Here is a 56,966-nt window from a genome sequence, read left to right as displayed (position 1 = left end):
AGCGAACGGATTCCGTTACGCTCTTTTTTTCGCTTGAAATTAATATTTGACTAGTCAAATGATTTACGGTTGAATGATAAGGTGCTGTCTCCTATACAAAAAGAAGTGAGACAATTCAGTTAAAATCGTGTGAATCTTTTATCTGCTACGAGACGCTTATCATTTGGGGAAAGCGGGAAAAAAGATTTTAGATCATGCACGAATTCAATGGTAGACGAAAGGAGCCTTCATTATGGCAGATTTTGATCGCGATCAGGTCTACAAGACTGTTCCGCAGAAAGGGTTCTTCGGAAACCCGAAAGGATTGTTCACGCTCTTCTTCACGGAGTTCTGGGAACGGTTCTCCTACTACGGGATGCGCGCCATCCTCATTTATTACATGTACGATTCCGTTGCGAACGGTGGACTCGGCATTGACAAAACGACGGCTGCTTCCATCATGGCCGTGTACGGTTCACTCGTCTACATGTCGGGGATTATCGGAGGCTGGGTCTCTGACCGTCTGTTAGGGACGTCACGGACTGTGTTCTATGGTGGGATTCTCATCATGCTTGGGCATATCGTGTTAGCACTACCTGCTGGCATTACAGCATTGTTCATCTCGATGGGATTGATTGTCATCGGGACTGGATTCTTGAAACCGAACGTCTCGAATATCGTCGGTGATCTTTACAGTAAAACGGATAATCGTCGTGATGCTGGATTCAGTATCTTCTACATGGGAATTAACGCCGGTGCATTCTTATCACCACTCATCGTGGGTAAGGTGTCGGATTCGGCAGGGTACCATGCTGGTTTCGCACTTGCCGCAATCGGGATGTTTGCTGGTCTGGTCGTATTCATCTTGACGAAGAAAAAGAACTTAGGTCAAGCGGGGACATACGTCCTGAATCCGTTAGAAGGAAACGAGCGGAAGCGCTTCTTTACGATGGCGGCAGTCATCATCGTCGCGCTTGCAGTCCTCGGGACCATCGCGGCAATGACTGGTTTACTGACGATCGATCGCTTTACATTGATGGTGACGTTCCTTGGAATCCTGATTCCGGTTGCGTACTTCACGTACATGTTACGCAGTCCGAAAATCACGGATGATGAACGTTCACGCTTACTCGCCTATATTCCGCTCTTTATCGCGGCCGCAGTATTCTGGGCGATTCAGGAACAGGGATCATATGTATTGTCTATTTTTGCAGCTGAACGGACAGATTTGTCATTCCTTGGTTTTGAGATTCAACCGGCTTTCTTCCAGTCATTGAATCCATTGTTCATCATCGCACTTGCACCAGTGTTTGCGAGTTTGTGGGTCCGGCTTGATGACCGTCAACCGACGACGATGCAAAAGTTTTCGTTTGGTCTGATGTTTGCCGGTCTATCGTTCATCGTCATGATGTTACCGGGATTACTATACGGTACGGATACGACAGTTAGCCCACTCTGGCTTGCACTCAGCTTCTTCCTCGTCGTGATGGGTGAGTTGTTATTATCACCGGTTGGATTATCAGCGACAACGAAACTAGCTCCAGCTGCCTTCTCGGCACAGACGATGAGTCTCTGGTTCTTGACGAATGCAACAGGACAAGCCGTCAATGCACAAATCGTTAAATATTATGGGAAAGACACAGAAGTCGCGTACTTCGGAATCACAGGTGTCGTTGCGATTGCACTTGGACTTCTCTTGTTCGCGTTTGCACCAAGACTCCAAAAATATATGCGTGGGATTCGCTAAGCTTGAATCCACAAAAAAAGACAGGAACTCGGATCCTTTTTCCGAGTTCCTGTCTTTTTGTTAATCATTCGTCCGAATATGACGTAAAGATTCTGCGAACAGGGCAACAAGCGTCCCGAGCACCAGTCCGTTCGACATCAGTGTCGTGACGAGTGGCGGAAGATCGGCGGTCGCACCTTTCGGTAAGAGTAGGGCACCGATGCCGACGAGGACGGGTAACCCGACCGTAATCATCGCCGTTTGCCGATTCAAGTCGCGTGCCGCTTCCGTGACACCGATGATGGCCATCCCGGCGACAATCGGTGCGACCATCGCATACCCGACGGCGACGGGAATTTTTGCGATCAACCCGACGAATGGCGTGACGATACTTAAGAATAAGCAAATGACGTTCGCGATCGCAAACGATTTACGATCCGTGTTATCCGTCGAGGCGATGAATCCGGCCGTTCCGGAAATCGCGACGGGACCGACCGTACCGAACATACCGGCAAAGATCTGTCCGACACCGGCCGTGACACCGGCCGTTCCGACTTGTCCTTTGACGTGTTCGCCGCGTTTTGCACTGATGATGCGTTCGATGACCTTGATATTCGCGAGCACGTTCGTCATCAACAATAAAGAGATGATTAAGGCTGTCGGCAGTAATGTCCAGTCCAGATGAATTCCGCCGAATGGGAATAAGTCAGGAAGTGTAAAGAATGGACCATCGAAGCTTGGCATCTCGGCGCGCCCGATTAAGGCAAACATACTCCAACCGACGAGAAGTGTGATGAGTAGGGCATACTGACGCAAGCGATCACTGCGTTCGAGATAAAGTGAAATGATGACGGTCAATACGGAAATGATGGCCGGTAATACTTGAATCTTCCCATTTTCCAGATTGAGCAGACCCTTCATGACAGAGCCAGAAAGTTGGGCAGACAACAAGAGCATGTAAACACCAATGACTTGTGGTGTAAACAACGGGACGAGCCGGCGTAAAATTCCTGACAACGTCAAGAGGATACAGATGATACCACTTAAGATGAGGAGAAAACCAAGCGATTGGAGTGTGTTCGAGTAACTCCCGTACAATGTAATACCGATCGAGGAATAAAGGGCGAAGACACCCCACCAAATCCCGGCCGGTCCTTCCATGATCGGTAGACGGTGACCGAGAAACACTTGGAATAAACTTAAAATCGCAAAAACGAACAGACAACGAGATAGGAAAGCCAATGTGTCCGCGCTCGAGAGTTCAAACGATGCGGCAATGGCGAGTGGCGGGGCGATGTTAGTACAGATGATAAACAAAAACCACTGAATCGTGGAAACTACAGTACGTGGCAAAACAAATGATTCCCCTTTCAAAAGAAACGATACTTTTTTCATCTTAAACCAATTATTGAAAAAGCGATAGATACGCTTACATTGACTGAAAATTTAGAAAATAATTTTCATATGTGATTTTTCACATGAGATGGGGTAGGAGTTAAGAGGGAGGAATGAATATGAAAAAGTGGCTCAAGCGAATCAGCATCAGTTTCATCATACTCATCGGACTCGTCATCGGAGCCTTTATGGTTTGGGCACAATTTGATTATGATCCGTCAAAAGAAGCAAAAACATATGTCGAACAACAGGTCGGACAGGATTATCAGTTTGGTGATCCGGGGAGTGAAGTCGGATTTGTGTTCTATCAAGGGGCGAAGGTTGATCCGGGTGCCTACAGTTATATCGGGAGTCAGTTAGCAAAGAACGGACATTTCGTTGTCATACCAAAATTACCGTTTAATATCGCATTACTTGACGCAAACGCGGCCTTACCGATTATCGATGCGAATCCGAAAATCAAACGATGGTATGTGATGGGACATTCGTTAGGTGGAAGTGCCGCTTCGACGGTACTTGAGGAGAATTCGAAGATTAAAGGAATCATCTTTCTTGCGTCCTATCCGATTGATGCCATCGATACACCGTCCTTGACGGTCTATGGAGGACGTGATGGCGTCTTACCTGTCACGGACATCGAAGCAAGTAAAAAAAATCTTCGATCGGACGCGATGTTCCATTTCATCGAAGAGGGCAATCACGCGAATTTCGGGAGGTACGGCGCGCAAAAGGGCGACAACACGAGTCCGTTAACACCAAAAGCACAACAAGATGAGACGATTGAAGCAATTGAGTCATTCCTTTCATCGCATTAAAAAATCCTGTCCGTCCAGCACCGTAAAAGGGCGAGACGGACAGGATTTTTACGTTTTAGTCGAGACGACGTGACACCTCATCGAGTGTCGGTAAAGCAGCCATCGCCCCTTTGACAGATGCGGCAAGCCCGCCGGAAATCGCGGCAAAGCGACCGATATCCTGCAGTTCATCTTCATCCCAATCAAACGCAAACGACCGGGTCGCACACTGGTGAAGCAGACCGGACATAAAGGCGTCCCCTGCCCCGGTCGTATCGACGGCATCCACCGAAATCGCATTGACTTCCGCCATCGCACGATTCGTATAGAGTAACGCGCCTTCACTTCCCCGTGTGACAGCGAGCAACTGAATCGGATATTCAGCGAGCAATTCAGCTGCCCCTTCATCCAAGTCCGTTTGGCCGGTCAAGAAGATCAGTTCCTCTTCTGCCAACTTAACGATTTGCGCATCCGGCAGGACGGATTGAATCGTCGTCCGGGCGACATCAAGGTTCGACCATAGAGATTCGCGGAGGTTCGGATCATAAGAAATCGGGACCCCGTTCTCTTTAGCGAGCGCGATCGCACGGCGTGTTGCTGCGACGGCATCACCGGAGATTAAGGAAATTGAACCGATATGAAGTAAATCCGCTTCTGCCAACGCCTCGGGGACATCTTGTTCATGAAAACTCATATCGGCACGATACGTGTTGATGAATTCAAACGACCGTTCGCCATTTTCAGCGTTCGTGACGAGGACAAGTCCCGTTTTATTCGTTGCGTCAAGAACGATGTGATCCGTTTTGACCCCATAATGGTGCAGTGTATCCTTCAAGAAATGTCCCATCGAGTCATCCCCGACAGCACCGAGGAAATAGCTGTCGGCGCCAAGACGGGCGAGACCGACGGCGACATTGGCGGGAGCACCGCCGGGATTTTTTTGGAACGTCGTATTGCTGTCATCAAGTGGAATCAAATCAATTAATGCTTCTCCAAGACTAAAAATTTTCATCATAATTCGCTCCTTTTTAAATCGGGTCGAATCCGTTCGACATGAAGGGCCATGTAGCCGACTTCCGAGTCGGGGACGGTCGTTTTTAATTCCTGTTCGAGCCAAGCGGCCATACTTTCGGCACAATGAAATGCGTCCGCGTACCGTGTTTTGACGGCGGATAAGATGACGTCATCCATATCGTGCAGTGTTTGTCCTTGTTCAATCCGGGCGAGGACAAGTTTCATATGCGTGAAGAACCGGTAATACGTCATTGAGGTCGTTTCAATCGTTTGACCGAAGAAGCTCTCGATTTGTTCGCGTAATTCGTTCAAAAGGGTAGCGGTTTGTAATGCCGTCGCCATGTTCGGGTGCTGTTGGCGGGCGTTAAAGAGGTGAAGTGCGATGTTTGCCGCTTCTTCCTTCGGTAAAGCAACCGCGAGGGTCCGTTCGATTTGCGTAACCGCCCATTCACCGATGTTGTACTCGGCTGTATACAGCAAGCGGATTTCTTCCGCGAGCCGATTGTGGACGACAAGATTTTCGCGTGCTAAACGAACGGCATGGGCGAGATGATCCGTCAGACTGACATGGATGTAATCATGAAAGGGTGTCTGAAGTGCGCCTTCCGCGTAAGAAATGATTTGTTCGGACAAATCGATGATTTCTAGTGGGGTCGTCGTTAAGATTTCTTTAAACAGTTCAGCATTTTCGAACGAGGGTATGAACATCTTTTCGATTTTGGAAGGATCGACGGGATCTTTTTTCTTTTTACCAAAAGCGATTCCCGGTCCCATGATGATCCGTTCTTGTCCTTGCTCTTTCGTGACGATGGCATTGTTGTTGAGTACTTTATGAATAATCAGCCTGACTTCCTCCCTTCTCCTTCCATTATACGGGCAATAACGCTCAGAACAAAACTGACAAATGCGACCCGACGAGAATGTTCGAAGGGTCGCATGTCTCTTCACTTAAGCGGCTAAATCCGTTTGCTTTTGTTTTCGTGCGTCAAGACGCATCAGGATGACGGTCGCGATGAATGCTGTCGCGACGGCAATCGCGAAACCGACAAGGTAGTTGATCAAGTTCGAAGCGCCAAGCGGAGCGACGATGGCAATCATCGGAATGCCGGTTAAGCCATAAGCGTTTGCAGCGACTTGCGTCAAGACGACGTAACCACCACCAATCGCGCCACCAATCGCACCGCCGATGAATGGTTTACCAAGACGTAAGTTGACTCCGTAGATGATCGGTTCCGTAATACCGAGAAATGCCGAGAAAGCAGACGGTAAAGCGAGTGTTTTTAATTTCACGTTTTTTGTCATGAAGTAAACAGCAAGACCGGCTCCGCCTTGAGCAACGTTTGCCATCGACCAGATCGGTAACAGGAAGTTCTTCCCGATGCTCTTATCAGCGAGCAGTCCCGCTTCAATCGCATGGAAACTATGGTGCATCCCTGTGATGACGATCGTCGAGTAGAGACCACCGAACAAGAGACCGGCGACGACCGAGAATTGTTCATAGAAGAAGACGAGTACGAATGAAATCCCTTTACCGAGCAATGTCCCGATTGGTCCGATGACGATTAAGGCCAGGAATCCTGTGACGAGAATCGTCACGAATGGTGTGACTAACAAATCGAGTGTTTCCGGTGTCCGTTTACGTACTTGCTGTTCAATTTTCGCCATGACCCAAACCGTTAACAGGACAGGGAAAACAGTTCCTTGGTAACCAATCAGTTCGATGTTCATCCCGAGGAAATGCATCACTTCCGGTTCACTGTTCCCGAGTGTCCAAGGGTTGAGCAGAGAAGGGTGGGTCATGATTCCGCCGATGACCGCACCGAGATATGGATTGGCACCGAACTCACGCGCGGCAGAGAAACCAATCAAAATCGGCAAGATGATGAAAGCAGAAGATGAGAACATGTCAAGGAGTTGGACGATTGGTGAAGCCCCGTCGACCCAACCGAAGGCTTTAATCATTCCGAGTAAGCCCATCAAAAGACCGGCGGCAACGATTGCCGGAATCAACGGTACGAAGACGTTTGAAAGCGACCGGGCAAGACGTGCGAACGGATTCAATTTTTGGGAAGCCGCTTTTTTTACATCAAGCGGTTCTTCACCGTTGACGTTGACCCCGGCAAGCGGAGCGAACGCGGCGAAGACTTTGTTGACCGTCCCCGTCCCGAAGATGATTTGATATTGACCGGAACTCGAAAAGGCACCACTGACACCGTCAAGATCTTCGAGCGCTGCCTGGTCGACCTTCGATTCGTCATGGAGGACGAGACGGAGCCGTGTCGCGCAATGTGCTGCCGTAATGATGTTTTCGCGTCCGCCGACAAGTGTGAGGACTTGCGCAGCAGTTTGTTTGTAATCCATTTGAATTCCTCCTTCTAGGAAAGGCGTGCGACTGGTCAGTCCACAAAAAAAGGCAAGACCGAACAACACCTAAACGTTCTAGGTGTTGCATCGGTCTTGCCAGCCGTACTGTCACAATCCGCACTATTTGCTTGTTGGCTTTATCATAAAGTAAAAAAGAAAGCGTTGTCAACAGTCAGGTTGGATCTTTTTGAATCGCGATATCGACTTCGACGCCGAAATGATCGGAAACGATCGGCGCCAGTACGCCGTCAAACGTGACACCGACCCGTGCGACATCAATTTTGCGATTCGAGAGCACTAAATCGATCCGTAAGCCGTGCTGGTTCTCTTCCCAACCGTCAATCTTTCCTTCGACGGTCTCGACACCAACCGTCTCTTCCGCCAGAAGGAACAGATCATGGAGACCCCGTTCAACCATGTAGTCGTAACCGGTCTCACGCTCGAAGGCATCGTTGTTGAAGTCGCCTAAGAAGAGGGTCCATTCAAGCGGATCCATCCGGGCAATCAAGTGATTGAACTGCTCGCTGAACGGTTCTTCGGCATCTTCCCACCACCCGAGGTGACAGGAATTGAACGTAATTTGTGTGCCGTCGACGTCGATTGTCGCACGGACGATTTTTCGTGACTTCCAGTCCATCGTATCTTGGCTTCGGCTGATATAGTAGGAATCGGATTTCAAAATCGGATGTTTCGTCAAGAGGGCGAGCCCCTCTTCGTACGCATCGTATCCGATGTGCGAGAAATCCCAGACGAATTCATAGTCATGTCCACGTTCTTTGAGTGTCTGTTGAATCAGATAGACAAAATTATCTTCACGGATTTCACCATGGACGATCGGTGTATCCATTAGTTGGCTCACTTCTTGTAAGGCGACGACATCATAATCCTGTTGGATGATTTGGGCCACGATCTGATTGAGCTTTTCGAGCTGTTGTTCTTCTTGCCAGGAATGGCAATTGAGTGTGAGTAGGCGCATTTGTCGTTCCTCCTGATTGCTGATTCTAAATAAAGAAAGGTGAAACTCATGAATGAGCCCCACCTTTCTTTGTTTACCCTAATTCATCTGGTTTATGCGCCAATCCGGTCTTGGATATCGGATTTCAGGACATCCGCTTTCGGACCATAGATGGCTTGCACGCCATTATTCTTTAGGATAAGACCGAGCGCACCGTTTGCTTTCCAGTCTTGTTCTTTTGCGACGAGGCTTGCATCTTTGACCGTGACGCGTAAACGTGTCATGCAGGCATCGACGTCTTCAATGTTTTGTTGCCCGCCGAGCAGTTCGATGATGCGTGATGCTTGCGAACCGTCAGCGGCGACAGTTGCAGCGACTTCACTTGTCCCGTCCTCTTTGACGACGATATCATCGAGGTAGTTTCCGTTACGACCTGGTGTCGCATAGTTAAACTTCTTGATGACGAAGCGGAACGTAAAGAAGTTGAGGAAGAAGAAGAAGACACAGACTCCGATGAAACGTAACAAGTCACCAATCAGACCAGCTTTCGCGATCAATGGAATCCGGGTCAAGAGTTCAATCGCCCCGAAGGCATGGATCCGGAGGTGCATGACGTCAGCAAGTGCGAACGCGACACCCGTCAAGACAGCATAGACGACGTACAGGACAGGTGCGATGAACATGAACATGAATTCGATTGGCTCCGTGACACCTGTCAAGAATACAGCGAGACCAGCCGACAAGAACACCGGTTTGTAGGCTTTCTTTTTATCTTCGTCGACCGACATATACATTGCGACTGCGACACCGATCAAAGAAGCAAGTGACGTGACGACTTGTCCTTCTTTAAAACGGGCAGGCACGACGCTGTTGAGTAAGTCGTTATAGCCTTGTGTGTTACCGGCCTGTTTTAAGTTGACGAGATCGGTCACCCAGGCGAGCCAAAGCGGATCTTGCCCGGCCACTGTCGAGCCTTGTGCAGCACCCGTCAGAATTTTATACGTTCCACCGAGTTCCGTGTAGTTCATCGGCACGGTCAACATATGGTGTAGACCGAATGGCAGTAAGAGACGTTCGAGTGTCCCGTAAACAAATGGGGCGATGATTGGGGCAGAGTCGCGTGACGTCGCGATCCAGCGGCCGAAATCATTCAAGAGTCCTTGCACGAACGGCCAGACGAGTGATAAAACAAACGCTGCGACGACCGAACCACCGATGACTACGAACGGGACGAACCGTTTCCCGTTGAAAAAGGCGAGTGCATCCGGTAATTTGCTGAAGTTATAGAATTTATTAAAGAGAACGGCACCAAGGAAACCAGAAATGATCCCAACGAAAACGCCCATATTAAGAGCGGGTGCACCGAGTACAGAAGTGAAATAATCTTTTACGATTAAGTCAGATCCGAGTAACGAACTAACCGTTGCTTTTGGATCAGCGAGCATCGTTGCATTGACACCGAAGATCGCACCGGTCACGCGGTTGACTAAAATGAACGCGAGCAATGCGGCGAAGGCACCACCAGCCCGTTCTTTAGCCCATGAACCGCCGATTGCAACGGCGAAGAGGACGTGCAGATTCGTAATGATCGCCCAGCCAAGGTCTTCGACGATTCTTGCAATCGTTTGCACGATGGTGATGTCGCCCCCGTACATTCCGATTAATTTTCCGATTGAAATCATGATTCCTGCAGCCGGCATGACTGCAATAACAACCATTAAAGCCTTCCCAAGCTTTTGCCAAAAATCGAAAGAAATTGTTTTTCGCATGATTCTCCACTCCTTAAGCAGTCTTTTTGTCTGTATATCGTGCAAATATGTAAGCGATTAATGCAACCGTTTGCATTTAAAATTGTAAGCGATATTTTTTTAAAAAGCTAGTTTTTTTTTAATAAATTAATGAAATTATGTTTCATTAATTGAAAAGCTTTTGTTTAAGATGTGTTTCGAAAATGAAAATCGGGAATAAACTAAAAGCAGCATCGATGAGAAGTAGTTCGGAGACGAAAAAGGAGACAAGAAAAATCATGAATCAAGCGATGATACCTCTTACGAATTATGGAGAACGTATCCAAACATTACGTGAGCGACAAAACATCGACCAAGAACAACTTGCGACGATGACGGAGACGACACGAGAGATGATTCAGCGAATCGAAGCAAGCATCGCCCATCCGTCCACTTCGATGATTGATCGGTTAGCAAAAGCGTTAGGCGTTCCTTACGAGCATCTCCTACGACATATTTGGTCAGCGGAAGCGATTCATGCGCAGATGGAACGACAAAAAATCGTTGACTTGCCGTCGAGCTGACGTCCATACACAAAAAAATATAAATAGAAAAGCCGAATTCCCGTGAAATGGTCACGTCAGGAATTCGGCTTTTTAATAGATTTCAGATTAACGGTTATCGACTGTCTCCGGATAAAGGTCATGGTTGAACAAACGGTGTTCCGCCATGCGTTCATATTTCGTGCCGGGTTTTCCGTAGTTATAGTACGGATCGATCGAGATCCCGCCGCGTGGCGTGAATTTCCCCCAGACTTCGAGGTAGCGCGGCTCCATCAACTTAACGAGGTCTTTTCCGATGACATTGATGCAGTTCTCATGGAAATCCCCGTGATTGCGATAACTGAAGAGATACAGCTTCAGTGATTTCGACTCGACGAGTTTTTCGTCAGGAATGTACGAAATGTAAATGGTCGCAAAGTCCGGTTGATTCGTGATCGGGCAAAGGCTCGTGAATTCCGGTGCATTGAACTTAACGAAGTAGTCATTCTCCGGGTGACGGTTCGGGAACGCTTCGAGCACTTCCGGTTGATATTCAAAAATATAAGGGACGGCCTTTTGACCGAGTAGAGATAAGTCGTTTAAATCTTCTGGACGCATGAATAGAACTCCTTTTTAAACGCCACGGTCGTTCGCGAAAACGAGGGCGTGCAGTTGTGGTAGAACACGGGCATGGTTAAAGCGTTCATCTTGCGCGACGCGTTCCCATAAAGTTTTTAAGTCGGACAACATCCGCGGAGCAATCGTGCCTTCTTCCGCCGGATCCGGATTACCGAGTGATAGATACAGTGTTTTTAACGCATATCGTTCAGAAATCGCTGCTGCGAAGTCGAGGTCCGCTTCGTCGAAGATGACGATTTTGACAGCACGTTGCAGTTCAGGGAGTCGTTTGAAGAAGACGTCGAGCCGATCGTAATCGACCGTCATGCCGCTTGACGGCGGCTTCGGACTGATGGTGACGTCTTCGATATCGAGTAACCAGTTTTGCCAATACGAACCTTGTGTTTCGACGGACATCGTGATGCCACGTGCCTTCAAGGCGTCGACGAGCGTACCGATCGATGTGTGGAGCAACGGATTCCCCCCGGAAATCGTCACGTGCCCATACGAACCGAGCGCATCGAGACGCGTCAGGATATCTTCTGCCGTCAAAAGATCTGGTTTTTCTGATCCGTCCCAGGTAAAGGCAGAATCACACCAGGCGCATGAATAGTCGCATCCGCCTGTCCGGACGAACATTGTTTTTTGTCCGATCGAACGACCTTCTCCTTGGAACGTTGGACCAAAAATTTCAAGAACGGGAATCTTTGGTGTTTTTTTCAGTTGGCTCATGCTTCATTCATCCATTCGCGACGGACTTCAGCGAATGCAGTCGGTGTCTCATATAATTTGACGAATTCGACACGAAGACCACGTTCGTCCGGTAGATGCTGTCCGAGCGTTTCAAAAATCCATGCCGACATGTTTTCAGCCGTCGTATTCATATATGGGAGCGATTCGTTTAAATAACGGTGATCGAGCAACGGTTCGAGATGTTCTTTGAAGATTTTTTTCAGATCACCGAAGTCGAGTGTCATCCCGCGGTGGTCCAGGAATCCACTGATTCCGAGATCGACGTGATACGTATGACCGTGTAAGGCACGACATTTTCCATCGTAGTCATACAGGTGATGGGCAGCATCAAACGTCAATTTTTTGACGATCATGACGCGTGATTTTGTATAGATGAGCGAGTCGCCGGTCGGGCGCTCGACAGTTTCAGGGGCTTCATAGTTGAATTTCATGGGTAGTTCCCTCCTCGATGTAGGCGTCTAAGCCTTTTTTCCGTAATTCACAAGCTGGGCAGTCGCCGCAACCATCTCCGATAATGCCGTTGTAACACGTAAGTGTCCGTTCACGGACGAAATCAAAAGCATCTAGCGAATCGGCTAGCGCCCATGTTTCTTTTTTATCGAGCCACATCAGTGGCGTGTGAATGACGAATGGATAATCCATCGCGAGGTTGAGTGTCACGTTAAGTGACTTGATGAAGGAGTCACGGCAATCCGGGTATCCGGAAAAATCGGTTTCGCATACACCCGTGATGATATGGCGGATGCCACGTCCCTTAGCAAGGACGGCTGCGAAAGATAAGAACAGGTGGTTTCGGCCATCTACGAATGTAGAAGGGAGTCCATCTTCGTTCGTCGTGATTTGTTGAGTGTGATCGGTCAACGAATTGCTTGTGAGTTGACTGAGGAGTGACAGATCGAGCTCATGGTGTTTGACACCAAGTTCCGCTGCGATCGTTCGCGCGACTTCGAGTTCCTCGGCATGACGCTGTCCGTAGTTGAAGGTAACGACTTCGACTTCGGAATAGTTCGCGAGTGCCTGAAACAGACAAGTCGTCGAGTCTTGGCCGCCGCTGAAGACGACAAGAGCACGTTCATTTTTCATAGTTTACACTTCCATTCCTAGTTTTTGTGACGGAGGAGGTTACGAACTCCGGAGACACAGTCTCAACTATTCACACTAGCAGACGGGCAAAGAAAAGTCGACTGTTTCTCACGTCGATCGTTGCGGGTTTCAAAAGATTCACCCTCCTGTGACGCCTGCAGGGAAAAGCGCGCAGAGTCAGCGTCTTGAGTCGTGCGAATCTTTTGTTCTACGAAAAAAAACCTCGAACGACGTCGGGGTCGTTTCGAGGTTCTTCATCATAATGGATAGTGGTAGTAGCGTTCTTTAACAAGGAGGTCCCGGATGTTCGAGTCTTCCGAAATGACCTTCATCAGTCCACCTGTTTGAGAAGCGTGGGCTTCAAGGGCAGCAACTTTTTGATCGGTATATGCACTGACGTCATGAATGAACGTCCCTTCGCCAAGCTCATCTTTTGTGTTGTTCGCAAAAGCGACGGCAAGAAATTCAGGACGATCGGCTTCGTCGATTGCGCGAAGGGCACGAACGACAGCACGTGCTGTTGCTTCATGGTCCGGGTGGACGGCATAGCCCGGATAAAATGAAATGACGCGTGTGGGACGTGTTTTTTCAATCAACTGTCCAATCCGTTCAGCGAGAGCTGCTTCATCTTCGAATTCGACTGTCTTATCCCGTAATCCCCACATTTGAAGATCGGTAATCTGCATTTTTTCAGCTGCTGCGATCAATTCACGTTTGCGGATTGTCGCAAGTTGTTCCCGGTTCGTAAAGACGGGGCGTCCCATGTTGCGTCCCATTTCACCGAGCGTCAAACAGGCGTACGTGACAGGTCCGCGGTTCGTTGCATGCTCGATGATTGTCCCGGCTGAGCTGAATGCTTCATCGTCCGGGTGAGGGAAGATGACGAGCAGGTGATCGTGTTCATTGTAAGCCATCATTCTACCTCCTCTGCGCCTTGGGCGAATGGTGTCGGGCTGAGTTCAAAAGCAATCGCGAGACGACCTTCGATATCATGTCCTGCGATCAAGAGTTGGTCTCCCGCAAACTCATAATCGGTTAATCCTTCACCGTACAACCACCCGTGGGCAAGTTTAAGACCAATCCGGTATGGACCGTTTCCTGTGATCAAACCGCGTTCGTATGTGATTTCCGCGTTGCGGAAGAACATCCCCGCACTATGGAACGTCGGATCTTGGTGCGTCGCATACGCACCGTTCGTTGTTTCGACGTGGACGTAAAGTGGTGTGTTCGCATGATCGTCAATGTACTGTTGGACGACCTTTAAATCAAGTGTTTGCAATGGTATCTCTCCCTTCGAATACAGAAAGAAGCCCGCGAATCACTGCGCGGACTTCCTGAACGTGTTAAGACTTAACTGTACGATGTGCAGCATGATCAGTCGGGCCGACGTATTCATTCAAACGGAATGAGTTACGAATCGCCGCTGTGATAAACGATTTAGCAGTTCGAACGGCTTCTTCGACTGAAGCGCCTTTAGCGAGTTCTGCTGTAATCGCTGCAGAATACGTACATCCTGCCCCGTGCGTATATGGTGTCTCAATGCGTTCATCCTCAATTAGGATAAACTCTTTTCCATCATAAAGCACGTCAACTGCTCGTGGGTGATCAATCTTGCTGCCACCTTTGACGAGGACATATTGTGCACCTTTTTCATGAATCCGTGCTGCTGCAAGTTTCATCTCGTCAATCGTCGAAGGTGTTTTTCCAAGACCAGACAATTGTCCCGCTTCGAAAACGTTTGGTGTGACGACTGTCGCGAGCGGTGTCAAAATGTCGCGTAAGGCATTCGCTGTGTCTGGGTTGAGGACTTCATCTTCACCCTTACAGACCATGACCGGATCGATGACGACGTTTTTAACGCCGGATGCTTTGATTTTATCAGCAATGACTTCAATGATTTCGACAGTCGGGAGCATCCCCGTCTTCATCGCGTCGACACCGATTCCTCCGAGGACCGTATGGATTTGTGTCCGGACGAGTTCTGCATCGATTGGATAGACTGCATGGTGCCAAGCATGATCAGGGTCTTGCGCGACGATGACCGTCAGTGCGTTCATGCCATAGACTTCAAGTTCTTGGAACGTTTTTAAGTCTGCTTGAATACCAGCTCCACCACTCGTGTCAGAACCAGCAATCGTTAATGCTTTACGTTTTGTCATTTGGAATTCCTCCTAATAAATTAGCGATACTTCTTTCCATCATCATAGCGAATTATAGACAAGGCGACAACTGCGGCAACTTGTCGAGTGTAAGCAAAACCCCCATCTCGGATGAACGAGTGGGGGTTGAGATTATTTAATGAAAAGAAACTCAAGAATCTTATACAACAAGGCAGCAAGTGCCATCGAAATCGGCAATGTGATGACCCATGTAATCAACATCCGTTTAGCCGTTCCCCATTTAACGCCTTTTTTGCGGTGTGATGTTCCGACACCCATGATGGCAGAAGAAATGACGTGTGTTGTTGATACAGGAAGATGAATGGCCGTCGCACCAAAGATGATGGCAGCGGACGTCAAGTCAGCAGCAACCCCATTGACCGGACGGATTTTCATGATTTGACCACCAACGGTTTTGATGATCCGCCATCCACCGACAGATGTCCCGAGTCCCATCGCGATGGCACAAGAGAGTTTTACCCAAAGGGCAACATCATGATCGGTCTGGAAACCGGAAGAAATCAAGGCGAGGGTAATGATCCCCATCGCTTTTTGCGCATCGTTCGTTCCGTGTGTATACGATTGAAGGGCTGCAGTCGCAATCTGCATATGACGGAAGCGACGATTCGTCTTCGCCAAATTCCCTTTTTTGAAAACTACTTTAAAGATTCCGTAGACGAGAAAACCGAGCGTAAACGCAAGAATCGGCGAAATCAATAAGGCTTGGACGATTTTTAAGAAGCCTTTTGTTTCAATGCCACCGAATCCAACAGAAGCAACCGCAGCACCGGCAATCGAACCAATCAACGTATGCGAAGAACTAGACGGAATACCGAAGTACCATGTCAAAAGGTTCCAGGCGATGGCAGAAAGTAAGGCGGCAATGACGACATAACTTCCGTGTTCAAGTGTCGAAGGGTCGACGATATCACCGGAAATTGTTTTAGCTACACCAGTAAACGTAATGGCACCTAAAAAGTTCATCGTCGCGGCAAGAATGATGGCGTGACGTGGTTTCAAAGCACGAGTCGACACCGAAGTCGCAATCGAGTTCGCTGTATCGTGGAAACCATTAATGAAATCAAAGCTAAGTGCGAGAATGACGATTATGGCGGTGATGATAAACAGACTATCCATCTCGTTAGCTCCTCACTTATGCGTTTTTCATGATGATCGTTTCAATGACGTTCGCTGCATCTTGGCAGTAATCGGCGATTGATTCGAGCGATTCATAGATTTCTTTATATTGAATGATTTTAATCGGATCTGTTTCAGTCGCGAACAATGCTTTGATTGATTTACGACGTAAGTCATCACAAATGGTTTCTTGTTCTTTTACCTTGATGACATGTTCACGCATCGGTTGAAGCTTACGTGCAACAAGAAGGTCCATCGCTAAAGCGAGTTCGTTGACCGCAATATGAATCTCGTCGACGAATTTAATCATATGTTCGTCGGCACGGACGATGTTATAAATCTCAAAAATAGCGGAACATTCTTCAAACCCATCGAGTACATCATCAAGTGAGTTCGCGAGTGCAAGCAAGTCTTCGCGATCGATCGGTGTGATGAACGCATTGTTCAAGTCGATGATCAGTTGATGCATCAAATCGTCACCAGCGGTTTCAAAGTCTTTGACTTTATGCGCGAATTCTTTAACGTCCGCGATACCATTGATTTTAAAATCAACGAAAAACTGTGACGTCTGTTGCAAGTGTCCGGCGATCTCGGATAATTTCACTGCGAATGGATCTTGTTTTTTACTAAACATTTCTTCTGCCTCCATATTAAGAACAAGAATAGAATAGTGAAGTAACTTCACGAGTTCGATTGTATCAGACGTTATTGTAAAAGAATACAACTATGTACCGTGTTTACGAAATCTTAATAATTCTTAATTGAATAAGTCTTGATAACTTAATAAATAACTTGGATATACAGAATTAGAGTTTATTTTTAACCTATTCAAGTGGTTTGTGCTGTGTTTTTGTTATGCTGATAGTAGGGAATAGAAGAAAGCAGGAAAAACCCTCGTTAAACAGAATATGTTAAAGAGGGAAAAGCACAATTGATTCAGAACACAAAGTGAATAGAGGAGGACGTTTTGTATGCTCGTTCAAAGCTTATGTATACCAAAACACCAATGTATCAAAATTTCAGAGACCGCGACGCTACGCGAAGCACTGGAGACGTTAGAAGAAACAGGCTACCGTTGTGTTCCTGTACTCGACCAAGCAGGTCGGGAGTTTAAAGGGAATATCTATAAAATGCACATTTATCGTCACGGTATGAACGGTGGAAGCCTTGATGATAATGTGATGACGCTCATCAAAAACACATCAAAGTTCATCTATACGGGAAGTAACTTCTTTGAAGTCTTCTTCTCGATTAAAGAACTACCGTACATTGCGGTCTTGAACGATGATGGTCAGTTTTTCGGGATCTTACCGCACGGAAAAATGCTTGGCATGCTCGAAGAAGCATGGAATCGTGATTCAGGTAGTTACGTGTTGACAGTCGCACTCAGTGAACAAAAAGGTGCGCTTGAGAAAATTTCAAAAATCGTCAATAAATATTCGACAGTTGCGAGTATGATGACACTGGATGCGAAAAGTAGCGTCATGCGTCGTGTCTTGATCACACTCCCGATTGATTGTGATGAGAAGACGAAAAAGAAAATCGTCAAAAAACTGGATGAAAAAGGCCTTCGTGTCGTTGCTGTCGAAGACTTGAAAGTTCGTGTATAATTAAAGAGGAAAATACGAAAAGGACCTGACGCAACAGGTCCTTTTTTGTTTGAGGAGGAACGATATGACGATCTTAATGGTAGGGGCAGGATCAATGAGTGAATCGTTAGTGAAAGGGTGGATTGCTTCAGGGATCATACCTCAAACAATCACGATGACGAATCGGGCAGATCGCGGTCGATTGTCAGAACTCGCTGAACGATATGGCGTTCAAATCATCGAAGACGAAAACGTAGAATCTTTTGATATCGTCATCTTAGCGATGCAACCGGATGGTGTTTTACCTTATGTAAAGAGCCAGACGTGGACGAAGCAGATCATCATCTCCGTTGCGGCACACATCACACCGGACGAGATTGAGAATCTATCCGGTTGTGGCGCGATTTGTGCGATGCCGAATACACCGGTCGCGTTCCGAACAGGGATGACGGGACTTTGGTTCGGTCAACACGTGTCGACAGGGCAAAAAGAAGAAGCGAAAGCACTCTTTCAGCGTGTCGGTGAAGTAGCTGAAACAGATGAAGCGACCATGCCGTTTTTAATGGCTGCTGCCGGGTGCAGTCCGGCTTTCTTCTATGAAATTGTCGGTGCGATGACACCGGTTCTTGCGGAAGCAGGTTTTGAAGCACAACAAGCCCGGCGAATCATCGCACAGGCGATGAAAGGGTCGGCCGAACTTTTGCTGCAGGACGACCGCCCGACTGAGGCATTGATTGATGATGTCGCGGCAGAGGGTGGCCCGACTGCTCGTGGGGTTCAAGTGTTACGTACGCATGAATTAGACAAAATAATGCGAGCAGCCTTAAGCGAGAGTGCACGCGAAGCATGAACTGAACGACGTTAGGCACATTCCGTCATGAATTAGACGAGAATGTGTCTTTTTTTTGTGAGGATTGAAAACGTTTCACGTGAAACATACACGCACAGTTGCATTGTGATTAAATCATTCGTATAGTGAAGAAAGAAACCGTCTGGACGGTATAGTAAAAGAAGGGAGGTACGGAATGACCAGTGCAAAAGCTCTAGAAACGAGACGTCGCATCATTGATGCAACGGTCCAAATCATGCTGACACGAGGATTCCCGCAGTTGACCTTAGAAGAAGTGGCGAAACAAGCGAATGTCTCTAAAGGTGGACTATTGTATCACTTTGCTTCGAAAGAAGAATTGTTGATGGGTGTGATCGAGGAACAGGAAGCGCGACAGTTTAAGCAGTATCAAGTGTATCGTGAAGCGGGGCTTGGTGAGATGGAAGCATTCGTCACGCTGCAAGCGAATCATGATGAAGAATTCCACTTGGATATCGATACTGTCTTATTTTTATTATCATTTTTGAAAGAAAATGAAGAATTCGTCGAAGAGCGGAAAAAACAAGTAAACCAATTCTTTCGTCAATTGATGGACAGTGCGGATCCGGTTGAAACGATGATGATCCGATTCGTATTAGACGGTTTGAAAATGTCGGAACACTTTAAGTTCGCTCAGCCGTCAAAAGCAGAGCGGAAAGAACTGGTTGAACGTTTGTTGAAGCGGGCACGTGAAATCGATTTAGCTTCAGACAAAAAGTGAAAACGAAATAACATAAAGAGAGAAGGCGAAGAATTACCATGAAGCGCATCATTCAATTTTCAGTAAATAATAAATTTGCTCTTTGGTTGCTGACGATCATCATCACCGTTGCCGGGATTTATGCCGGAACGACGATGAAACTCGAAACGCTGCCCGATATCACAACACCAACTGTTTCCGTAACGACGATTTATCCAGGGGCGACACCGGAACAAGTCCTTGATGAAGTCAGTCGAGAACTCGAAAGTAAGGTCGAAAATTTAAGTGGTGTCGAAACCGTTCGATCGACTTCTTTCCAAAATGCCTCGAATCTCCAAATTGACTACAGCTTCAGTACAGATATGGATGAAGCAGAACAAAAAGTCAAAGAAGCATTGGCGAATGTTGAATTACCAGAAGGTGCTCAAGAACCAAATGTCTCACGGATTTCATTTGATGCATTCCCGGTCATCGGTTTTGCTGTATCGGATGACAAACGTTCACTCTCGGAGTTGACGAAGCTTGTCGAAACAGAGTTGCAACCGAAACTTGAAGGAATCGAAGGTGCACAAACCGTTCAAGTCGCCGGTCAGGAAATTCGCCGTATCGAAATTCGCTTCGATGATAAAAAACTGCAACAATATGGATTGACAGAAGATAATGTCAAACAGTTGATTCGAGCCAATGATTCGCGTTTGGCACTCGGCTTATATGAGCTTGGTGACAAAGAGCAGGCAGTCGTGCTCGATGGAAAAGCTACGACGGTCACGGAATTAAAAAATCTCCGCTTCCCTTACACACCGCAACAAACAGGGACAAGCGGTCAAGATACACCTGCTGCACCTGCAACAAACGGAACACCATCGACTCCGGGGGCAGAGGCGCAAGCACCAACGGCAGCAATTGCAGCGCCGGCGCAAGTCCCGACGGTCAAATTGTCTGAACTCGCGAAAGTAGAGGATAAAGGAATTGAAGAATCGATTTCACGTTCGAACGGGGAACGTTCGATCGGGATTCAGGTGACGAAATCACAAGACGCAAATACTGTCGATGTCGTCAATGCTGTTAAAGAAACGATTAAAGACTTTGAAAAAGAGAACGGGTCGGTCAACGCTTCGGTCACGCTCGACCAAGGAAAACCGATTGAGGATTCCGTCTCGACAATGATCAGTAAAGCCTTGATTGGTGCATTATTTGCGATCATCATCATCCTTTTGTTCTTACGGAACTTTAAATCGACAATCATCGCAGTCATTTCGATTCCGTTGTCGTTACTGATGGCGATTCTCGTCTTGAAACAGATGGATATCTCGTTGAACATCATGACGCTCGGGGCGATGACGGTCGCAATCGGTCGTGTCGTCGATGATTCAATCGTCGTCATTGAAAATATTTATCGTCGCTTAACGGATCCGGGCGAACAGCTTAAAGGGAAAGCTTTAATCATCGATGCGACACATGAAGTGTTCATTCCCGTCGCCTCATCAACAATCGTGACGATTGCTGTTTTCTTACCACTTGGTTTCGTAACAGGATTTGTCGGCGAATTGTTCCTCCCGTTCGCTCTGACAGTTGTCTTTGCCTTATTTGCATCGCTGATTGTTGCCGTAACCGTCGTACCAATGTTTGCTGACTCACTCTTCAAACGTGGCAAAGCACCGAAACCGGAAAAAGAAGACGGTGGGAAGTTAGCGAACTGGTACCGTGGCGTATTGAACTGGTCTTTGAACCATAAGCTGGTTGTGTTTGGTCTCGCGGTCTTGATGCTCGTCGGAAGTTTTGCCCTCGTCCCGACGATTGGTGTCAATTTCTTGAATCAAGAGGGGGAAAAAACGTTTTATGTGACGTATAACCCGAAACCGGGTCAGACACTTGATGATTCACTCAAAGCGGCAGATCAGGCAGAAGGCTATTTTGATAAACAAAAAAATATTGATAACCTCCAGTTCACGGTCGGAGGCGAAAATCCACTGAACCCTGGAAATACGAAACAAGCAGTCTTCATCGCCCAGTATGATCCGGATACCGAGGACTTCGCAGACGTGAAGCAACAGGCAATCAAAGAGTTGAACGCAGAAATCCCGACTGGAGAATGGAAAGAACAAGACTTCAGTGGTGGTGCCGGTTCATCAGGTGTTTCGTATTCAGTCTTTGCGAACTCGATTGAAGACTTAGAGACGATGACACCAAAGTTCGTCAAAGCAATCGAAGGGGAGTCAAAATACGTTCGTAAAGTGACGACCGACTTAAAAGATTCCTACACGCAGTACACGTTTGAAGTCGACCAACAAAAAGCTGCTGAGTTCGGTGTTTCAACAGCCCAACTCGCGCAAGGAATTGCTAACATCCAAGGGGTCGAAAAACCACTTTCTACTATAAAAGTAGATGGGAAAGAATTAGATGTCATCGTACCAAACGAACAAACGACGTACGATTCGATTAAAGATTTAGAACGTGCGGATGTCGTGACGCCGCTCGGGGTTAAAAAGTTATCGGATTTCGTTTCCGTCAAAAAAGGAACGACACCGGACTCGTTAAATGAACGAGACGGGAAACTCGTCACAACGGTGACGGCAGAACTGAAAACAGACAAAGCGACAGAAGCATCACAAGCAATTGACGATGCCGTCAAGAAGATTGATCTGCCGACAGGTGTTTCTTATGAAGTCGGTGGTGTGACAGAGCAAATCCAAGAATCGTTCACACAGCTTGGTCTTGCGATGGCAGCAGCCGTTGCGATCGTCTACCTCGTCCTTGTTGTGACATTCGGTGGTGCATTGACGCCGCTCGTCATCTTGTTCTCACTTCCGTTCGCGATCATCGGTGGCTTACTCGCATTGTTAATCACGGGTGAAACGATTTCGGTCTCTTCACTAATCGGAGCCTTGATGTTGATTGGGATTGTCGTCACGAATGCAATCGTCTTGATTGACCGTGTCATTCATAAAGAGAATGAAGGTCTGGCGACACGTGAAGCCTTGCTCGATGCAGCCGGGACACGCCTTCGTCCAATCTTGATGACGGCACTTGCGACGATTGGTGCCTTGTCACCACTCGCGCTCGGTTTAGAAGGTGGCGCATTGATTTCAAAAGGACTCGGAGTCACGGTCATCGGTGGATTAACGAGCTCAACGTTACTGACACTACTGATCGTCCCGATTGTCTATGAATTCTTAGCACGTTTTCGTAAAAAGAAGTCAATCGATTAATTAATTTTCACTAAACGCGTTTAATGGACAGGAAACATAGAATGGCGGTAAATCGCCATTTTATGACCTGTCTTTTTGTTTTGTTACAAAAGTATTACGCACGGTTTTTCCTGTTAAGAAACTGTAACACGAGCGGCTTAAGCAAAATGATAGGATAAAAACAGAAATTATCTGACAATTTAAATTGCCTTACATAACCGTAAAACTTACTTAAAGGGAGATTAGTCAAAAATGAAAGTACATACGTGGATTCGTTTATTTTTATTACTGACGTTAGTCGTAAGTAGTTGGGGCGCTGTCCCACAAGCAACGAAAGCAGCAACTTCTAAAAAGGTCATCGTATCGGTCGATGTGTTAAACATTCGTTCGAAAGCAGCAGTGAACGGAAAGAAACTCGGTCAATTGAAACTCGGGCAGGCCGTAACCGTGACGAATAAAACGTCGAACAATTGGTATCAATTGCGGTATAAAGGAAAAACGGCTTACATCGCAGCCATGTACACAAAAAATTACAGTCAAAAAGCAACAGCTGGTCTTTCGAAAACAGGCGCGACGATCGTCTCTGTCGCAGAAGGATTAAAAGGACGTCCATATGTCTTCGGCGCAACAGGTCCTGTCAGCTTCGACTGTTCAGGTTTTACAAGTTATGTCTACCGGGCGCTCGGTAAATCATTGCCACGGACGGCAGCGTCACAATATGCAGTGACGAAACGGACGGCACCAGCTGCCGGAGATCTCGTCTTCTTCACACATGGTAGCGGGATTCAACACGTCGGGATTGCAGTTGATGGGTCGACGATGATTAACGCCAATTCTTATTATGGTCGGGTCGTCAAAGAGTCGTTCCGTGGTGGGTACTGGGGATCACGTTACGTTGCAGCAGGGACATTATAAGCAAAAAATAACCCGCTCTTGACGCATCTGCGAGACAAGAGCGGGTTTTATTGAGGAGAGCGGTTAATGGACAGGATGGACGTTTTGGGCGGTCAATCCACTTATGAGCGTAGACGGAATTTCAATTTGTCTAACCGTCGCGGCATCTTGCCGTGTCACGAGCGAAAAGGCTTGTTGTCCAATCACGTCATAGGGAATTGAAATCGTGGTCATGCTCAAGACTTCAGCGAGATCACTCCCATCGAATCCGATGACGGATAAGTCTTCCGGTATCCGGTATCCTTGTTTTCGAAGTTCGAGGATGAGACCGGCTGCGACATGATCGCTTGCTGTCAAAATTGCAGAAGGACGTTGTTTTTGTTTAAGCCAACGCGCAGCGACCCGGGCACCGTCTTCAATCGTTAACGTCTGTTCGTACACCCAGTCGTTCGAAGCCTGTTCGACAAAATCATGGTAAGCCTGTTTACGGGCGAGACTATTTGTACTATCGGAACGTCCGAGGCAAATGCCGATGTTCGTATGACCCAGTCGCTGTAGTTCCATCAACCCTTTACGGAATGCTGAGTAATGATTGATGTAGACGGCTGAGACCGCTTCGTGGAGCTCACAGAAGACGATTGGGCCGTATTGTTCGTACGAAAGGATATCAGCGGTCGGAAGGCTATGCGAGACGATGATTAACCCATCAACTTCACGTTGTGCTAGCGCACGTAAGACTGTCCGTTCATGTTCCTCGACGTAGTTTGTTTGCCACGTCAAGAAACGGTACGTTTTCTCGAAGGCACTTTTCGCGATTCCTTGAAGAATCGCAGCATGATAAGGATGGTCGACGAACGGCAACATGACACCAATCGTTTTCGTTTGACCAATCGACAGATGGACGGCTGTTTGATTTCTGATGTAACCGAGTTTTTCAATGGCTGCTTTAACGGCACGCCGCTTTTCTTTTGCGACATAAGGGTGATCGTTGAGGACGCGTGAGACGGTCGTCACCGAAACATTTGCTTCGTGCGCTAAGTCGCGAATGTTCGTCATCCCAAGTCCCTCCTAAGTTTAATGAGATAGCTGTTGCTCAAGATAAAGCCAATGTTGTTTCGTGATTGGTCCGCGAGACGAGTCGGACCGTTCGATTTGTTCCGTGATTTTTTCGAGAAGCTTCATCTTTTCACTCACCGTCAAATCAGGATATTGTTCGACTAGTGTATGCTTACAAAGGTAATAGCCGGTCGGTGTATCAAGTTGCTCGATTGCGAGTTCAAAAGCGACGTTCCATTTGAATAGGCGTTTGAGTTGTGTGTGAAGAGACATGTAGGTGACCTCCTTAATAGTGTATAACATGACGTTAAACTATGGAACGCGTTTCACTGCAAGCGCCATTTCAAAAGAATTTGCGGAGCAGAACATTTGACGACAATTGACCAATGGAAAAAAGAGGACTATGATTATTTGCGAATCAAGATAAAGAGGGGCGAACGTAAATGGACGTGACAGATTCAAAGCTAGCACTAAAATTGCTCGTTGTTTTATCACGAACGATGCATGCTGTGACGGAACAAGTGAAGGCTGATATCAAGACGCATCAATTAAATCCATCGGAATTTGGAGTACTCGAGCTGCTGTACCATAAAGGTGAGACACCGCTCCAGCAAATCGGTGATAAGATTTTATTGACGAGCGGAAGTGTCACTTATGTAGTAGATAAACTTGAAAATCGTGGATTGTTGGCACGGAAATCGTGTCCGACCGATCGCCGTGTGACGTTTGGTACACTGACGGAGGCGGGACAGGCGTTGATGGAAGAAACATTCCCAAAACACGAAGCCTTCTTGACTGACTTATTCAGCGACTTAACGGTGAGTGAAAAAGAACAACTGATTGACCAATTAAAACGGATTGGATATCGTGCGGACAACTATATACCTTCTGAAGAAGCGTAATCTTTAGATGGTGTCTGGGATGAGCATTCCACTCTGTGCATCAGAAACGCCGGCGATTCCGTATTTCGGAGTCATCGGCGTTTCTGCATGTAGAAAAGGTGATAGTGGGAGAGAAAAGCGTCGTTATTTTCCACTTTGGAGACGGGGGAGCGCAGTACATCTGAACGCTTCATTTTTCAGAAGAACTTGTCTACAGCCGAAGTCATATGCTTCACCGGGCTGTTCCACACAAGAAACAGTACTTAAAAAACTTAATACTTTGAAATCAAACTAATTGACAAATAAAAATGTTGTTGGTATGTTTAGTTACAGAAATTACTTTAGATACAAAGGAGAAATAAAAATGACTAAATTACTTTATGTAACTGTTAACCCGAAATCTACGGAACATTCGTTCAGCCTTCAAACAGGTGAAGCGTTCCTTGAAAGCTATAAAGCAGCAAACCCAAATGCAGAAGTAGAAGTACTTAACCTCTACAGCGAAGACGTCCAAGAAATCGATACAGACGTATTAAGCGCATGGGGCAAATTCGCGACAGGCGAAGAGCTTTCAGAAGTTGAAATCGCTAAAGTCGGCACAATGACGAAACACCTTGAGCAATTCATGGCAGCTGACGAGTATGTTTTCGTTACACCAATGTGGAACTTCTCATTCCCGGCACGACTCAAAATGTACATCGACAGCGTCCTTCTTGCTGGAAAAACATTCGCATACACAGCTGAAGGTCCAAAAGGATTGATGGAAGGCAAAAAAGCACTCCACATCCAAGCAACAGGTGGCGTTTACACAGGTTCTGGCTTGAACTTCGGTGACGATTACCTCCGTCAAGCACTCGCATTCACAGGTGTCACTGAATACGACGCGCTCTTCATTGAAGGTATGGCAATGAACCCAGAAAAAGCAGAAGAAATCAAAGAAGAAGCAATCGCGAAAGCTAAAGAACTCGGTCGTTCGTTCTCAACGGTCAACGCGTAAGATTGGAAAAACCCTTCGCCCGATGCATCGGGGGAAGGGCTTTTTTTGTTAAATGCGTGATTTTTTACGTAAGACCAGCAAAGCGAAAAGGACAAGGTCCTTTAATTTTTCGAAACCGCGTGGATGTGTCGAAATGCGGTACAGCCATTCGAGCTTCAACTGACGAAACAGTTTCGGGGCACGTTTACTGTGGCCGGACCAGACGTCGAAGGCACCGCCGACGCCGATGAAAATACCGTGATCGACCAGACTGTAGACAGAATCAATCCACTCTTCCTGTTTCGGGGCACCGAGCGCGACAAGGATTAAATCCGCATTGGCGGAGCGGATTGCGTCAGCAGCCTCCTGATTCTTTCCGAAACCATGAAACGTTCCGACGAACTGGATGTTCGGGAAACGAATCGACAATTGTTTAATCAGCGACTTCATGACTTCTGGACGACCGCCGAGTAAAAAAACACGTTTGTGCAAAGCATCTGCGGTTCGCAACAACTCGCGTGCCGTTTCAATCCCGGGAAGCGTCGCCTGTAAGGGTTCGCCCATCCGTTTGCTTGCAGCCGTGACGCCAATGCCGTCGGGTGTGATGAATGTCGCTCTGTTCAGGATGGCATTATATGCCGGATCCCGTAAGGAACGAAGAACAAGTTCGGGGTTCGCTGTAACGAGAAAAGCTTTCTCATTATCGTGTAAGATTGTTTTAATGTGGTTATACCATGTTGATGGTGTCGCGTTGACGAATGGTAAACCGAAGAGTTTTGTTGTTTGAATCATTGTTATTCCACCTCATTTTCCATCATAGCAGAACGACTCTCAACAAACAGGGTCCTAAGACTGAAAAAGGAGTGAAGTATATGCATCCGGCTTGGCAAAAAATCTTACAGGAAGAAAAAGCACAACCTTATTTTCAAGAGTTGTGGTCATTCGTCCAAACGGCGTATGACGAAACGACGGTCTATCCTGAGAAAAATCGGATTTTTCATGCGTTTGATGCTGTCGCGCCGACAGATGTCCGCTGTGTCATTTTAGGACAGGATCCTTATCATGGTCCCAATCAAGCGAATGGATTGAGTTTTTCAGTTAATGACGGAGTGGCGATTCCACCGTCTCTTCGAAATATGTACAAGGAACTCGTGGCGGACATCGGATGTGAGCAACCGACGACCGGCAATCTCGAGAAGTGGTCGAACGAAGGTGTGTTCCTCTTAAATACATCGCTGACGGTAGAAGCCGGCAAGGCAGGGTCACATGCTAAAAAGGGATGGGGCACGTTTACTGACCGCGTGATTGAAGTCCTCAGTGCACAACAAGAGCCGATCGCATTCATCCTTTGGGGAAATCACGCGAAAAGTAAGAAACCTTTAATTGATGCGTCCCGTCATTTGATTTTAGAATCGGTCCACCCGAGTCCCTTGTCGGCGAGCCGCGGTTTTTTTGGGACGAAACCGTACTCACATGTCAATCAGTGGCTTGAAAAACAAGGGCGTCCACCGATTGATTGGTGTATTTCATAAGCGAATCGTTTCATTCGTTAGTGGGATGCTAGATACGACGATAAAAAAAAGAGGGGTTGCCATCATGCCGATGGACAAACCCCTCTTTTTAGTTTGCAGTCGAAGAAGCATGACATGTGCGAAATACCTCAACTTCTGTTCTTGTTCTTAGTCCATCATGAATTGCTCAATGACGAGCGCAATGCCGTCTTCGTCATTTGAAGCCGTCATGTGTTGTGCCCGTTCTTTAACGGTATCAGCGGCGTTTGCCATCGCAACACCGAGTCCGGCCCATTCAATCATCGATAAGTCATTGTTGCCGTCACCGCAAGCAATCACTTCGTCCTGTTTGAGCCCGAGATGATTCGCGAGCAGTTCTAAACTCGTGCCTTTCGTTACGCCAGCTTCTGTGAATTCAAGGAAAAATGGTTTCGAGCGTGCGACTGCCAGTTGACCGGCAAGTTCGACTTGAAGTTGTTGCTCGACTTCAGCTAAACGGTTTTCTTCAGCGAGCATCAAACACTTGACGACCGGTTCTGTCACGGAAGCTTTAAAGTCCGGGACCGTGATGACTTCCATCCCTGTCAACTCACCTTCGAGGGTCGTGTATTCATTCGGAGTTTCCGTAAAAATCTGATGCCCGACATACGTGTGGATATAAATGTTTTCCCGTTGACTTAAATCATACAAATGATGCACCGTTTCCGGACTAAGCGTGCTTGAGAAAAGTGATTCATTCGTCTTGCAGTCGATGATTGAAGCCCCGTTGAAACTGAGGATGTAACTGCCGTACCGTTCAAGTTCAAGTTCTTTTGCTAAATCAATCATCGCATAAGTAGGTCGGCCGCTCGCAAGGACGACTTTTTTTCCGCGGCGTTGTAAATCGAGTAGTGCTTGTTTTGTCTTGGGAGAAATCGTGTGGTCACTCGTCAGTAACGTATCGTCAAGATCGAGGACGATCATTTCGTAAGCCATAAAGTGTAAACCCCTTTCAATTATCTGTTCCATCGTACCAAGTTGGTCCCTGTTCGACAATATACTCTACTTAAGGAGAGTGTGATACAGTTTGGTTAGAGCACGAATGGAAAGGATTCAATTACTATGAAATATCTTGTCATCATTATATCGACCCTCTATCTAGCTGGATGCGGGCTGACGTTACCCCATCCGGCAACCTTGTTGGAACATCCCGCCCTGCCGAAGTGGGAAACAGCATTAAAAGAAAAAATCGACCGTGATCTCCCGAAACAAGCAGAAATCATTGCCCCTCGAAATCAATCGGTTTCGAGGTTATATGAATTGATTGATTTGAACCAAGATGGGCATGAAGAGGCCGTCACGTTTTACCGAAAGGAAGTGGATGGGACATTTCAAATCCATCTATTGATCCATGTCCGCAATAAAGATAGTTGGTCTTTAAAAGTCCGTCGACCGATTGCAGAAGGAAAAGCGATTGATCAATTGCATGTCGTATCGGACCAAACGAAAACATCGAATCAATTAGTCATCGGCATCGAGGATCTCAATACGAATACGGTATATGTATTGAAAGACCTGCTGCGTTCGTCTGCAAAAATTAGAAAAGTAGATACATATGACCGTGTCGCAATCGCTGACTTGAATCAAGATCAGAAGCAAGACTTGCTTCTTTTGAAAAAAGGGCGACCGGCTCAAGTAGTCTACTACAAAGATGTTTCCGACCTATCTGTGCGCCAAACGACCACACTGACAACAAAGGATGGCGATTTGTTTGCCGATCATGATTTGTTTGAGGTGGACGCTGTTGATGTATCTAAAACGAATGGATTACTCGTTTCCTTTACGCGCGATGCAACGATGCATGTGTTGCTGTTACGGCTCGAACAAGGGAAATTGATGCAGCACACGTTTGGTGACCAACTTGAAATCGTCGAACCGATGTATACGTATCCGAAAGATGTCGACCAGGACAGTGTCATTGAATTCGCCCATCAGTATACACCGAAAGGAAGCAGAGGGCGTAGTGACGAGGAAAAACCACGTATCACGGCTTACTATACCTGGAATGGACTGGATGTCGCACCTTTTCTCGAGTCGGGATTTGAACTACGGGAAGAGCAATACATTGATTTAGAGTACAATTTCGTGATGCGTTTTCCGGCACGCTGGGCGACGCGGGAAACGATTGAAAAAAAAGATAACCGTGTTCGTTTCATCAACCAAGAAACAAATGAGATTGACTTTGAACTGGAAGTTATCCCGAAGAGTCAATATATCGCAAATCAGCAGAAGAAGCGGATTAAAGAAGGTGTCGATTATGTTTACGTGATCGACACGACAAAATCATATGAAGAGTATGCGGCAAACGTCACACTCGTCGAATAAAGTCGAAGTAGGAGGAACAGGACATGACAAAAATTTTAGTGGCCGAAGATGAACATGCGATTCGAAGTTTCATCGTCATTAATTTAAAACGGGCAGGGTATGAAGTGATTGAGGCCGAGAATGGACGAGAAGCATTAGAACAATTTAAACAAGAGACATTCGACATCATGTTACTTGATATCATGATGCCTGAAGTCGATGGATTCGCTGTATGTGAGCAAGCACGGGCCCAGGATGAGGTCGTTGGGATCATCATGTTGACGGCGCGGACACGCGAGGAAGATAAAGTGATGGGACTGAGCGTCGGAGCGGACGATTATATCGCGAAGCCGTTTAGTCCAGCTGAACTGTTAGCGCGCATCCAGTCCTTGTTACGTCGTGTTGAGACGTTACGTCGCCGGAAACAACCACGTGAGTTGATTTCAGGACCATTCCGAATCGACCTTGGTGCGAAGCGGGTCCAAAAAGGGGGCATCGACGTTGAAGTGACGCCGACTGAATACGACTTGCTGTGTCACTTCATTAAAAATGAGGATCAAGTCATGTCACGTGATGAATTACTCGATGCCGTGTGGGGGGAAAATTATTTCGGCGACCGAAAAACCGTCGACGTCAACATTCGTCGTCTGCGTCAAAAAATCGAAGAGAACCCGGCGGAACCACAGTTCATCGAAACACTGTGGGGACATGGGTATAAATGGCGTAACGAAAAATGAAACGACAGATTTTAATGCGGTTCATGACGATCATCACGGTGACGGTGTTACTTGTCATCGGGATCCTTTCGTTCGTGACCTACAATTACTATTACGTGACGGCGACGGATGTCTTGAAGCGTCATGCCAATGCAAGTGCCGTGTTGTTCGCAAACAGTGGCTTGGCTTATGACTATATGGACTCGGACGAAACCATTCATGAGGTGCTCGATTCCTATGCGTATGAAGATGCTGAAATTGAAGTATTGGACGAGAAAGGGACACCCCGCTACTCCTCGACGGGATTCATTTCGAAACGAAAGTTAACAAAAGATGAGGTTACAGAACTGCAAGCTGGGGAAACAATAACAAAACGTTATGATGACACTTCGACGAAGGAGCACTTGCTCGAAGTGACGGAACCGGTCGTCTCGTTCGGACAGACGACAGGGGCATTGCGTTATACGACGTCGCTCAACCGGATTGATCAGCGAGTGATGGAGATTTGTTTGGCCATCCTGTTATTAGGTGTCGTCATTTGGGGGCTGGCATATATTTATTCGTCGCGACTCGTCTCGTCCATCGTCCGACCGATTCAAGAAGTCATCGGTGCATCCGATCAAATCGCGAAACAGCACTACGATGTCAAGGTGAACGAAGAGTATACATTCGAACTAGGTGAGCTCGCACGGACGATCAATTACATGGGGCAACAAATCAAACAGCAGGAAACTCTTAAGGATGAATTCATTTCCGGGATCTCGCATGAATTGCGGACACCACTGACCTCGATTAAAGGCTGGAGTGAGACGTTACTCGCAGAGAAAGAACGACTCCCGGAAGAGGCTTCACTCGGTATGGGGATCATTCACTCGGAGACAGAACGATTGATTTCACTCGTCGAGCAGCTGCTTGATTTTTCGAAACTTGAGACAAGCCGCCTCGTCTTGTACCGGCAAGAAGTCAACTTGACAGAAATCATTGAAGCCGTCACGGCCCAATTACGCCAAAAATTCGAAGAAAAACAAGTGACGATCGTGCGGAAGTTACCAGCTCAAGTCATCGGTCTGTACGATGAAAACCGGTTGAAGCAAGTGTTCTTGAATCTTCTTGACAATGCGATCCGCTTTTCTCCTGTAGGCGGTGCAATCACGATTCGACTGGTGCGTTCAGAACGCGTCTTGTTCTTATCGTTCAGTGATGAAGGACCGGGTATTCCGAAAGAGCATTTGCGGCATGTCACAGAAAAATTCTATCAAGTTCAAAAAGGAAAAGGCGGGACCGGTCTTGGTCTTTCGATTTGCCGCGAACTGGTCGAAGCGCATGAAGGAAAACTATTCATTGATAATCAACCGGAAGGGGGCGCCATCGCAACGATTTTACTCCCGGTGACGAAAGCATAACGGGGGAGTCGAATGAGAAGCGCTTTCGAAATCGAACTGGTAAAGTAAAGTGGGAATAGGAATTTTTTTTGAAAAACGAAACGGAGGAATCAGTCATGGCACTTGGCGTATCGAATGGAACATTAAGTCCGCTGAATGGAAAACCGAATGCAGTATCGACACAAACAGATCAAAAAGCATTAAAGATGGACCCTTTACCGTTTAAAGAAACGCTGGCCGATTCGAAGTTCCAAGTCATGCGCATCTTACAAAGTCTCGATCGAGTGAAGGTTGTAAAAGAAACACCAGATTACATCCATGCTGTCTTCTCGAGTAAAGTTTTTCATTTCAAGGACGATGTCGAGTTTTACTTTGACCAGTCGTCACGTCTCGTGCACTTCCGCTCTGCTTCACGCGTTGGTTATTCTGACTGGGGCGTTAACCGGAAACGGATGGAAGATATTTCAACGCGCTATCAGAAGGAGGAGTCATGATGAAAAGTTATCAACTCGTCGTTATCGGCGGCGGCGCGGCAGGCATGACAATTGCAGCAGGCGCTGCAAGTCTAGGTGCACACGTCGCTCTAATTGAACGCCATACGCATCTCGGTGGAGATTGCTTACATTATGGCTGTGTTCCGTCAAAAGCCTTGATTGAGGCAGCACATGATGTCTATGTCATGAAGCAGACTGCTGAAAAATACAATGTAACGCTGAACGGTGACGCCGTCTACTCGAAAACAAAAGCAAGTGTCGACCGGGCACGAAACATCATCCAGTCGCACGACGGAACAAAACGGTTCGAAGACTTGGGCGTAGATGTCTATATCGGTGAAGCAAGTTTCCTGAGTGCAAACGAAGTCGAAGTAGCAGGGCAACTCGTTGTGGGTGAGAAATTTGCCATCTCGACCGGTTCGCAACCCATCATTCCACCAATCGAAGGACTCGATACGATTCCGTATTTGACGAATGAAACGATTTTCGAACAGACGGAACGTCCGGAACGTTTGCTCGTCATCGGTGGTGGTGCGATCGGAATGGAGCTTTCACAAGCCTATGCCCATCTCGGAACAGAAGTGACGGTCATCGAAGGTGCGAAGTCCTTGATGCCAAAAGAAGACAAAAATATGGTCGAAGTTTTACAACGCCAAATTGAGCAAGAGTTGGTGTTGCACTTGAATACGACAGTTACACACGTCCAAAAAGCGACAGGCGGGATTGAAGTGACGGTCGAAACGGATGGTGAATCCCGTGTCATCGAGACAGATGCCGTTCTCGTCGCCGTCGGACGTAAACCGCGGATCGAAGCCTTACGCCTCGACCGAGCGGGCGTAGACGTGCAAAAAGGATACGTTCAAGTCGATGCCTCACTTCGCACGAGCCAACGCCATATCTTTGCTGTTGGGGACACGATTCAATCGTTACCGTTCACACACGTCGCGGGACTCGAAGGGAAAACGGTCGTTACGAATGCATTATTCGGTCTGCGGACGAAGCCGGATTACCGTGCTGTTCCTTGGGTCACGTTCACGACACCTGAGCTGTTCCACCTTGGATTGACAGAAGAAGAAGCACGAGAAAAATATGATGACATCAAAGTCTATCAGACAGGACTCGATGAAGTCGATCGTTTCGTTATTAATGGTCGAACAGAAGGACGCGTCAAACTGATTGCAAACAAACGTGGTAAACTGATTGGTGCCCACGCGATTGGCGAACAGGCGGGAGAATGGATGCAGGAAGTCGTCTATGCGATGGCACGCAAAGACAAAGTCGGTCAATTGTCACGGGTCGTCCATCCGTATCCGATTCGTGGTGCGGCGGTGCAACGTGCGGCTGATCTTTACTGGCGTGAACGTCTTTTCGACGGTCCATTGCCAAAATGGTTGAAACGATACTTTGATTGGAAACAAGGAGAATGATTCATGCAAGAACCTGCTAAACGGCGTAATTTTGTCCCGGTCGTTATTCTGTTGACGCTCGTCATCAACTTACTTGTCGCCTTACTTTTTTTCGCTCCACCGCTTCAGGTGAGTGACGGCTTTGATTGGACGTTACTCCCGTTCTTCAATGCGATTTTTAACAGCTTTACGTTCATGCTCCTGCTCGGGGCCTGGATTTCGATTCGTCGGGGAAACCGAATCAATCACCGCCGTTTCATCGGCGGTGCCATGACGACGACGACACTCTTTTTAATTTCTTACGTGACGTATCATGCCGTGAGTGAGTCGACGAAGTTTGGCGGCGAAGGGTTCGTTCGCCCAGTCTATTTCTTTATTTTGATTTCGCATATCATTTTGGCAGCAGTCATCGTACCGCTTGTTTTGATGTCGCTCGCGCATGCGCTCAATCAAAATTTCGAGAAACATAAAAAATGGACACGTTTTACGATGCCGCTTTGGCTGTATGTCAGTCTGACTGGTGTTATCGTCTACATCATGATTCGTCCGTATTATTAAAAATGAATGTTTGGTTTAAGTGGGTCTGCACGCAGCTTGTCTGTGTTTGTGGGCTCATTTTTTTGTACCTCATTTAATGCAATGTGAGTGGCTTCTTTAAAGACAAGGCGAGACAGGGAAGCGCAAACTGGCAGAGCATGTTCACCGCTACATAAAAAGGTTGTTACAGTCTGAAGGGGGATTAAGCGTCTTTTTCGTTGCTTTCCTCGGGCGAGGCGCAAGCCGTTTCTCCTTGATCCTCACGGACAACGAGCAGGGTCTTGCCTGCCTCTGAAAGTGCGTTAAAAACGCACTTTTCCCCTTAGGAGTCAACAAAACGTGACGCTTTTTAGGTAACACTATGACGGAAATCCAGTCATGCAGACGGTTTAGAGCGCAATCCGTCTCTAATCGCTTTGAAGACAGGCGAGACGGAGAAGCGCGAACGGATTGTCTGGCGTTATCGCATGTTCACGCTACATAAAAAGGTTGTTACAGTCTAAAAGGGATTGCGCATCGATGTCAGATGGCAATCCCTTCGTGTGTATCTTCATTTTCTAAATTAGTTGATTCTGTCCAGTCGATTACGGTTTGACTGTTGTTTCGTCCAGTAAATTCGCCGCTTTGATATCGAGTAGCGGACGGACGAGGACTTCGACACGGCGGTTTTGACTGCGTCCGCTTTCCGACTGGTTTGAAGCGATCGGCTGGTACTCGCCGTATCCCGTCACAGTAAAGCGTTTTGGTTCCAACTGGGGATTTTTTTGCAACGCACGCATGAAACTGATGGCACGCTCTGCACTGAGTTCCCAGTTAGACGGATATTTGGCTGTTTGAATCGGGATGTTGTCGGTATGACCCGAAACCTGGATTTGACGTTTTCCTGATTTGACGAGTAAGTTACTCATTCCCTGAGCGATTTGGATGGCGTCTCCTTTGACTTCTGCTTGTGCAGGAGAAAAGAGGGCACGATCCCGAATCGTAAAGACTAATCCTTCATTTGTAATCTCGACTTTGATGTCTTTTTCAAGATTTTCTTTTTTGATGTAGTCCGTCGCTTGCGCTTTGATTTTTTCAAGTTCTGCGATTTCGTAACTTTGTGCTTTTGTCCGGGCGTCCGTTTTTTTCGAATCTTCCTCTTCTTGAGAAGTGGCAAGAGAACTGTTCGTAATCATGCCAGAACCTCCGTTAAAGACGGAGCTGAACGATTGAGACATCGCTTTTAGTTTGACGGCATCGACGTTACTCGAAGCAAAGAGGACGATGAAAAGCGCCAGTAACAGTGTCAGGAGATCGGCATATGGAATCAGCCAACCTTCCGAGATATGTTCATCATGCGGCTTCTTTTTCCGCTTCATAGGTCGCACGCTCCTTCGGTGTCAGGTACACGAGTAACTTGTCCTCCAAGTTTTTCGGCGATTCGCCGTTTTGAATCGAAAGAATCCCTTCAATCATCATTTCGTATAATTGAATTTCATTTGCTGATTTTTGTTTGAGTTTCGTCGCGAACGGAAACCAAAGGACGTATCCGGTAAAAATCCCGAATAATGTCGCGATGAAGGCACCCGAGATGGCATGACCAAGTTTCTCGATGTCCGACAAATCCGATAAGGCAGCGACAAGTCCGATGACGGCTCCTAAAACACCAAGAGTTGGGGCATACGTACCGGCTTGCGTGAAAATATTCGCATTTGCATGGTGCCGCTCTGTCATATTTTCGAGGTCACGCGTCATGACATCCTCGACATATTCAGACGGCTGTCCGTCGATGACCATCATGACACCACGTTTCATGAACGCGTTATCGACTTCTTCAATCGCCGTCTCGAGCGACAAGAGTCCTTCTTTTCGTGCTTGGGTCGATAGGGTGACGAATTGGAGCATGAGATTTTGTTTTGTCATTAAGTTTTGCTCAAAAAAGATGACTTTAAAGAGTGCTGGGATGAGTTTGAGCCGTTCCTTCGGGAAGGAAATCATGATGGCCGCTGCCGTACCCGCAAAGATGATGACGAGTGCTGCTGGGTTCAATAGGGCGATGGGAGGAGCACCTTTTAAAATCATTCCTCCGACGAGCGTGATGATACCAAGAATAATACCGATTATCGACACGATATCCATTATGTATTGTGCCACCTTTCCACATGTTGTTATGGTCGTGAACGAAAAAAAGAAAAAGAGCAGAAGACGCATCTTCTGCTCGGAAATCCAAAAACCGAGAATCAAGCGCCGTTTTCGTCGATAAGCAACTGAATGCTTTCGTTTCGTTCGTCACGCTCTATATCGGTTAATATGTCGTATTTTTTTAATACATTATACAATTCATTTAGAATCGGTTGTTCAAGATGCAATGATAATAATTCCTCGAATTGATAATATAACTGTGCGGGCATCCATTGTGATTGGCGTTCTAGCCTTCGCGAGACATCCTCAATCGAATGGTCAGCCGTCCTAGGGTCCACGGTTTCCCTCAACCTCCTTTAAAGTTAACACGTCTTCTTTTATCTATTTTACCAAAAAAAAACGAAAACGTTTAGCGGATTGTAAATTTCGATAGAACTAATGTTTTCGAGAGAGTATGATAGATGCAATTGAGTATTCGCATATAGGAGGAGTAGACACATGTTTTCGCATAAAAGACGGACGCGATTAGCGAGATTCGGGCACTTGGGGGAGGCGGCCTATCATCAATTGTTTGATAAGCCGGCCCGTTTCATCGCGACGGGGTTCACGTTGACAATCTTATTAGGGGGTCTGTTGTTATGGATCCCATTCTTTCAACAAAGCGGGATTCATCTTTCATTGATCGATTGTTTATTTGTTGCGACTTCTGCCGCGACAGTGACCGGCCTTTCGCCAATCAACATCGGCGAGTCGTTTAATTTAGGCGGTCAATTGATTTTGATGATTTTGATTCAGATTGGCGGGCTCGGGTTCATGACGATTGCGCTCGTTCTCTTGAGCGTCACGGGCCGGAAAATCGGGATTCGCCAACGGATCATCATTCAAGAAATGTTTAACTTAGACAGTCCGGGGGGGACGATTCGTCTCGTCCGGAACATCCTGTTGACGACCGTCATCTTAGAATTGATCGGGATGGTGTTACTTGCACTCGATTTGTTCATCCAATACAAATATACGCTCTCAAAATCGCTGTACTACGGTTTATTCCATGCCGTCTCGGCGTTTAATAACGCCGGATTCGCATTATGGGGGGACAGCTTAATTTCCTTCCAACAGGATACGACGTTCATCTTTACGATTTCGGCACTCTTAATGATTGGCGGATTAGGATTTACGGTCATCGCCGATGTTTCGGCTAACCGGAGCTTCAAGAAAATTTCATTGCATTCCAAATTGATGATTTTATCGTTACTCGTCATCAACGGTTTAGGTACGGCCGCGATGATGGTGTACGAGTGGGTGTCGCATCTCGGTTCACTACGAGACTATTCGTTCTTTCAAGCGCTCCATATCGTTTTCTTCCAGGTCGTGACGACACGGACAGCGGGGTTCCAGACGATTGATTTAACGACGATGGTGCCGCTCTCGATTGGTTTGATGATGGTGCTGATGTACATCGGGGCAGGGTCGGCATCGACAGGATCGGGAATTAAAGTCACGACGGCAGCAGTCATTTTAAAAAATGTCTGGACGTATCTGCGGGGGCAACGGGAAACCGTCCTGATGCGCCGGACGGTCCAAGCACAAGCCATCTCGAAGGCCTATGCGATTGCGATTTTCAGTTTATTATTCATCGCGTTAATTACGACATTGCTTGCTTTATCACAACCAAATGTTTCGTTTACCGGTTTGTTCTTCGAAACGGTTTCAGCGTTCGGGACCGTCGGACTGTCACTGAATGTCACATCAGAGTTGAATGGTTTCGGAAAAGGGTTAATCATGTTCATGATGTTACTCGGACGCGTTGGTTCCTTGACGATTCTGTTTACGTTCGCGACACAACACGATCGGTTGATTCGTTATCCGAAAGAAAATATGCTGATTGGTTGATTGACTGTCAATAGTAGATGGCTCCTAAAAGTGCCTCGCCGTTCGATTACACATCGAATGGCGAGGCACTTTTTTACATAAAGGATAGTCGGTCTGAGATGGGTTGAATGGTCACCCGATGATCATTCATTCGATCATCACGCTGGATTGTATCATCTTCTTCGATTCGCCATTTCGAACCGTGGTATACATTTAATGCTGTAGCGATTTCAAAGAAGGAATGGGTCGGATTTCCATCGGCAAGATAAAGACCAGGTGTTTGAGCTGTCAAGATTGTATAGAGCATTTGCGCCGTATCTTCCAAAAAAGAACAAGCGGGATACCAGTTTTTACTTGCCGGAATGGGGCCGGTCGAGGCATGCCGTTCTAAATAATCAATCATATTATTCGATCCGGCGACCTGACCGATTTGCCAGCCGATTCGGACGATGTAGGCGTCAGGATTGACCGCTTGGATAAGTCGTTCGCATGTTCGCTTATAAAAACCGTATTCATCGTCTGCTTCCGGAAGTACAGATGGATCATGCGGTCCCTGTTGATGATTTGCGTAGACAGAGGCCGTACTCGTAAAGAGAAAAGGAATGTTACGCTCAAAAGATAGCCGTGCCAACGATTCTGCAAATTCAGCAGAACCCATTCCGATGTGTAAGAGTAGATCAGGTTGGACCTGGTCAATAAAAGCTTCCATGATTACGGAATCAGTCGTCGAGACGACTGATCGATCCCAAGCTATAACTTCATACTGATGCATGCGTAAGACGTCTGCGAGTACAGGTGCGACTGTACCATTCATACCGGTAACAAGAGCATTCATTGTGTGTTCTCCATTTCGGGATGTTGAGTTTTATAGTAATCGACAAGTAGTGGAAGAAACTCGGCGAGATCCGGACAAACGATACCAGTCCCGTCTAAATCACGAAGTGTGTTCGTCGTATCATAGTGAACGGGGTGGACGAAGTAATCGAGCGTCTGCCGTTGCATCTGTAAGCGTGTAGCGATGCCTGGTGTCAAGAGGGACGTCACGAGGCGAAACGGGACGATGCCCCGCGGAGCGCAACCGTAGTAGGCGTTGTGTAACATCTCATAAATCGTCCGGGCTCCATGTGGGAACGGATCGGTCAGGTGATATGTTTTGCGGATGCCGCTCGGCGCATGACTTAAATAAGTCGTCGCAGCGATGACGTAATCATACGGGACGAGATTGACAAGCGCGTTGGCTCTGCCGGCATACGGGAGCGGAGCAACGTTGTTTAGCAGACGCAGCGCGTTTAAGACGAAATAGACACCGTCCCATTTAGGGGTCTCACCCGTCTCGGAATGCCCGACGACGATGCCCGGACGAATGATCGTGTAGGGAAGCGTACCGATTTCTTCGTGGAAGCGAACTTCGGCTAAATATTTCGTCTCTTCATAGGCATTTTTAAACGCGGCAGTATGACGAAGTTCTCCTTCAAGAACCGTCCCAGTCCGTAAACCTGAGACATATGCCGTACTGAAATAGACATACCGTTCTAGATGAGATAGTGTCTTTGCGAACTGGGTGACGTGTGATGTCCCCGTGACATTGATACGGAAGGCGGCATCAAACGGCGTCGCTAAGTCATATAATGCCGCAAGATGAAAGAGATGTGTGACTTCCTCGGAAAGAACTGCTTTTACGTCTGCACCGAGTCCGAGCCCTTCCTGTGTAATGTCACCTTCTAACAAAATCAGTTGCTGCTCCTCGAGTGCCGTATGCGCAAGTAACCAGTTTTTTTTGACGATGGCACCCATTTGTTCACTCGGCAGATGGAGCAAATAAAAGTGTTCGATTTGCTCCGGAACTAAGGCGAGGCGTTCGATTAATTTAGTGGCGAGAAATCCTGGGAAGCCTGTCATGAAATAAGTCCGTGTCATTTCGCATAATCCTTTCTTGAATCTAAATCGAGTACAACGGTAAAGGTCGATCCTTGGTTCAGTTCTGATTCGACGGAGATTGCTCCACCGTGTGATTCGATGATTTCTTTACAAATCGCGAGACCGAGACCTGTTCCACCGATTTTACGGATGGCCGAATTGTCGACGCGGTAAAATTTTGTGAAGAGTTTATCGAACGCATTTTGCGGAATGCCGAGACCATAATCAGTTACCGTGATGATGGCTTGATCGCCTTGTGTTTTCAAACTCGCATTGATCCGGTCCGCTGACGGGGAATACTTGATGGCATTCGACAACAAATTCAAAATGACTTGTTTGACTTTATTTTCATCGGCAAAAATCGTAACGGGATCATCCGGTGTCTCAAGGATGATTTGATGGGTCTCCGCTGTTTCCCCGAAGGCTTCCGCTGTATCGACGAGCAATTGACGAAGCGAAAACGGCTTGAAGTCGTAAGGCTGTTTCCCACCCTCCATGCGCTGGATGTCTAAAAATTCATTTAGGAGTGTCGTTAATCGTTTGGCTTCTTCGTGCATGATTTCGACGTACCGTGCTACTTTTTCGGCGGGAAGCTTTCGGTACCGTAATAACTCCATGTAACCGAGTATTGACGAAAGTGGCGTACGGAGTTCATGCGAGACCGTACTGATCAATTCATCTTTGACTTGATCCATCTTTTGTTCCTCCGTTCGGTCACGGAAGACGAATAAAAAGCCATGACGTGAAATACGACTGCGTTCTTTTTTGATCGAAGTCGCATAAAACTCAAAATAAAGATGACTGGATTCATTCGGACGCTGCAATGTAAAGCGGAAGGACAGTTCGGAATGTTTGCCGGCAAGTAGTTCCTCGACTTGCTGCAACATCTCATAACGGGTCGTAAGATCGAGATTCGGAATCATGCTGATGCGCTCCTGGATTTTACTCGGCGCGATGCCCGGGACATCGAGTAATTTTCGTGCTTTGACGTTCATGAAGATAAAGCTTCCGTCTTCTTCGGTCAGTAAAAAGCCCTCATTGGACGCTTGTAAGATGGACTGGGTAATATCGCGTTGACGCATGATGGCATTTTTTTCACGCTCCAACATGACTTCGATTTTTTTTCGTTCGCTGATGTCTCGGATGACAGCGACACGTATAGGTGTTTCTTCAGTTACGATTTCGCGCGGAAAGACTTCAATCGCAACAGGTGAACCGTCGGCACGTCGTCCGATGACTTCATACGGATCGTCACGATGGAGTTCGATACGCCGGCTGACCTCATCATGGAAATCAGGGTGGATGAAATTAAGTGCATCACGTCCTTTGATTTGTTCAAGTTTTGTCCGAAAGATCACTTCAGCTGCCCGGTTCGCATCAATGATTTTTCCATGGTCGTGGAAAATAACGGCTTCAACGATCGATTCGGAAAACAAGCGGAAGCGGCGCTCACTTTTAATTAGATGTGTCTCGATTTGTTTTTGGGAACTGATATCCGCGATGAATAAGAAAAAACGTCCGTCGTCTAAGCGTGTCATATAGAGCCGCCCGTTAAAGGTGGACCCGTCCTTTCGATGATAGGTCCACTCATTTTCGGCCTCCCGACCGTGAAGGAGCAGGATATCGGCTGTCGATAAATTTTTAAGGTTCAATTGTTCTAAATGCTGTTTGCGTTGATCGAATTCTTCTTGATCGTGTAACCCGTGTGGGCACATTCCGACTAATTCACCCTGCTCGTATCCAAACAAGAGGTTTGCTGTTTCGTTATGATCCGTAATCCGAAAGCTGGCATCAGTGACAAGTAAGGCGATGTCGAGTGTCGAATCAAGGAGTTGCTTGATATCAAGTGACTTAACGGAGACGATGAACAAAGATGTTTCGGCGACAGGTGAAACGATCAACTCGTATGGTGCGACACTGAGACGGGTCTGCCCGGTGAACGGAAAAGACGACGCGTCGATTGAAAAGATGGAAGCGAGCGAATCCTGGTCAGAAGGGGAAGAGAACTGAGATTGAAACGTTAGGTTCGCAAAGTCAATTCGACCCATCTGATCGATTAAGAGAAGCGGTTCTGCGACCGCCTGTAATGTAGCGCGGATGGTTTCCTCTGCAGACATCGATGAATGTTCAGTCATAAGCGACCTCCTCTCCAAAAATAACGTGCGGTTCGTTCTTAATTATTAAAAAACGTAATCTGCTCTCAACACTTATTCTCCGTTCCCTATGTCCGTTCCTTTCTGGGGAAGCGGGTCAGAGGAGAATTTAGTATAGTAATCTTAATGAAACGAATGAATCTGAGTTATTTCAGAATAAAGGAGAAACCGTCATGCAGACACGTACAAAACGCAGAATAATCGCACTACTGTTTGCAGTATCAGGAGTTGCCGGAACATATTTTTTTTCGAGTTCTTGGGAACTTTTAATCTGGACAGTCAGTATAGTAGGATGTACCCTTTTTTTACTCTTATCGTTCTTTTCACCATCGCTTGCGAATCGGATCGACCGGATGGAAGGACGAGAATTTGAAGAGTGGCTCGTCGAACTTTTTGAACGGGCCGGCTATCAAGTAGAACTGACTCCTGCCTCGAGAGATTTTGGTGCGGATTTATTGATAATCGACGCACAAGGGTATAGAATAGCGATTCAAGCAAAACGTTATGGTGCGGCAGTAGGATTAGAGGCTGTTCAACAGGTCGCCGCGGCAGTACCTTTTTACGAGATGGATGAAGGATGGGTCGTGACGAATTCGACGTATACGGAAGCAGCGTACAGACTAGCTGAGCCGAATCGTGTTCGTTTGATTGATCGGGAAGAATTGCTCGAGTTTGCACGAGAAATTGGCTTTCGCTAAGGTTGTCGAATGATTGTCGACAAAAGGGGGTTGTCAATTTGTTCAAACGGTGTAATAATCATTTTCGTTAACGAAATATCATAGAGATAAAGAAAGTTAAACTATTCAGGATGTCTAAATATACTGGGGACGAAATACCAGCACTTTTTAGCAGTGAGAGGAGAATTTCTGTTGCGCAAAGTTGTCTATGTGCAGGGTTGCGTTTTTTCGCAAGGTCATGCCGCGATTTATGATGAAGCACACCAAATGATTGGTGCGGTTCAACACGACGAAACAGGTCGTGTCCAAGTAATGAATGGTGAAGGTAGAGGGGTAGCGTTTGGAAAGTTCATTCCGACATGTAAGAAATGGGTCGTGATGAACCATGATGGTCAAGAGGTAGGTCAAATGCGTGAGAAGTTTTCGCTCTTCTCGAAGAAATGTGAGTATAACGTGTATGAACGTGGCACGTATACGATTTCCTTCGACCTGACAAAAGGGAAATTCTCAGTCCGAAGTGCGGCAGGCGAAGTCGTCGCAGAATTGCTGCAAGACGGCGATGAATATCGTCTCGTAAAAGATGCGGATAAACTCTCGATGTACGAATTGTTATCTGTCTTAAAAAGTTTGACGAACTCCGTCAACTACAAATCACTTACAGCTGTATAAAAAAAGATGTCCTTCAGGTTATTCTGGAGGGCATCTTTTTGCTTCAGTGTTGTAATACTTGATGAAGGCGCTGTTTTGCTTCATGCGTCAGGTGCGAGATACGGCGAGCATAGAGGCAGAGTTGAAGAACGTGGACAGTTTCCGGGCGATACGCATGGATGCGCTCTAAAGAGCGTCTTAGACGTTTCTCCGTCAGTTCAATCGGACCGCTCGTCTCAGCATGCTGGGTATAGACGAGATAAAAATCGAGTGGGCTAATTAAGTCATCTTCATCAATGTTCGGGTTCTTAAAGACAATCGTCAATAACTCACGCGTTTCTTCTAATGAAAAGAGATGTTTTAAGTCATCGAGTAAATAGATGATCGCTGCTTGGTTGATTGAATATTTTTTCCCGCGATGCGGAACACCGATGATATCGCGGACTTCACGTTTCGTCCAATTTTGAATCGTCGTCGCAGACATATGTTCTCCAATTAAAGCATTCGCGAGATGAACGATTTCATTAATCGATAGGCCATTTTTTGACGGATCAAATTGTTTCAGACGCTGGATGACCTTTGGAAGATCCGCCTCATCTTCTGAAACGAGTGGACCGATTCCTTTTCCTTCTTTTAAATGGAGTAGACAATTGGATAACGTTTGAACGGCTTGAGCATCATACATTCAGAATACTTCCTCTCTAGGACGTCATTTGACCTTATGTTATCAAATGAAGGTTCGAAAGAGCAAACGGCAATCGTAAGAAGTACAATGAAAGTATCAAAAAGGGGGATTCGTATGGAATGGATTGCTGCGGTTGGGACGATTGTAATTGTCGGCATCGTCTTGTTCATCCTCGAATGGATTGGGCGCGTCATCAGGGCACAACCGGAAACGGTTCGGAAATGGATTCATATTGCGGTCGGGCATTGGGTCTTTTTAGCACTCGCTTGGCTCGAACATTGGTATGTCGCAATCATCCCGCTTCTGTTTTTTACAGTCATCAATCTACTGACCTTACGGCGGGGAACAGGTCGAATGAACCAAGTAGAACGGGCATCGTACGGGACGGTCTACTATCCAATTTCTTTAGCAATTCTTGTCCTTTTGTTTTTCGAGCGAGAACCGATGGCGCTCGTCGCCGGCAGCATGGTGCTCGCATGGGGGGACGGTATGGCTGCTTTAGTAGGTAGACGGTACGGGAAGACGTTTTATACGCGAGGGGCGATTAAACGATCGTTTGAAGGCAGCATCGCGATGTTTTTGTTCTCATTCCTCGTCTTAACTTCAACGTTTTTGATCTATGAGTTACCGGCTTGGATTGCAGTCAGTTATGGGTTCTTGCTTGCAAATATCGCAGCTTTAATTGAAGCCGTTTCCTATCGGGATTTAGATAACATTTTTATTCCGCTTTCAATCGGGGCGCTCGTCGCGTTTGCGCTTTAAGCGATGTCGCCATTTCCTCTACTGTACGAAGAGACAGCTGAATCAAGTAGAACCAAAAAAGCAGCGATTCTCTTCAAATGAAGGGAACTGCTGCTTTTTTTGATGATTTTCCATTAAGCGTGAAGGTGCAATACCTCTTCCACTGATTTATACGTGTAACCTAAGTCGCGTGCGACGGCTTCGTACGTCACGAATCCTTGCGCGACGTTAAGACCTTTTTCAAGTGCAGCATTTTCAGCGAGTGCACGTTGTGTGCCTTTGTTTGCGAGTTCCAAGACATAAGGAAGTGTCGCATTCGTCAAAGCGAGTGTTGATGTGCGGGGAACAGCACCCGGCATGTTGGCGACCGCGTAATGAACGACGCCGAATTTTTCGTATGTTGGATCATCATGAGTCGAAATCCGGTCAACGGTTTCAAAAATTCCACCCTGATCGATGGCGACGTCGACGATGACGGCACCCGGTTTCATCCGTTCGACCATTTCCGCAGTCACGAGCTTCGGTGCTTTTGCTCCTGGAATCAATACGGCACCGATGACGAGGTCACTTTCAGCGACAGCTTCTGCAATCGTATACGGGTTCGAAATCAACGTGTTGATTGAGTTACCGAAGATATCATCAAGTTGACGAAGACGCTCAGGACTGACGTCGATGATCGTCACGTCTGCACCAAGACCGACTGCGAGTTTCGCAGCGTTCGTCCCAACGACACCACCACCGATGACCGTGACTTTTCCACGACGGACACCCGGAACACCTGCAAGTAGAATCCCCATTCCACCGTGCGGTTTTTCAAGGAACTGTGCACCGATTTGTGAGGCCATCCGACCCGCGACTTCACTCATTGGTGTCAAAAGTGGCAAGGTCCGATTTTTTTCGACCGTTTCATAAGCGATTGCCGTAATTTTTGAATCGACGAGTGCACGTGTCAGCTCTGGTTCAGCTGCCAGGTGCAAGTACGTGAACAACGTTAAATCAGGACGGAAATGTTGATACTCTGAAGCGACAGGTTCTTTGACTTTTAAAGCGAGCTCAGCAGTCGCCCAGACTTCTGCTGCTGTATCGATGATTTGTGCGCCAGCTTCGATATACTCTTCGTTTGTAAAGCCACTCCCCATGCCGGCCGTTGTTTCGATGATGACTTGATGCCCGTGAATCGTTAACGCTGCTACCCCGGCAGGCGTCAGAGCGACACGGTTTTCGTTGTTTTTGATTTCTTTTAATACTCCAATGATCATGAGAGCGATCCCCTTTCGCGAATGGACAACCAATAACCCTATAACTACTTACTTCCCCCTCAGTATACGAGAAATGAAAGCGTACGACTTTATCGGTGTTTTCAAAAAACAAGAAGATTATTTGTGAAAAATCACAAAAGGTAACGGTCTGCTTTTAAATACAAATAAAGTAATGAACGTTCAGGTAATGATTCCATCCGAATACCGGCTTCTTCTTCGATGCGTCGCATCCGATAGAGGATCGTATTCGGGTGCACATGGAGATGGGATGCCACCTGTTTGACGTTTCCGTCATAGTGTAGAAACCATTCGAGTGTTTCGCATAATGAAGCGGTATGCTTTAAATCGTAGGCACGAAGACGCTCAATCTCTTCGAGCCGAACCGTTCGTCTCCGTAAGCGTTCTGAAAAGACGGGTAACAATTGAAATAAGCCAAGGCGCTCATATCGTGTCACGTTTTGAAGTTCGAATGGATAGGCATCTTTCAGCCGTAAGACGACACCGGCTTCTTCGTAACGTTCCGGAATTGACTGGACGCCCGTGAAGACTTCGCTACTTGATACGACGAAATCCGTATAGGCGAACCGTTCAGCAAGTAGTTGACGGAATGACTGGATAAAAGAGTCGAACTGGACCCGTTCATTTTGGATATCACGATCGTTTGTGCTGATCCACAAAATAAAATCAGTTGTATCGTATGCATAAAGCAACGGTCGGACAGTCTGTTGAATCGTCAACAAATAACGGAGGCGATCTGCGAGACGGGGGGTGATGGCTTCTGGAAACCGAATGACCATCAGACGACTGATGCCCGGTGGAGCGAGATGGAGTTTCGAGAATGTTTTCAGAATTTCGCTTTCCGGGATCTCTTCATGAAGTAACTCAAAAAAGAATTGTTCGGTCTGCTCTTCTTGACGTTTCTTTTGCATGTCGATTGCGAGTAATTGACGTTGGGCGAGCGTCGCACCTGTTTTTAAATCTGCCAACTCGGCAGAAGTGAACGGGGTATTGCGGGCAATCGACCAGATGTAGCCGAGGATCTCCATGTCCTGTTTGATGGCGATAGCGACACGGTCATTCAGACCGACGCTTGTCCGCGCTGTGATCACGAGTGGATCGTCTTGTGCGGCCAAACTTTGGATGACCTCATCTTTCCACAGCTGATCGATGACAGATTCCGGGACACGGCGTCCGATGATGGTAGCGATACGGGCCGGATCCGTATCCGTCGTGTGCGTGCTGTATGCAAGAAGGCGGTGGTTTCTGTCTTCTATCGTAATCGGAGCATTGAGTGCGAGACCGATGGCTTCCGCCAGGTCGTCAAGGGAGTGATATGTGGCTTCTAACATAACTGGAGTTCCTTCTTTCTCTATGATATTCCTTAAATTAAGTATACAACTGTTTGTGCATCACCATAAAAATAATTATGTTGTATTGTAGATGTAAACAAATTCATATTAAGATGAGCGGCAAATCCAACTGAAGTATAGAAATACAGAGAATCTAGCGTGTCGTGGAAGTGTTACGGATGGTTTTTTCAGGGCTTCTTACCGTTTAAAAGGGGAGAATTCTCACCAAGGGTAAAGATAAAAAAAGAGCCGCCTCCTTTTTCACGGGAGGCGGCTCACAGGCTGTAGACAAAGTGCCATCGGGAGATCAAGCGTCTTTTTTCGTTGCTTTCCTCGGGCGAGGCGCAAGCCGTTGCTCCTTCGTCCTAACGGACAACGAGCAGGGTCTTGCCTGCCTCTGAAAGTGCGTTAAAAACGCACTTTCAGAGGCAGGAGTCAACGAAACGTGACGCTTTTTAGGTAACACTATGACGGAAAGGCAGTCATGCAGACGGTTTAGGGTGCAATCCGTCTCGAATCGCTTGAGAACCGCGAAAAGTAATCGGTCGCGACCCTGCAGCTTTGCTGTAGCGGCGAGACCGATTGCCGCTTTGAAGACGAGGTGAGACGGGGAAGCGCAACCGGATTGTCTCTCGTTATCGCTGTTCACGCTTCATAAGCGTTTGTCTACACGCTGAGAGCCGCCTCCTTTTTCATGGGAGGCGGCTCAGATTGTAGACAGCGATTTAAGATGGTGTCGAACGTCTTCGACTGTAAACGAGTAACGTCACCAGGAAGACAATACTCAGTGTCACGAGGACGATTAATGAAGCCGTGTTAAAGCCTAGTACTTCAAGTAAGACGCTTGTCGCGACCGTTAAATAAAAGATGCCTAAATATTTTTTGACGAAGGGGCTCTCGAAGTGTCCTAGTTGTTTTGCACCAATCGGAGCACCGAGTAGGGCGCCGATGATTAACATGATACCGACGAGCAAATCGACATCCGTACTCGCGACCGTGTAATTGACGAGCCCTGATAAAACAATCAGTAAAGCAGACGCGATACTTGTTCCGACCGCCCGCTTGAGTTCATAACCGGCAATTCCGACGAGTAACGGTGTGATGATGAAGCCACCACTGACGCCAAGGAGTGACGAAACGAAACCGGCGAACAGACCTATAAAGGCGAGGGCGACGTATCGGTTACGCCATCCGTCTTGCGGGCCACTCGTTGATTTCGGTCGAAGAAATTTATTAGCGAAATAGAGCAACAACGCAATATAAACGATGGAAATGACTAGATGCGCACCGTTGACTTCTTCAAGTCGAAGGACAATCGGAGTTGCGATCGTCGAACCAATGATGCCGACTCCGCCGATGACAAGACTGTCACGCCAAACAACATTTTTCAGTCGAAGGTGGGATACGGTCCCAGAAACCGTTGAACCGAGAGTCAGCATGAGACTCGTCGCGATGGCGACACTGGGAGAAAAGCCAAGAATCAATAAGAGGGGAGTCAGAATGATTCCACCTCCGATTCCGAAGAAACCAGAAATGATGCCGATAAAAAATCCGAGAGGTAAAAAGTAATAAAAATCCATAAACGTCCGTCCTTTCACAATCTATCATACGTTTAGTATCGCAATCGTAGAGCGGAAAGTAAAAGGGAACGGCTCCTTCAAGGGGGTTGAAGGAGCCGTTAGGGGGATTATTCTTTTGATGCGGCGACTTCTGTTGCTGCATCAATTCCGGTATGTGCTTTTACTAAGATTCGTTCGAAGTTACCGGTTGCTTCGTCCGATTTAAACATATACGTCCCCATGATGGCTCCGAGGAAACCAAGCGGGATGGAGACGATACCCGGGTTCGCTAGTGGGAAGAGGGCTTCCCCTAAGAACAGGGCTGAACCGTCGGCGGCCCAAAGGTTCGGGCTGAGCGCGACGAGAATCAGTGAAGAGAAGAGACCAACGATCATTCCAGTGACGGCACCGCCTGTATTGAATCGGCGCCAAAAAATCGTTAAAAGAATGACGGGTAAATTTGCACTCGCTGCGACTGCAAAAGCAAGTGAGACGAGAAATGCGACATTCATCGACTGTGCGAAAAGCGCGAGTACCATCGAAATCAGGGCGACCGCGATGGAAGCGAGTCGTGCTGCCGTCATCTGTTCCTTTTCAGTCGCTTTCCCTTTACGCAGGATATGACTATAGAAGTCATGGGCGAAGGCGGAAGCGGCGGATAAAACGAGTCCTGCGACGACGGCGAGAATCGTTGCGAAAGCAACGGCTGCGACGAAAGCGAATAACAAGTCGCCCCCGAGTGCTTGTGCGAGCAGTGGGGCCGCCATATTACCTGCGGCATTCGCTGCGATGATATCATTTGAACCAACAAAAGCGGCAGCACCGAAACCTAAGAAAATCGTTAAGATATAAAAAGCACCGATGATCCACGTCGCATAGACGACGGACTGCCGTGCTGTCGGAGCATCCTTGACCGTAAAGAAGCGAATCAGGATATGCGGAAGACCGGCCGTACCGAGAACGAGTGCTAAGTTCAAAGAAATCGTATCAAGCGGCAGTTTAAACTTGTTCCCGGGGTTCAAAAAGGAATCGCCGAGCGGTGTCGCTTGTTTGACTTCGGCGAACATCTTCATGATTGAGAAATCAAATTTAGCAAATACCATAAAGGAAATGACGGCCGTACCTGCCATCAAAAGAATCGCTTTGATGATTTGGACCCAGGACGTCGCCGTCATTCCACCGAACACGACGTAGACGGTCATCAAAATTCCGACGATGATGACGCTGGTCGTATAAGGGATACCGAGCAGCAGTTCAATCAATGCTCCTGCACCAACGAGTTGGGCAATCATATAGAAAATTGAGATGACGATCGAGTTCATCGCGGCGACACCGCGTACTTTCGAGGCATGGAAACGGGCCGCAATCATATCAGCCATCGTATACTTGCCGAGATTTCGGAGCGGTTCTGCTACAAGATACAAGACGACAAGATAAGCGACGAGAAAACCGATCGAATAAAAGAAACCGTCGAAGCCGGCCAAGGCAATCATGCCGGCAATTCCGAGGAACGAGGCAGCGGACATATAGTCACCGGCAATCGCAATTCCGTTTTGGGCACCGGTCAAGCCACCGTCCGCCGTATAAAAGTCGTTTGCGGTTTTTGTCTTACGTGCTGCAAAGTATGTAATGACGAGTGTCAATCCGACGATCAGTGAAAATAAAGCAACCGCAGTATAATTCATCGCGACTCCTCCTTGATTTGTTCAACGAGTCGATCGAAAGATTGAGCTTTTCTACTGTAGAGTGTGCAAAATGTCCAGGTCATGACGAACTGCGCGAATGCAAAAATCCAAGCACCTGTGATGGCACCAATGACGGGTTCATTCAAAAATGTAAAATAACTTGTCAGGATGGGAAGAGTAAAATAAAAAATCAGACAAAACATGATGGCAGGAAGAATAAAGGATTTTTTTCGGTGCATCAATTGTTTGAATGAGGGGCTGGCGACGATTTCGATGGCTGAACGTCCAGTCTCAGTCGTGATGCTTTTCGTTACGGAATGCATGGCGTGACCTCCTTCGCTTCTGAATATAGATTCATTATAGGGAGCAAGCATATGGAAAATCCATCCTATTTTATTCGTGTCTAAATCGAATATTATACTAATATTGGTCTTACCAATTTAATGTAAGCGTTATCAATATTGACTAAAGTGTGAACGGTATATTTAAATAATTAATTCAAATGAAAATGATTCAAAAGACCTACTGATGAAAAAAAGGCATCATGCCTCTTTCTGACACGACACAAACAAGACGTTCTGTCCGAAAAGTGGACAGAACGTCTGATTGATTACTTATTTTTGTTTACCTTCAATTACATTTTCTAATTCACGTAAGTTTTTCGTACGACGTGCGAGTGCCCGGCGTTTAATCCATTCCTCCATGCCACGGCTGACACCCCAAATGGCGAGGAGAATAAGGAAAAGAAACAGTAGACGGACGGGCTTTTCTAAAAAGCTTGACCACTCCTTACCGATTAAGGAGAACAGGATGACGACAATCAAGCGACCGGCACCAGCTGCGATTAAGTAAGTTCGAATCGATAACTGAATCATTGCCGAGATGGACGTGATGATGAAAGCTGGCATGAACGGGAGCGAAAAGAAGAAACCGAGTGAAATCGGACTCATATGACGGACGCGTTCAATCCAATGTTGTGCTGCCTTATGATTTTCAAGCCACCGAGTGACTGGGCGACGAAATAGATAGCGGATACAAGCGAACACGACGAGTGACCCTAACATGCTGCCGACCCAGGATACTAACACTCCCATCCAAAAACCATAAGTCGCCGCGTTCGCGGAGATGATCAGGACGAGTGGGAGGAAGGGGAAAAGGGATTCTAAGAAGGGGGCAATCAATCCGGTCGAAGCTCCACCCGGAAGATCTTGTAGAAATACAATCATGTGTTCAATCCATTGACGGATAGTTTGGAGCATTCGGAATCCTCCTTACAAAATAAACTGCTAATTTCTATTTTACCTCTTTACTTGCCAGAAAGGGAATTGAATTACGATGTAAGTGTCATGGATTTGTCGATTGTGCAATTGAATCGGAGTTGGTATTATACTTAAATGGGTGCGTTTTGCAGGCGTTCCCAGCTAGCTATTAGCTATGACGCTTCGTTCGCCAACGTTCGTTTTACTGCAAAAAACTGACATGGGGGCCAATGAGGATTATGAAACCTTATCGCGTACTATTATTTTATAAGTATGTTCCGATTGAGAATGCGGAACAAGTAACAAAAGAGCACCTTGCCTACTGTAAGGAACTCGGAATCAAAGGAAGAATCTTGATTGCACCAGAAGGGATTAACGGTACACTTTCTGGAACGGTCGAACAGACGGAACAGTATATGAAAGACTTAACGGCAGATCCGCGTTTCAGCGACATCGAATTTAAGATCGATGAAGTCGAAGAGCATACTTTCAAAAAAATCTTCGTCCGTTACAAAAAAGAACTCGTCACATGGCGTTTTGAAGACGAGTTTAATGTTCCGGAAGAAAATGCTGCCTATCTTGAGCCTGCTGAGTGGAAAAACATGATGCAAAATGAAGATGTCGTCATCCTCGACGTCCGAAACAATTACGAGTACGACCTCGGCCATTTTAAAAATGCCGTCAAGGTCGATGTTGCGGCGTCACGTGAGTTCCCAGAATGGCTCGATGAAAATGAGCATTTGTTCGAAGGGAAAAAAGTTTTGACGTACTGTACGGGTGGCGTGCGTTGTGAGAAGTTCACAGCCTACTTCCGTAAACGTCAAAACAGTGATGACATCTTCCATCTTAAAGGTGGCGTCGTCATGTATGGGAAAGATGAAGTCACGCGTGGGGAAGACTGGGAAGGTGAGTTGTATGTGTTCGATGAACGCGTTCAAGTCCCTGTCAATGAAGTCAACCCGACGGTCGTATCCGAGTGTTACTACTGTGGTAAGGCAGAAACACGTTACGTTAATTGTGCAAACCCGGAATGTAATCGCCAGCACTTCTGCTGTGAAGAATGTGAACCGAAAGTGATGCGTTCTTGTTCAGATGAGTGCCGGGAACACCCACGGAATCGGTACGAAAAAGAATTGACTGAAGAACTCGTGAAATAAGATGAAAAAGGATGATGTGTGCTCGTGAGAGCATCCATCATCCTTTTTTAGGTGGTCTCGCTAAAATCATGCAGATGATTCAAACCTGCTTGTTACGAGAAGAGGAATCGGAGCACGTCAGGCATACGCTTCGCCCACGCCGTCTCGTGGTGAATGCCATCTTCGACGACAGCATAGCGCATCTGATTCACTTTTTGTTGGACGGCAGCTGATAGAACATCGTTCGTGTGTAGGTAATCGTCTTCCGTCATCGGGCCGCTTACTTCTTTCGTTCCGACATCCATGTAGCAACGGTGCATGTCAGACAGGGGAAGGCTTCGTTCGATGAATTCAAGTAAAGACGAGAAGTTCGCCCATCCTGCTGTCGACAAGGCAGCGACACGCGTGATGACTTCCGGATAAGCGAATAAACCATACAGTGAAATCACTCCACCCATCGAACTTCCAATCATCGTCGTGTCAGTCGGGATCGTCGCATAGTGCGAATCGATATACGGTTTCAAGTCGTGGATGATCCATTCCATATATGCTTTGCCGTTTCCACCAATCGTCGTCCGGTGTGACGGGTATGCGGTTCGCATCAATAACGCTTCATCCGTCCACGGTGCATAGTCATCGTACCGATCCATCGGGTCATCCGGACTATCAATGGCGACGACTAATGCCTGAAGACCAACTTCGTGTAAAGCAAGGTGGACATCCCACCCTTTTCCAAAGGAGGCTGTCTCGCCACTGAAGACATTTTGTCCGTCATGCATATAGATGACAGGTAGGGCGACATCAAGCGCGACCTCGGGTGGACGATAAATCCGTAATGTCCGCCGTTGTTGATTCATCGGAAGCGATAACTCGATTTCAGTAATAGACATGTAAAACACAACCTTTCAAAGATTAGCGTAATGAGCTGTACAGTTTCGACCGTTATGTTTCCCTCCGACATAAAGTGCATGATCCGCTTGGCGTAATGATTCTTCGAACGTGCGTTGGTAACGGTGTTCGACAGTATCGACCCCTAGGCTGACGGTAATCGACAAGCGCTGTCCATCGACTAGAAATGGTCGGTTCATGACGGCATGCCGAATCTCTTCTGCAAGGGATATGGCTTGATCTTGCAGACACTCCGTCATCAAAACAACAAACTCTTCCCCACCATACCGTGCTGCGAACACAGCATCGTGCCGACGGATCACATATTTAATGCGTCGGCCCAGTTCGCGTAAGACGAGATCGCCCACCTTATGCCCATAAGTGTCATTGACGTACTTGAAATGGTCAATATCAAATAAGATGATCGATAGCGGAAATTGGTCTGACGAAAACTGTCGTGCGCCTTCTTCATAAAAGGCCCGGCTGTTCGGGAGTTCGGTCAAGGCATCCGTCCGACTTTCGGCATACAGCTGGAACGTTTCTTGGGAACGTTCGAGCACACGACAAAATGTCCGCAGGAGTCGTGAAATCTCATCAGCCTGTAACTCGTCATAAGCATCTGCGACCTGATGGAATAAGACAATCGAGACGTCCACTTCGCCGCTCGTAATCGAGGGGATTGCAAGCATCGAATGACGATCGACGGGAAGTGTCAGTTGCACGTCATTTCCCCAATCAAAACGTAACCCATAAAGAATAGGTGCACGGAGATCATCCGCCGATAGGGAGTGGAACAGTGGCAAGACGTCGACCGTCGTTTTCGTCCGGATGTCATAAATGATTTGTTTTCGTTGTTGTTGAATCGAAATCCAGCCTTCCGTAAAATCAATCAAATGGGGCAAATCAATTAATAAGGATTCGATGGCTTCATGTTCGAAACGGGAGATGAGCAGACGCTCCTTCGCATCGTCAAACCGTTTGGCATGTTCGATGGCCTGAAGCGATAAACCACGCTGTTGCAACAAACGCTTAAATAAAAATAAAATCAAGGTCGAGACAGTGGCGGCGATTAAAGGATTTTCATCATAGAACCAAATACCGAGCATCGCACTCAAAATACTGATGCCATAGACGAGTGTTTGCAGCTGGATGAGACGTGCCCAGTCATATTTCAGATATAAGAAACGATTGACGAAACGGCACTGGAGATAGGAAACGATGAAGACACCTGCTAAATAACCGGCAAAAGGCAGAAGTGCTTCTACATAATTGAACCCAGAACCGGTCGGTCCTCCAAGTAACAAGTAGAGAGAGGCAGGGATGGAAATGTAGACGATATCGAATAAGGCATTGATTGGATACAAATAGAGGAAACGTTTATAACGAATTGATTTTTTATGCGAAAAAAGTTGGAAGATGAAGACACCGAGCTGACTTAAAATCAGGGCAATCAATAGTCCGTAATTGAGAAAGATGAACAGGATGATCCCTTCTTGAAATGTATAATAAATCCCGCCGCGGCGGACGTTATCGAATTGAAAAAGAATGACTAATGCGAGTAGATAACTAGCATTTCCAAACGAAATCGCCGGATTTAAATGAATCGGGTACATAAATGAGGCGATGGAAAGCATGATGACTACAACACCTAAAACGATCCAACTACGCCGTGCTACAATTTTATAATGAATCATCGTATGCCCCTCCTCGCTAGTAACCCTTCCTTTTCTATACCCGATTTGTGGGAATTATGATATGTCATTTACAAAAAAATAAGGTTGAGAGAATGGAGTGGATTGCGTATAATGTGAAAGATAACAAACAGTCAATGACGAAGAAAGTAGCGATTTTATTTTGTCAGCCAGCGAATCAGGGAATGGTGGAAGCCTGAATGGATGAAAGAATCGTGAAACGCACTTCAGAGACGCTATCCGAATCGTAACGATCAGGCGTAGCCGGGGGACCCCCGTTATCCCCAATTAAGGTGGGTGTCAAAAACGACACCAAGAAGAGTGGTACCGCGGTCATTCCGTCTCTTTGCGAGTTGCGCAAAGGGCGTTTTTTATTGGAAAAAATAAACTGTTGGAGGGAATATAATGAGTTATAAACAACAATATGCCGAAGTTTTACAAGGTGTCGTCGGAGACGCATTGTCGCTTGAACAAATTGAACAACTGATCGAGCAACCAAAACACGAGGATCACGGTGACCTTGCATTCCCGTGCTTTATGTT

Annotated in this window: 57 protein-coding genes and 1 other annotated feature (2 of these 58 only partly in view); of the genes, 24 read left to right on the top strand and 33 right to left on the bottom strand. The window is 46.9% G+C overall.

All coding sequences use genetic code 11. The annotated features are described in order from the left end of the window. Both KNQ04_RS06605 and KNQ04_RS06600 read left to right on the top strand, forming a co-directional pair. A protein-coding gene (locus KNQ04_RS06605; protein WP_214848317.1) for an NAD-dependent epimerase/dehydratase family protein crosses the window boundary here: on the top strand, position 1 shows a 1-nt sliver of it. It extends 635 nt beyond the left edge of the window; only 1 of the gene's 636 nt is visible here; the start codon falls outside the window, past its left edge; its stop codon straddles the left edge of the window (only 1 of its three bases is visible, at position 1). A 231-nt stretch (positions 2–232) separates the two neighbouring features. Continuing rightward, positions 233–1,726, top strand: coding sequence for a peptide MFS transporter (locus KNQ04_RS06600; RefSeq protein WP_214848315.1), 1,494 nt, complete (start codon positions 233–235; stop codon positions 1,724–1,726). 60 nt (positions 1,727–1,786) lie between these two features. Here the strand turns inward: KNQ04_RS06600 and KNQ04_RS06595 are convergent, their stop codons facing one another. After that, a complete protein-coding gene (locus KNQ04_RS06595) occupies positions 1,787–3,058 on the bottom strand; it encodes a purine/pyrimidine permease (protein ID WP_214848314.1) in 1,272 nt (423 codons plus the stop codon). A gap of 161 nt (positions 3,059–3,219) precedes the next feature. Between KNQ04_RS06595 and KNQ04_RS06590 the strand changes: the two genes are divergently transcribed. Continuing rightward, positions 3,220–3,915 carry an alpha/beta hydrolase gene (locus KNQ04_RS06590; protein WP_214848312.1) on the top strand — a complete coding sequence of 232 codons (696 nt, stop codon included), beginning with the start codon at positions 3,220–3,222 and terminating at the stop codon, positions 3,913–3,915. Positions 3,916–3,970: 55 nt separating this feature from the next. Here the strand turns inward: KNQ04_RS06590 and KNQ04_RS06585 are convergent, their stop codons facing one another. The 5 genes from KNQ04_RS06585 to KNQ04_RS06565 form a co-directional block, all read right to left on the bottom strand. Further along, complete coding sequence (locus KNQ04_RS06585) at positions 3,971–4,906, bottom strand: carbohydrate kinase family protein (protein WP_214848310.1); 936 nt, start codon at positions 4,904–4,906, stop codon at positions 3,971–3,973. After that, on the bottom strand, positions 4,906–5,745 hold the full coding sequence (locus tag KNQ04_RS06580) for a PRD domain-containing protein (protein WP_353049714.1): 840 nt from the start codon (positions 5,743–5,745) through the stop codon (positions 4,906–4,908). Before KNQ04_RS06580 ends, KNQ04_RS06585 begins: the two co-directional genes overlap by 1 nt. Positions 5,746–5,856: 111 nt before the next feature. Then, positions 5,857–7,269, bottom strand: a complete 1,413-nt coding sequence (locus KNQ04_RS06575) for a sucrose-specific PTS transporter subunit IIBC (RefSeq protein ID WP_214848308.1) — start codon at positions 7,267–7,269, stop codon at positions 5,857–5,859. 175 nt (positions 7,270–7,444) lie between these two features. After that, positions 7,445–8,248, bottom strand: coding sequence for an endonuclease/exonuclease/phosphatase family protein (locus KNQ04_RS06570; RefSeq protein ID WP_214848306.1), 804 nt, complete (start codon positions 8,246–8,248; stop codon positions 7,445–7,447). Between the two features lie 92 nt (positions 8,249–8,340). Beyond that, on the bottom strand, positions 8,341–9,996 hold the full coding sequence (locus KNQ04_RS06565; protein ID WP_214848304.1) for a PTS transporter subunit IIBC: 1,656 nt from the start codon (positions 9,994–9,996) through the stop codon (positions 8,341–8,343). A gap of 257 nt (positions 9,997–10,253) precedes the next feature. Between KNQ04_RS06565 and KNQ04_RS06560 the strand changes: the two genes are divergently transcribed. After that, positions 10,254–10,538 (top strand): helix-turn-helix domain-containing protein, encoded by a 285-nt coding sequence (locus tag KNQ04_RS06560; RefSeq protein ID WP_214848302.1) that lies wholly within the window; start codon positions 10,254–10,256, stop codon positions 10,536–10,538. Between the two features lie 87 nt (positions 10,539–10,625). On the opposite strand, the gene queF is transcribed toward KNQ04_RS06560, so the two are convergent. The 9 genes from queF to KNQ04_RS06515 all read right to left on the bottom strand — a co-directional run bounded on the left by queF (position 10,626) and on the right by KNQ04_RS06515 (position 16,880). After that, the gene (gene queF / locus KNQ04_RS06555) at positions 10,626–11,114 is read right to left on the bottom strand and encodes a preQ(1) synthase (protein ID WP_029332033.1); all 489 of its coding nucleotides are present in this window, start codon (positions 11,112–11,114) and stop codon (positions 10,626–10,628) included. A 15-nt stretch (positions 11,115–11,129) separates the two neighbouring features. Next, the gene (gene queE, locus KNQ04_RS06550; protein WP_214848300.1) at positions 11,130–11,846 is read right to left on the bottom strand and encodes a 7-carboxy-7-deazaguanine synthase QueE; all 717 of its coding nucleotides are present in this window, start codon (positions 11,844–11,846) and stop codon (positions 11,130–11,132) included. Continuing rightward, positions 11,843–12,298, bottom strand: coding sequence for a 6-carboxytetrahydropterin synthase QueD (gene queD / locus KNQ04_RS06545; protein ID WP_029332031.1), 456 nt, complete (start codon positions 12,296–12,298; stop codon positions 11,843–11,845). The genes queE and queD overlap by 4 nt, the downstream gene beginning before the upstream one ends. Further along, positions 12,282–12,950, bottom strand: a complete 669-nt coding sequence (queC, locus tag KNQ04_RS06540; protein WP_214848298.1) for a 7-cyano-7-deazaguanine synthase QueC — start codon at positions 12,948–12,950, stop codon at positions 12,282–12,284. Before queC ends, queD begins: the two co-directional genes overlap by 17 nt. 257 nt (positions 12,951–13,207) lie before the next feature. Further along, on the bottom strand, positions 13,208–13,864 hold the full coding sequence (gene bshB2 / locus KNQ04_RS06535) for a bacillithiol biosynthesis deacetylase BshB2 (protein ID WP_251136920.1): 657 nt from the start codon (positions 13,862–13,864) through the stop codon (positions 13,208–13,210). After that, positions 13,864–14,229, bottom strand: a complete 366-nt coding sequence (locus tag KNQ04_RS06530; protein ID WP_214848293.1) for a YojF family protein — start codon at positions 14,227–14,229, stop codon at positions 13,864–13,866. The genes bshB2 and KNQ04_RS06530 overlap by 1 nt, the downstream gene beginning before the upstream one ends. Before the next feature lie 64 nt (positions 14,230–14,293). Further along, positions 14,294–15,109, bottom strand: coding sequence for a bifunctional hydroxymethylpyrimidine kinase/phosphomethylpyrimidine kinase (locus KNQ04_RS06525; protein WP_214848290.1), 816 nt, complete (start codon positions 15,107–15,109; stop codon positions 14,294–14,296). A 132-nt stretch (positions 15,110–15,241) separates the two neighbouring features. Then, positions 15,242–16,246, bottom strand: a complete 1,005-nt coding sequence (locus tag KNQ04_RS06520) for an inorganic phosphate transporter (RefSeq protein WP_214848288.1) — start codon at positions 16,244–16,246, stop codon at positions 15,242–15,244. 16 nt (positions 16,247–16,262) lie between these two features. Beyond that, the gene (locus KNQ04_RS06515) at positions 16,263–16,880 is read right to left on the bottom strand and encodes a DUF47 domain-containing protein (protein WP_029332023.1); all 618 of its coding nucleotides are present in this window, start codon (positions 16,878–16,880) and stop codon (positions 16,263–16,265) included. 337 nt (positions 16,881–17,217) lie between these two features. Between KNQ04_RS06515 and cbpA the strand changes: the two genes are divergently transcribed. The 5 genes from cbpA to KNQ04_RS06490 all read left to right on the top strand — a co-directional run bounded on the left by cbpA (position 17,218) and on the right by KNQ04_RS06490 (position 23,506). Next, the gene (gene cbpA / locus KNQ04_RS06510) at positions 17,218–17,856 is read left to right on the top strand and encodes a cyclic di-AMP binding protein CbpA (RefSeq protein ID WP_214848286.1); all 639 of its coding nucleotides are present in this window, start codon (positions 17,218–17,220) and stop codon (positions 17,854–17,856) included. A 64-nt stretch (positions 17,857–17,920) separates the two neighbouring features. Next, entirely contained in the window at positions 17,921–18,685 is a 765-nt protein-coding gene (locus KNQ04_RS06505) for a pyrroline-5-carboxylate reductase family protein (RefSeq protein WP_214848284.1), read from the top strand. A 175-nt stretch (positions 18,686–18,860) separates the two neighbouring features. Continuing rightward, positions 18,861–19,424: a TetR/AcrR family transcriptional regulator gene (locus tag KNQ04_RS06500; protein ID WP_214848282.1), complete on the top strand. Its 564-nt coding sequence runs from the start codon at positions 18,861–18,863 to the stop codon at positions 19,422–19,424. 38 nt (positions 19,425–19,462) lie between these two features. Continuing rightward, a complete protein-coding gene (locus tag KNQ04_RS06495; RefSeq protein ID WP_214848280.1) occupies positions 19,463–22,612 on the top strand; it encodes an efflux RND transporter permease subunit in 3,150 nt (1,049 codons plus the stop codon). 231 nt (positions 22,613–22,843) lie between these two features. Next, on the top strand, positions 22,844–23,506 hold the full coding sequence (locus KNQ04_RS06490) for a C40 family peptidase (RefSeq protein ID WP_214848275.1): 663 nt from the start codon (positions 22,844–22,846) through the stop codon (positions 23,504–23,506). 63 nt (positions 23,507–23,569) lie between these two features. Here KNQ04_RS06490 and KNQ04_RS06485 read toward each other — a convergent pair whose 3' ends face one another. Then, the gene (locus tag KNQ04_RS06485) at positions 23,570–24,541 is read right to left on the bottom strand and encodes a LacI family DNA-binding transcriptional regulator (protein WP_214848272.1); all 972 of its coding nucleotides are present in this window, start codon (positions 24,539–24,541) and stop codon (positions 23,570–23,572) included. A gap of 18 nt (positions 24,542–24,559) precedes the next feature. Continuing rightward, positions 24,560–24,814, bottom strand: a complete 255-nt coding sequence (locus KNQ04_RS06480; RefSeq protein ID WP_214848270.1) for a hypothetical protein — start codon at positions 24,812–24,814, stop codon at positions 24,560–24,562. 170 nt (positions 24,815–24,984) lie between these two features. Between KNQ04_RS06480 and KNQ04_RS06475 the strand changes: the two genes are divergently transcribed. Further along, positions 24,985–25,443, top strand: coding sequence for a MarR family winged helix-turn-helix transcriptional regulator (locus KNQ04_RS06475; RefSeq protein ID WP_214848267.1), 459 nt, complete (start codon positions 24,985–24,987; stop codon positions 25,441–25,443). Between the two features lie 343 nt (positions 25,444–25,786). Next, a complete protein-coding gene (locus KNQ04_RS06470) occupies positions 25,787–26,419 on the top strand; it encodes an NAD(P)H-dependent oxidoreductase (RefSeq protein ID WP_214848265.1) in 633 nt (210 codons plus the stop codon). Positions 26,420–26,467: 48 nt separating this feature from the next. On the opposite strand, the gene KNQ04_RS06465 is transcribed toward KNQ04_RS06470, so the two are convergent. Then, complete coding sequence (locus KNQ04_RS06465) at positions 26,468–27,190, bottom strand: WecB/TagA/CpsF family glycosyltransferase (protein WP_214848263.1); 723 nt, start codon at positions 27,188–27,190, stop codon at positions 26,468–26,470. An 80-nt stretch (positions 27,191–27,270) separates the two neighbouring features. On the opposite strand from KNQ04_RS06465, the gene ung reads away from it, so the two are divergent. Next, positions 27,271–27,930 (top strand): uracil-DNA glycosylase, encoded by a 660-nt coding sequence (ung, locus tag KNQ04_RS06460; protein ID WP_214848261.1) that lies wholly within the window; start codon positions 27,271–27,273, stop codon positions 27,928–27,930. Between the two features lie 147 nt (positions 27,931–28,077). Here the strand turns inward: ung and KNQ04_RS06455 are convergent, their stop codons facing one another. After that, a complete protein-coding gene (locus KNQ04_RS06455; protein ID WP_214848259.1) occupies positions 28,078–28,884 on the bottom strand; it encodes a Cof-type HAD-IIB family hydrolase in 807 nt (268 codons plus the stop codon). A 126-nt stretch (positions 28,885–29,010) separates the two neighbouring features. Here KNQ04_RS06455 and KNQ04_RS06450 point away from each other — a divergent pair, with 126 nt between their 5' ends. The 6 genes from KNQ04_RS06450 (at position 29,011) to KNQ04_RS06425 (ending at position 34,808) form a co-directional block, all read left to right on the top strand. Further along, entirely contained in the window at positions 29,011–30,273 is a 1,263-nt protein-coding gene (locus KNQ04_RS06450) for a hypothetical protein (protein WP_214848257.1), read from the top strand. Positions 30,274–30,296: 23 nt separating this feature from the next. Continuing rightward, positions 30,297–30,989, top strand: coding sequence for a response regulator transcription factor (locus tag KNQ04_RS06445; RefSeq protein WP_029332007.1), 693 nt, complete (start codon positions 30,297–30,299; stop codon positions 30,987–30,989). Next, positions 30,986–32,371: a sensor histidine kinase gene (locus tag KNQ04_RS06440; RefSeq protein WP_214848254.1), complete on the top strand. Its 1,386-nt coding sequence runs from the start codon at positions 30,986–30,988 to the stop codon at positions 32,369–32,371. Before KNQ04_RS06445 ends, KNQ04_RS06440 begins: the two co-directional genes overlap by 4 nt. 95 nt (positions 32,372–32,466) lie before the next feature. Next, a complete protein-coding gene (locus KNQ04_RS06435) occupies positions 32,467–32,844 on the top strand; it encodes a DUF1499 domain-containing protein (protein WP_214848253.1) in 378 nt (125 codons plus the stop codon). Next, positions 32,844–34,271, top strand: a complete 1,428-nt coding sequence (locus KNQ04_RS06430) for a dihydrolipoyl dehydrogenase family protein (RefSeq protein WP_214848250.1) — start codon at positions 32,844–32,846, stop codon at positions 34,269–34,271. Before KNQ04_RS06435 ends, KNQ04_RS06430 begins: the two co-directional genes overlap by 1 nt. A gap of 3 nt (positions 34,272–34,274) precedes the next feature. Then, a complete protein-coding gene (locus tag KNQ04_RS06425) occupies positions 34,275–34,808 on the top strand; it encodes a DUF420 domain-containing protein (protein WP_214848248.1) in 534 nt (177 codons plus the stop codon). A 563-nt stretch (positions 34,809–35,371) separates the two neighbouring features. On the opposite strand, the gene KNQ04_RS06420 is transcribed toward KNQ04_RS06425, so the two are convergent. Together KNQ04_RS06420 and motA are read right to left on the bottom strand one after the other, a co-directional pair. Next, positions 35,372–36,145, bottom strand: a complete 774-nt coding sequence (locus tag KNQ04_RS06420; RefSeq protein WP_214848247.1) for a flagellar motor protein MotB — start codon at positions 36,143–36,145, stop codon at positions 35,372–35,374. Next, positions 36,120–36,905 carry a flagellar motor stator protein MotA gene (gene motA, locus KNQ04_RS06415; protein WP_214848245.1) on the bottom strand — a complete coding sequence of 262 codons (786 nt, stop codon included), beginning with the start codon at positions 36,903–36,905 and terminating at the stop codon, positions 36,120–36,122. Before motA ends, KNQ04_RS06420 begins: the two co-directional genes overlap by 26 nt. Positions 36,906–37,406: 501 nt before the next feature. Between motA and KNQ04_RS06410 the strand changes: the two genes are divergently transcribed. Beyond that, the gene (locus KNQ04_RS06410; protein WP_214848243.1) at positions 37,407–38,798 is read left to right on the top strand and encodes a TrkH family potassium uptake protein; all 1,392 of its coding nucleotides are present in this window, start codon (positions 37,407–37,409) and stop codon (positions 38,796–38,798) included. Between the two features lie 73 nt (positions 38,799–38,871). On the opposite strand, the gene KNQ04_RS06405 is transcribed toward KNQ04_RS06410, so the two are convergent. The 3 genes from KNQ04_RS06405 to KNQ04_RS06395 are packed head-to-tail and all read right to left on the bottom strand — an operon-like array spanning position 38,872 to position 42,829. Beyond that, positions 38,872–39,612: a sugar nucleotide-binding protein gene (locus KNQ04_RS06405; protein WP_214848241.1), complete on the bottom strand. Its 741-nt coding sequence runs from the start codon at positions 39,610–39,612 to the stop codon at positions 38,872–38,874. Continuing rightward, positions 39,609–40,694 (bottom strand): SDR family oxidoreductase, encoded by a 1,086-nt coding sequence (locus tag KNQ04_RS06400; protein ID WP_214848239.1) that lies wholly within the window; start codon positions 40,692–40,694, stop codon positions 39,609–39,611. Before KNQ04_RS06400 ends, KNQ04_RS06405 begins: the two co-directional genes overlap by 4 nt. Beyond that, on the bottom strand, positions 40,691–42,829 hold the full coding sequence (locus tag KNQ04_RS06395; protein WP_214848237.1) for a PAS domain-containing sensor histidine kinase: 2,139 nt from the start codon (positions 42,827–42,829) through the stop codon (positions 40,691–40,693). Before KNQ04_RS06395 ends, KNQ04_RS06400 begins: the two co-directional genes overlap by 4 nt. A gap of 191 nt (positions 42,830–43,020) precedes the next feature. Here KNQ04_RS06395 and KNQ04_RS06390 point away from each other — a divergent pair, with 191 nt between their 5' ends. Both KNQ04_RS06390 and KNQ04_RS06385 read left to right on the top strand, forming a co-directional pair. Beyond that, positions 43,021–43,545, top strand: coding sequence for a restriction endonuclease (locus KNQ04_RS06390; protein WP_214848235.1), 525 nt, complete (start codon positions 43,021–43,023; stop codon positions 43,543–43,545). 171 nt (positions 43,546–43,716) lie between these two features. Continuing rightward, a complete protein-coding gene (locus tag KNQ04_RS06385; RefSeq protein WP_214848232.1) occupies positions 43,717–44,193 on the top strand; it encodes an LURP-one-related family protein in 477 nt (158 codons plus the stop codon). Positions 44,194–44,236: 43 nt separating this feature from the next. Here the strand turns inward: KNQ04_RS06385 and KNQ04_RS06380 are convergent, their stop codons facing one another. After that, entirely contained in the window at positions 44,237–44,857 is a 621-nt protein-coding gene (locus KNQ04_RS06380; protein WP_214848229.1) for a DUF1836 domain-containing protein, read from the bottom strand. Between the two features lie 114 nt (positions 44,858–44,971). On the opposite strand from KNQ04_RS06380, the gene KNQ04_RS06375 reads away from it, so the two are divergent. Beyond that, positions 44,972–45,619, top strand: coding sequence for a diacylglycerol/polyprenol kinase family protein (locus KNQ04_RS06375; protein ID WP_214848226.1), 648 nt, complete (start codon positions 44,972–44,974; stop codon positions 45,617–45,619). 113 nt (positions 45,620–45,732) lie between these two features. Here KNQ04_RS06375 and ald read toward each other — a convergent pair whose 3' ends face one another. The 6 genes from ald to KNQ04_RS06345 all read right to left on the bottom strand — a co-directional run bounded on the left by ald (position 45,733) and on the right by KNQ04_RS06345 (position 52,709). Continuing rightward, positions 45,733–46,857, bottom strand: a complete 1,125-nt coding sequence (gene ald / locus KNQ04_RS06370; RefSeq protein ID WP_214848223.1) for an alanine dehydrogenase — start codon at positions 46,855–46,857, stop codon at positions 45,733–45,735. Between the two features lie 131 nt (positions 46,858–46,988). Continuing rightward, entirely contained in the window at positions 46,989–48,206 is a 1,218-nt protein-coding gene (locus tag KNQ04_RS06365; protein ID WP_214848220.1) for a PucR family transcriptional regulator, read from the bottom strand. Between the two features lie 725 nt (positions 48,207–48,931). Then, a complete protein-coding gene (locus KNQ04_RS06360) occupies positions 48,932–49,786 on the bottom strand; it encodes a sulfite exporter TauE/SafE family protein (protein ID WP_214848217.1) in 855 nt (284 codons plus the stop codon). A gap of 107 nt (positions 49,787–49,893) precedes the next feature. Continuing rightward, entirely contained in the window at positions 49,894–51,450 is a 1,557-nt protein-coding gene (locus KNQ04_RS06355; RefSeq protein WP_214848214.1) for a solute symporter family protein, read from the bottom strand. After that, positions 51,447–51,773, bottom strand: coding sequence for a DUF485 domain-containing protein (locus tag KNQ04_RS06350; protein ID WP_214848211.1), 327 nt, complete (start codon positions 51,771–51,773; stop codon positions 51,447–51,449). The genes KNQ04_RS06355 and KNQ04_RS06350 overlap by 4 nt, the downstream gene beginning before the upstream one ends. A gap of 291 nt (positions 51,774–52,064) precedes the next feature. Next, positions 52,065–52,709, bottom strand: coding sequence for a TVP38/TMEM64 family protein (locus tag KNQ04_RS06345; protein WP_214848209.1), 645 nt, complete (start codon positions 52,707–52,709; stop codon positions 52,065–52,067). Positions 52,710–52,948: 239 nt separating this feature from the next. On the opposite strand from KNQ04_RS06345, the gene trhO reads away from it, so the two are divergent. Continuing rightward, the gene (gene trhO, locus KNQ04_RS06340) at positions 52,949–53,866 is read left to right on the top strand and encodes an oxygen-dependent tRNA uridine(34) hydroxylase TrhO (RefSeq protein WP_214848205.1); all 918 of its coding nucleotides are present in this window, start codon (positions 52,949–52,951) and stop codon (positions 53,864–53,866) included. A gap of 92 nt (positions 53,867–53,958) precedes the next feature. On the opposite strand, the gene KNQ04_RS06335 is transcribed toward trhO, so the two are convergent. After that, on the bottom strand, positions 53,959–54,735 hold the full coding sequence (locus KNQ04_RS06335; protein WP_214848203.1) for an alpha/beta hydrolase: 777 nt from the start codon (positions 54,733–54,735) through the stop codon (positions 53,959–53,961). Positions 54,736–54,750: 15 nt separating this feature from the next. Beyond that, on the bottom strand, positions 54,751–56,427 hold the full coding sequence (locus KNQ04_RS06330) for a GGDEF domain-containing protein (protein WP_214848200.1): 1,677 nt from the start codon (positions 56,425–56,427) through the stop codon (positions 54,751–54,753). 125 nt (positions 56,428–56,552) lie between these two features. Further along, positions 56,553–56,773: a binding site (T-box leader), on the top strand. Between the two features lie 56 nt (positions 56,774–56,829). On the opposite strand from KNQ04_RS06330, the gene argS reads away from it, so the two are divergent. Then, positions 56,830–56,966, top strand: the start of a protein-coding gene (argS, locus tag KNQ04_RS06325) for an arginine--tRNA ligase (protein ID WP_214848197.1). 1,546 nt of this gene lie beyond the right edge of the window; only the first 137 of its 1,683 coding nucleotides appear in the window; the start codon lies at positions 56,830–56,832; the stop codon falls past the right edge of the window.

Origin of the sequence: Exiguobacterium sp. s193 (assembly GCF_018618755.1) — a bacterium.
In the GTDB taxonomy this organism is placed as follows: Bacteria; Bacillota; Bacilli; order Exiguobacteriales; family Exiguobacteriaceae; genus Exiguobacterium_A.
Note: the sequence above shows the minus strand (reverse complement) of the source record. Positions and strands in the feature narration are given on the sequence as shown.

What these genes read in the sequence shown, in the direction of transcription:
- KNQ04_RS06455 (WP_214848259.1), bottom strand. Translation starts at nt 28,884, where the DNA reads ATGGCTTACGAAATGATCGTCCTCGATCTTGACGATACGTTACTGACG.
- ald (WP_214848223.1), bottom strand. Translation starts at nt 46,857, where the DNA reads ATGATCATTGGAGTATTAAAAGAAATCAAAAACAACGAAAACCGTGTC.
- KNQ04_RS06500 (WP_214848282.1), top strand. Translation starts at nt 18,861, where the DNA reads ATGACCAGTGCAAAAGCTCTAGAAACGAGACGTCGCATCATTGATGCA.
- queF (WP_029332033.1), bottom strand. Translation starts at nt 11,114, where the DNA reads ATGCGTCCAGAAGATTTAAACGACTTATCTCTACTCGGTCAAAAGGCC.
- queD (WP_029332031.1), bottom strand. Translation starts at nt 12,298, where the DNA reads ATGAAATTCAACTATGAAGCCCCTGAAACTGTCGAGCGCCCGACCGGC.
- motA (WP_214848245.1), bottom strand. Translation starts at nt 36,905, where the DNA reads ATGGATATCGTGTCGATAATCGGTATTATTCTTGGTATCATCACGCTC.
- KNQ04_RS06375 (WP_214848226.1), top strand. Translation starts at nt 44,972, where the DNA reads ATGGAATGGATTGCTGCGGTTGGGACGATTGTAATTGTCGGCATCGTC.
- KNQ04_RS06525 (WP_214848290.1), bottom strand. Translation starts at nt 15,109, where the DNA reads ATGACAAAACGTAAAGCATTAACGATTGCTGGTTCTGACACGAGTGGT.
- KNQ04_RS06590 (WP_214848312.1), top strand. Translation starts at nt 3,220, where the DNA reads ATGAAAAAGTGGCTCAAGCGAATCAGCATCAGTTTCATCATACTCATC.
- KNQ04_RS06440 (WP_214848254.1), top strand. Translation starts at nt 30,986, where the DNA reads ATGAAACGACAGATTTTAATGCGGTTCATGACGATCATCACGGTGACG.
- KNQ04_RS06450 (WP_214848257.1), top strand. Translation starts at nt 29,011, where the DNA reads ATGAAATATCTTGTCATCATTATATCGACCCTCTATCTAGCTGGATGC.
- KNQ04_RS06350 (WP_214848211.1), bottom strand. Translation starts at nt 51,773, where the DNA reads ATGCATTCCGTAACGAAAAGCATCACGACTGAGACTGGACGTTCAGCC.
- KNQ04_RS06410 (WP_214848243.1), top strand. Translation starts at nt 37,407, where the DNA reads ATGTTTTCGCATAAAAGACGGACGCGATTAGCGAGATTCGGGCACTTG.
- KNQ04_RS06355 (WP_214848214.1), bottom strand. Translation starts at nt 51,450, where the DNA reads ATGAATTATACTGCGGTTGCTTTATTTTCACTGATCGTCGGATTGACA.
- KNQ04_RS06495 (WP_214848280.1), top strand. Translation starts at nt 19,463, where the DNA reads ATGAAGCGCATCATTCAATTTTCAGTAAATAATAAATTTGCTCTTTGG.
- KNQ04_RS06570 (WP_214848306.1), bottom strand. Translation starts at nt 8,248, where the DNA reads ATGCGCCTACTCACACTCAATTGCCATTCCTGGCAAGAAGAACAACAG.
- KNQ04_RS06560 (WP_214848302.1), top strand. Translation starts at nt 10,254, where the DNA reads ATGAATCAAGCGATGATACCTCTTACGAATTATGGAGAACGTATCCAA.
- KNQ04_RS06575 (WP_214848308.1), bottom strand. Translation starts at nt 7,269, where the DNA reads ATGGATTACAAACAAACTGCTGCGCAAGTCCTCACACTTGTCGGCGGA.
- trhO (WP_214848205.1), top strand. Translation starts at nt 52,949, where the DNA reads ATGAAACCTTATCGCGTACTATTATTTTATAAGTATGTTCCGATTGAG.
- KNQ04_RS06365 (WP_214848220.1), bottom strand. Translation starts at nt 48,206, where the DNA reads ATGTTAGAAGCCACATATCACTCCCTTGACGACCTGGCGGAAGCCATC.
- KNQ04_RS06395 (WP_214848237.1), bottom strand. Translation starts at nt 42,829, where the DNA reads ATGACTGAACATTCATCGATGTCTGCAGAGGAAACCATCCGCGCTACA.
- KNQ04_RS06400 (WP_214848239.1), bottom strand. Translation starts at nt 40,694, where the DNA reads ATGACACGGACTTATTTCATGACAGGCTTCCCAGGATTTCTCGCCACT.
- bshB2 (WP_251136920.1), bottom strand. Translation starts at nt 13,864, where the DNA reads ATGGCTTACAATGAACACGATCACCTGCTCGTCATCTTCCCTCACCCG.
- KNQ04_RS06335 (WP_214848203.1), bottom strand. Translation starts at nt 54,735, where the DNA reads ATGTCTATTACTGAAATCGAGTTATCGCTTCCGATGAATCAACAACGG.
- KNQ04_RS06390 (WP_214848235.1), top strand. Translation starts at nt 43,021, where the DNA reads ATGCAGACACGTACAAAACGCAGAATAATCGCACTACTGTTTGCAGTA.
- KNQ04_RS06445 (WP_029332007.1), top strand. Translation starts at nt 30,297, where the DNA reads ATGACAAAAATTTTAGTGGCCGAAGATGAACATGCGATTCGAAGTTTC.
- KNQ04_RS06470 (WP_214848265.1), top strand. Translation starts at nt 25,787, where the DNA reads ATGACTAAATTACTTTATGTAACTGTTAACCCGAAATCTACGGAACAT.
- KNQ04_RS06435 (WP_214848253.1), top strand. Translation starts at nt 32,467, where the DNA reads ATGGCACTTGGCGTATCGAATGGAACATTAAGTCCGCTGAATGGAAAA.
- KNQ04_RS06465 (WP_214848263.1), bottom strand. Translation starts at nt 27,190, where the DNA reads ATGATTCAAACAACAAAACTCTTCGGTTTACCATTCGTCAACGCGACA.
- KNQ04_RS06520 (WP_214848288.1), bottom strand. Translation starts at nt 16,246, where the DNA reads ATGGATAGTCTGTTTATCATCACCGCCATAATCGTCATTCTCGCACTT.
- KNQ04_RS06345 (WP_214848209.1), bottom strand. Translation starts at nt 52,709, where the DNA reads ATGCTCCAAACTATCCGTCAATGGATTGAACACATGATTGTATTTCTA.
- KNQ04_RS06425 (WP_214848248.1), top strand. Translation starts at nt 34,275, where the DNA reads ATGCAAGAACCTGCTAAACGGCGTAATTTTGTCCCGGTCGTTATTCTG.
- KNQ04_RS06485 (WP_214848272.1), bottom strand. Translation starts at nt 24,541, where the DNA reads ATGACGAACATTCGCGACTTAGCGCACGAAGCAAATGTTTCGGTGACG.
- KNQ04_RS06420 (WP_214848247.1), bottom strand. Translation starts at nt 36,145, where the DNA reads ATGAAGCGGAAAAAGAAGCCGCATGATGAACATATCTCGGAAGGTTGG.
- KNQ04_RS06360 (WP_214848217.1), bottom strand. Translation starts at nt 49,786, where the DNA reads ATGGATTTTTATTACTTTTTACCTCTCGGATTTTTTATCGGCATCATT.
- KNQ04_RS06565 (WP_214848304.1), bottom strand. Translation starts at nt 9,996, where the DNA reads ATGCGAAAAACAATTTCTTTCGATTTTTGGCAAAAGCTTGGGAAGGCT.
- KNQ04_RS06475 (WP_214848267.1), top strand. Translation starts at nt 24,985, where the DNA reads ATGGACGTGACAGATTCAAAGCTAGCACTAAAATTGCTCGTTGTTTTA.
- KNQ04_RS06480 (WP_214848270.1), bottom strand. Translation starts at nt 24,814, where the DNA reads ATGTCTCTTCACACACAACTCAAACGCCTATTCAAATGGAACGTCGCT.
- queE (WP_214848300.1), bottom strand. Translation starts at nt 11,846, where the DNA reads ATGAGCCAACTGAAAAAAACACCAAAGATTCCCGTTCTTGAAATTTTT.
- KNQ04_RS06585 (WP_214848310.1), bottom strand. Translation starts at nt 4,906, where the DNA reads ATGAAAATTTTTAGTCTTGGAGAAGCATTAATTGATTTGATTCCACTT.
- KNQ04_RS06430 (WP_214848250.1), top strand. Translation starts at nt 32,844, where the DNA reads ATGAAAAGTTATCAACTCGTCGTTATCGGCGGCGGCGCGGCAGGCATG.
- KNQ04_RS06505 (WP_214848284.1), top strand. Translation starts at nt 17,921, where the DNA reads ATGACGATCTTAATGGTAGGGGCAGGATCAATGAGTGAATCGTTAGTG.
- cbpA (WP_214848286.1), top strand. Translation starts at nt 17,218, where the DNA reads ATGCTCGTTCAAAGCTTATGTATACCAAAACACCAATGTATCAAAATT.
- ung (WP_214848261.1), top strand. Translation starts at nt 27,271, where the DNA reads ATGCATCCGGCTTGGCAAAAAATCTTACAGGAAGAAAAAGCACAACCT.
- KNQ04_RS06380 (WP_214848229.1), bottom strand. Translation starts at nt 44,857, where the DNA reads ATGTATGATGCTCAAGCCGTTCAAACGTTATCCAATTGTCTACTCCAT.
- KNQ04_RS06515 (WP_029332023.1), bottom strand. Translation starts at nt 16,880, where the DNA reads ATGTTTAGTAAAAAACAAGATCCATTCGCAGTGAAATTATCCGAGATC.
- KNQ04_RS06490 (WP_214848275.1), top strand. Translation starts at nt 22,844, where the DNA reads ATGAAAGTACATACGTGGATTCGTTTATTTTTATTACTGACGTTAGTC.
- KNQ04_RS06600 (WP_214848315.1), top strand. Translation starts at nt 233, where the DNA reads ATGGCAGATTTTGATCGCGATCAGGTCTACAAGACTGTTCCGCAGAAA.
- KNQ04_RS06405 (WP_214848241.1), bottom strand. Translation starts at nt 39,612, where the DNA reads ATGAATGCTCTTGTTACCGGTATGAATGGTACAGTCGCACCTGTACTC.
- queC (WP_214848298.1), bottom strand. Translation starts at nt 12,950, where the DNA reads ATGAAAAATGAACGTGCTCTTGTCGTCTTCAGCGGCGGCCAAGACTCG.
- KNQ04_RS06330 (WP_214848200.1), bottom strand. Translation starts at nt 56,427, where the DNA reads ATGATTCATTATAAAATTGTAGCACGGCGTAGTTGGATCGTTTTAGGT.